Below are 56,160 nucleotides of genomic sequence, written 5' to 3'. Positions count from 1 at the left end.
CTGATCCGGATACGCCGCAACCCTCCGAGCCCACCACGCCCACCCAGCCGCCCGATAACGGCGAGCCGCTGATTCCCGACAATACGCCTTCTCCCGACGCCTGAGCCCTGTTTTGGCCTTTCGACGGGCTTCGATCGAGCGCGACTCCTGTAGGCGCGTGGCTTGCCAGCGACTTTTTTGGCGGCCTCAAGGGCCATTTCGCAGGTAAGCCATGCTCCTGCAGGACGGTGTCGACTCTCGATCATCTATACGATACAAAGCTGTGGCCAAGACCCAGAAAAAAAGGCCACCCATGACGTTTGCCATTTCCGCGTATTTTTCCCGCTGCTTGTTCGCCGGGTTGTTACTGACCGGCACTGCCATTGCCGCGCCACAGCCGCTGACCAGTAGCGCTGTTTCCCAACAGGAAGCCACCAGCAGCCGACTCGACCGTATCGTTCAGCAGGGCGTATTGCGCGTTGGCACCACCGGTGACTACAAACCGTTCAGCTACAAGAATGCGGATGGTTTTATCGGCCTGGATATCGAGCTGGCCGAAGGGCTGGCGGCATCCCTGGGGGTCAAGCTGGAACTGGTGCCGACCACCTGGCCGACGCTGATGGGCGATCTGCTGGCCGACAGGTTCGACCTGGCGATCAGCGGAATCTCGGTGAACATGGAGCGCCAGAAGCTGGCGTTTTTCTCACAGCCTTACCAGCGTGACGGCAAGACGCCGATCACCCTCTGCTCCCGGCAGCAGGACTTCCAGACCCTGGCCCAGATCGACCGGCCGAATGTCCGGGCTATCGTCAATCCCGGCGGGACCAACGAGAAGTTCGCCCGTGCCAACCTCAAGCAGGCGCAGATCCTCGTGCATCCGGACAACGTGACGATTTTCCAGCAGATCGTCGACGGCAAGGCCGACCTGATGATGACCGACGCGGTGGAAACCCGGGTGCAGCAGAAACTGCACCCGGAGCTGTGCGCGGTGCATCCGGACCAACCTTTCGATTTTTCCGAGAAGGCCGTGTTGCTGCCCCGTGACATCGTGCTCAAGCAGTATGTCGACCAGTGGCTGCACCAGGATATGGAAAGCGGCCGCTTCGCCAAGCGCCTGGAGACGTGGCTGGCCTATCCATGGCCGGCGGCGCACGGCTGAAGAGCCGTTTCGATTACTTCAGATTGCCACTGAGGAACTGCCGCAGCCGCTCGCTCTGCGGATTGCCCAACACATCGTCCGGCGCGCCCTGTTCTTCCACCAACCCCTGGTGCAGGAACAGCACCTGGCTGGAAACCTTGCGGGCGAAGCTCATCTCGTGGGTCACCATGATCATGGTCCGGCCTTCCTCGGCCAGCCCCTGGATCACCTTGAGCACTTCACCCACCAGCTCCGGGTCCAGCGCCGAGGTCGGTTCGTCGAATAGCATCACTTCCGGCTCCATCGCCAGCGCCCGGGCAATTGCCACGCGCTGCTGCTGGCCGCCAGACAGGAATGCCGGGTACTGATCGGCAACCCGCGCCGGCAGGCCGACCTTGTCCAGGTAGCGACGGGCACGGTCCTCGGCGTCTTTCTTGCTCACCCCCAGCACCCGGCGCGGGGCCATGGTGATGTTTTCCAGCACGCTCATGTGGCTCCACAGGTTGAAGTGCTGGAACACCATGGCCAGGCGGGTGCGCAGGCGCTGCAACTCGGCGTCGTCGGCGACGCGCATGCCGTGCTTGTCGCTGACCATGCGGATCGCCTGGCCGTCGAGGCTCATGGCGCCGTCATTGGGCGTTTCGAGAAAGTTGATGCAGCGCAGGAAGGTACTCTTGCCCGAGCCGCTGGCGCCGATCAGGCTGATCACGTCGCCGGTCTTGGCCTTGAGCGAGACGCCCTTGAGCACCTGGTGTTCGCCATAGCTCTTGTGCAGGCCTTCAATGGTCAGTTTGTACATGGGCACCTCAAGGAGAAAGTAGATAGCCGCTGCGATAGGCTTCGCGGCCGGCGACATGGGCAATCACCATGCCGGCCGTGGCCATGCGGCGTAGCGAGCGGGCATAGAGCAGGCCCGCCGCGCTGCAATGAACAGGGGTGACGCGGTCGCTGAGCGGGTCGATGATCTCGGCGATCAACTCTCCGGCTTCCAGGTATTGCCCCGGCACGGCGCTGAACACCAGCAGTCCGCCCAGCGGCGTGCTCACCGGCTCGACACCGGCCAGCGGCGTTGCCGGGTGCGGCAGCTCCGGCAAGGGCGCGGGCTCGCCGGCGATGGCGCCGAAGTGCGTCAGGTAGTCGAGGATCGCCTGGCAGTCGAGACGTGCCTGGGGATGATTCACATCGCCCTGGCCGCGCAGTTCCACGGTCACCGAAAAACTGCCCTGGGGAATCGCGAACCGGTCGCCGAAGCGCTGGCGCAGGTCCCACCAGAGCAGGGTGAAGCATTCGTCGAACGACTGGCCGCCGGAATCGGTCGCCAGCAGGCTGGCTTGCGAGCCGATATAACGGGCCAGCGGTTCAACCTGCGGCCAGGCTTCGGGCGTGGTGTACAGATGGGCCACGGCTTCGAAGTCGCAGTGCAGGTCCAGGACCATGTCCGCGTCGCAGGCCAGTCGTTGCAACGCCAGGCGCTGGGATTGCAACTGGGTCGCCGGCACCTCCGCCGCCAGGGCGGTCTTGAGGTGGCTGCGGATCAGTTGCAGGTTGTGCGCCGGATCGTCGCTGAGTTGCTCTTCGATCTGGTTGCCGATCTCGTCACTCAGATCGACGAACCAGCGATTGAAGTTCTGCCCGCTTTCCAGCTCATAGCGCCCCAGCGGCACGTCCATCAGCACCTGTTCCAGGCCGATCGGATTGGCCACCGGTACCAGCACGATTTCGCTGCGCAGGGCGCCGGCCTGTTCCAGCTCGGCCAGGCGTTGCTTGAGGTGCCAGGCCACCAGCATGCCGGGCAGTTCGTCGGCGTGCAGGGACGACTGGATGTAGATCTTGCCCGCGGACCGCGACGGACCGAAATGAAAGCTGTGGATCTGCCGGGTCGTGCCCGGCAGGGGAGCCAGCAGCTCGTGAGTCAGATGACGCATGCTCTGGAGTCCTAGTGTGCCGGGCCGAGAAAGGCCAGCCAGCGGCGCTCGGCCAGACGGAACAGACCGACCAGGGTAAAGGTGATCGTCAGGTAGATGATCGCGGCGATACCGAACGACTGGAAAGTCATGTAGGTCGCCGAGTTGGCGTCCCGGGCGATTTTCAGGATGTCCGGGATGGTCGCGGTGAACGCCACGGTGGTGGAGTGCAGCATCAGGATCACTTCGTTGCTGTAGTAGGGCAACGAGCGGCGCAGGGCCGAGGGCATGATCACATAGGCGTAGAGCTTCCAGCCGCTCAGGCCGTAGGCCTTGGCCGCCTCGACTTCACCGTGGTTCATGCTGCGGATCGCCCCGGCAAAGATCTCCGTGGTGTAGGCGCAGGTATTCAGGGCGAAGGCCAAGATGGTGCAGTTCATCGCATCGCGGAAGAACGAGTTCAGCAGCGGCTGTTCGCGGACCGCTTCCAGGCTGTAGATCCCGGTGTAGCAGATCAGCAGTTGGATATACAGCGGCGTGCCACGGAACAGGTAGGTGTAGAACTCCACCGGCCAGCGGATGCGACGCTTGGGCGAGACCCGGGCGATGGACAGCGGGATCGACACCAGGAAACCGAAGAAGATCGAGGCGCTGAGCAGCCACAGGGTCATGGCCAGGCCGGTGATGTGCTGGCCGTCGCTGTAGAGGAACGGCCGCCAGTATTGCTGCAGGAGTTCGATCATCGCACGGCCTCCCGGGCGCCCGCGGCGTAGCGGCGTTCCAGCCAGCGCAGGACATAGTTCGAAGCACTGGTAATAAGCAGGTAGATCAAGGCGGCGAGTACCAGGAAGTAGAACAGTTGATAAGTGCTCTTGCCCGCGTCCTGGGCAGCCTTGACCAGGTCGGCCAGGCCGATGATCGAGACCAGCGCGGTGGCCTTGAGGATCACCATCCAGTTGTTGCCGATCCCCGGCAGGGCAAAGCGCATCATTTGCGGAAAGGTCACGAAGCGGAACCGCTGGGCCCGGGTCAGGCCATAGGCGGTGGCGGCTTCAAGCTGCCCGCGTGGCACGGCGAGAATCGCGCCACGGAAGGTTTCGGTGAAATAGGCACCGTAGATAAAGCCCAGGGTGATGACCCCGGCGGCAAACGGGTCAATCTCGATGTAGTCCCAGTCCATGGCATCGGTCAGGGTCGAGAGCCAGGTTTGCAGGCTGTAGAAAATCAGCAGCATCAGCACCAGGTCGGGCACCCCGCGAATCAGCGTGGTGTAGAGCTGGGCCGGAATGCGCAACAGGCTGAAGCTGGATAATTTGGCACTGGCGCCGAGCAGGCCCAGTAGCACGCTGACCAGCAGCGAGAGGATGGAGAGCTGGACGGTCATCCAGGTGCCTTGCAGCAGGATCGGGCCAAAGCCCTTCAGGCTGAAGGCCGAAAGCCCCAGAGTTTGCAGGAGGTTGTCGAACATGAAAAATCAGACCTTTGGCAGTCGAAAAGGCGCCCCTCGGACGAGGGGCGCCAAGGGATCACTTCCCGCTGTACAGGTTCAGATCACCAAAGTTCTTCTTCTGGATTTCCGCGTACTTGCCATCTTTGTGTAACGCGTCGATACCTTTATCCAACAGGGCTTTCAGCTCTTTGTTGCCTTTTTTGATACCGACCGCGGTTTTAGCCGGCAGCAGTGGATCGTCGATCGGCTTGCTGACTTCGTAGCCGGCGCCCGCTGGCGACTTCAGGAAGCCCAGTTCGGCTTGCAGCATATCCTGCACCGAAGCGTCGAGGCGGCCGGAGGTCAGGTCAGCATAAACCTGGTCCTGGTTGGCGTAGGCCTTGGTGGTCACACCAGCCTTGTCCAGTACGGCCTTGGCGTAGGCTTCCTGGATGGTGCCTTGCTCGTAGCCCACGGTTTTGCCCTTGAGGGACTCAGGCGTGGAGAAGTTCGCACCCTTTTTGAACACCAGGGAAGTCGGGCCGGAGAACAGCTCCTTGGAGAAGTCAATGGCCTTCTCGCGGGCTTCGGTCACGGTCATCGACGAAATCACACCGTCGAACTTGTTGGCGTTCAAGCCCGGGATCATGCCGTCGAAGTCACTTTCGACCCATTTGCACTTGACCTTCAGCTCGGCACAGATGGCGTTGCCCAGATCAATGTCGAAGCCGACCAGGCTACCGTCTGCAGCCTTGGATTCGAATGGCGCGTAGGAAGGATCGACGCCGAAGCGCAGTTCCTTGTATTCCTTGGCCATAGCGGAACCGGCGGCCATGCAGAGAGCCAGTGCAGAAAGGGTCAGCAATGCTTTTTTCATTATTTATTCCCTAAAAACCAATATGAGCGCTTGTGGCGCACTGAGTACTGTTACTGGAACGCGTATGACCTGATAAAAGTAGCAATTTCCGAACCAGAGTCACGAACAAGTGTTTTAAAAGGCAGGAATATGGCTCCGAGCCAGCTAATCATGCCCGAAATTGGGCGGCTGAAATAAATTGCACAATATTGGTGCGTCCGCGAGTGAGAAAAGAGTGCAGTTACGCGGCGGGAAGGGTGACATCCGTAACTTTAGGAACCGACTTGCCAGCGATGAGGCCATCGCTGGCAGGCCGGACCCGGCCGTGGAGTGTTACTTGCCGGGCGTCAGGGTCAGGCGCGTGGTGCCGTAGGCCTTGTCGAAGTTCTGCTGCTGCATCGGGAAGCTGACGTACTGGGCCTTCAGCCAGCCATCGATACCGCTGGCGTAGCTCGGGCTGGCCGGGTTGCCGGACTGTCCGGGGCTCTGCTGGCCGCTCATCGGTTCGATCTGGCCGAAGTCGACGATCATGCGCACGCCGGGCACCTGGGTGACATCGAAGTTCCCGCCGCCCCAGGCATAGGCCGAGGTGTTCAGCGTGGTGTGGTCGCCGCCGGCCTGGATCGGTCCGCGAATCACCTGGCCGGCGCCGTTCTTCCAGCTATAACGGTGCAGCGTGCCCCATTGCCAGGCCTTGTGATTGCTGCCTAGCAGGCTGTCACCGGCGCTGATCGCCGCCGCCAGGCTGCGGGCCAGGATCGCCGGCTTGTCTTCCTTCTGTGGCGTGCGGCTGTCATCCCAGAACGGGCTGTCCTCGCGGCCCAACAGGTGATCGGCCTGGGCCGAGTAGGACAGCTTGCCGTTGGCGACAAAGGCCTGCCACACCGGACCGTTTTCCGGGCCGAGTTTGTCGAGGAAGATCTGCTTCATGCTTTCCTGCAGGAACAGTTCGTACAGCGCGGCGTCGGCCGAGGTCGCGCTGAGCCTGCCGTCGAACGCCATCAACCGGCTGAGGGCTTCGCGTGCCTTGCCGCGTTCGGCTTCCGGCAGGGCGTCGATGGCCTGCTTGAGCGGCAAGGCCATGCCTGGCGCTTCGAACATCTTCTTCAGCTTGTTGGCGAACGTGGTGCTCTGGTCGTATTGCATGGCGATGGTGCTGCGGCTGTCCTGCTTGCCGGCCGCGGCCAGTTCAGCCAGGCGTTCGCCGCGTTCCGGGTAGTACCAGGCGTTGGACAGTTGCATGCCGTAGCCGCGCGCCGCCGTGCGCTGGTTGGCGGTGCCCAGCCAGCCCTGGCCCGGGTCCTGGTCATAAGGGTGGAGCATCGCGTCGGCGTAGCCGTCCCAGTCGAAGCGGCCGTCCCAGCCCGGCGACGGCAACAGGCCTTCGCCTTCGCGGCGGTTGGGGAAGCGCCCGGTGACCTGCCAGCCGATATGACTGGCGTCGGCAAAGACCATGTTCAGCGCGATGGCGCGGATTTCCCGGCTGGCATCCGAGGCTTTCTCGGCGCTCTGGGCACGGGACAGGTCGAAGAACGCATCCAGGCTCTTGTCGTCCTTGAACGAGGCGCTCTGCAGGGCCAGGCCGTAGCCGCCGGTCAAGGCGCTGTTGTCCAGTGCACTGTTGAGCAGCGGGCCGTGGCGGGTTTCGAACACCGTCTCGCGGATCGAGCGCTGGCCCTTGATGAAGTAGGTTTCGTTGCGCACGATGGCCGGCAGCCACTTGCCGTCGGCTTCGTAATAGAGCGCATTGCCCTGGCGCTTGAGTTTTTCCAGGAACAGGTCCTGGTTGTCCCCCGGGACGGCGGCCATGCTCCAGGCCACCTTGCCGTTGAAACCGGACAGCAGCATCGGCAGGCCGGCGATCGAGGTCCCGGCGGCCCGGTACTTCGGCGCGTAAATCTGTACGTAGTTCCAGGCGGCGGGGGCGCTGGTCGGCTGTTGCAGGTCGGCGGCCAGCAGGCTCTTGCCGCTGCGGGCGCGTTGCGGGCCGATGGCCCAGTTGGTCGAGGTGCCGGAGCCGAGGATATTCAACGCGGCGACTTGCTCGGCGGCCTTGTTCAGCGCGCCGAGGCCCGAGACCTGGCTCAGGGCGATGCCCTTGAGTTTCTCGGCTTCGGCCAGGGGCAGCGGTTCGTCCGGGGCGGCCGGGGTCAGCCAGGCGAGCTTGTCGACGCCGACTTTCTGCGCCAGGACCAGGCTGGCAATCTCTTGCTGCAGGTTGGCCGACAGGTTGAAGTTGAGCAGGCAGAAGATCAGCGCCGAATCTTCCGGTTTCCAGTATTCCGGCTGGTAGCCGCTGCTGGCCAGGTCCGGCGGCAGCTTGTCGCGGTAGCGGAACAGGTAGGCGTTGACGCCGCGCGCATAGACTTCGAAGAAGCGCTTGAGCCGTGGCGACGAGGCGTTGTACAACTCGCCGGCGCTTTTCTTCAGGTTGACGGCGCGCATGAATCGGTCGCTGTCGAGGGCGTCCGGGCCGTTGATTTCGGCCAGCCGGCCCTGGGCGAGCAGGCGCAGGGTGACCATCTGGGTGATGCGGTCGCTGGCGTGGACATAACCGAGGGTGAACAGCGCATCGTGAAAGCTGTTGCTTTCGATCAGCGGCATGCCGAGGCTGTTGCGGCGTACCGAGACGTTCTGTGCCAGGCCCTTGATCGGCTGTACGCCGGAGGTCGGTGGCAGGCTGTCCTGGGAGTTCCAGGTCTGGCAACCAGTCAGGCCGAGCAGGCCCGCCATGGCGGCGGCAACGCCACATTGCTTGAGAGAGAAGGAAAAGGCTGGCGAGGCCATGGCAAAGCTCCTGCGGGGGGTAGCGTCAGTAAAGGCGCTACGTTAGTGAGCAGGAGGAAGGCGCGCAAGACAGCGGGCGGGCTTATTTCGAGTTTTGAGCGATAAATCGGAAGGGAAAAGGCATGAACAGGGATATCCAGGTAAACGCGGCGTTGATCCTGATCGACCAGCAGCAAGGCATTCTTCATCCGCGGCTGGGACCACGCAACAATCCCGAGGCCGAGGCGCGCATGCTTGAGCTGTTGCAACAGTGGCGTGAAACCGCGCGTCCGATTGTGCATGTCCAGCATCTGTCGCATTCGCCGGAGTCGGTGTTCTGGCCCGGACAGTCGGGAGTCGAGTTCCAGCAGCGCTTTGCGCCGGGGGAGGGCGAACGGCTGGTGCGCAAGCGGGTGCCGGATGCGTTTTGCGCGACCGGGTTGGAGGCTTGGCTACGCGAGAGCGGTATCGAGCAGTTGGTGATTGTCGGCGTAGCGACCCATAACTCCGTGGAGGCGACCGCGCGGACGGCCGGCAACCTCGGGTTTGAGACCTGGGTGGTGGAGGATGCGTGCTATACCTTCGACAAAACCGACTATTTTGGTACGCCCCACACTGCCCAGGAGGTTCATGCCATGTCCCTGGGCAATCTGCATGGCGAGTATGCGACGGTGGTGTCCAGCCGCGTGCTGCTCGGGCTACAGGGCGTGGTTGACCATGACCTGCACGGTGTCCCGTGAACAGCGCTCGATCCACGCCTGCACGCCATACACTTCGGCAAACAGCCTCGGGCTGAGAATCGCCTGGGGCGCGCCGTTGGCAAACAGGCGACCCTGGCGCAACACCGCCAACTGATCGGCATACCGCGCCGCCAGGTTGTTATCGTGTAATACCACCGCGGCAAGCAGGCTGTGTCGGCCTCTTCGCGGGCAAGCTCCGCTCCCACATTGGAATCGTGGTCGTACGACAAACTTGTGCCTTACTCGGTCAGTGTGGAGGCGGCGCTTGCGCAACCGCGAGGGAGCTGGGTGGGAAGTGACATCGGCGTTCGAGCGCCAGCCTGAATAGAGCACCGCTGACACTAACGAAAAAAACCGGAAAAAGGCCTTCGCCGTTTGTCTGAACTGTCAGAAATGACAGTAGTGACAACCGGACGCCTGCGGCTAAATTCAATGGGACAGAAAGATATCCCCTGAAACGGGGTCCTGAATGACTTTGCATTGAGCTTTAAAGCCCTCTAGGTCCCAATGCACGAGTGATGAAAAAAATGAAAAAACAATTAGAGGCATTCGTTTCACCTCTTTCCACCTTCTCGATTATTAACTACGAGAGAAAGGAAGTACTCTCTTTATCACCTTCGCTCTATCAGAGATTATTGCCGGCAGAGAATTACCTTGTTATTAATAGTTGGGGCGCGGGAGTTGCGGGAGGACGCTTGTCAGCAAGCACGCGTGTGAATGGGCACGGGCGGAGAGTGAGCTATAATTCGGCTCCGTTCACGTTGTCGATAAAGGGGGCGTCAACCCAGTGCGTGTTCAATATAAGTCAGCATGGGGGGCAAGTTTTTTATACGTCCACGACCCCTCACGGAACCGTTTACCCACGAGCAGTTCTTTATAATGACGTCATCGGAGGTGTGGTCTTGATGGTCAAGGAGCCGGCAGGAATTGCTCGCAATAAAAATGTAAAGAAACCAACAAAATCTCATGACAGGTCCTACTTGTCAGAGGAGGATTGTGAAACCAAGGGGATCGCCCCCGCCAATGCATCCAGTTCTATCGTAATTCCCGACACCGAGAAATTCTCATTACTGACCAACGCCAATATGTACTTCTCAGGGAGTATTTATCAAACGATGGATGGCGTGTTGGTGAGAATCCATGATTGGATCATAGACGACGCAGGTGCCTGGGGTGGGTGGGGGGGATATTTTGCACTTACCGACGACGAGAATAACCTTTACCCTGATGGTATATCCATGTTGATGATAGACGATGGGTTTTCAGAGGGTAAGGCGATCATTGAGTTCAATCACAACTCCCTCGATAAAACCGTCACTATCACGGTGCTGTCACACACCAGTAAAGTATGTGACCTCAGAGATTTGACGGAGGTGGGAGAGCCTTTCCCCTATACAATCTGTTTTGCCCTGTAAACAGGTTGGAGGCGCGGGACTCAGACCAGATGCAGATGGTTGTCCCACAGCCCAGCCGGCAGCTCCAGCGGCTGGGCTGTCAATTCCTTCTGGCGACAATCGTAGAAGCGACAGCGGCCCTGGCCGGAGGTGACCACGAAACCGTCTGCCACCGCGCCGACGCCCGCGCAGTCCGGTAATGGTGCATCCAAGCGTACGGCGCCGCTGTCCAAATCCCAGATAAAGAAGCGGTTGCCCCGAGGCGCGGTCAACGCCACCAGCCGCAATTCGCTGTGCACCGCGACGCTGGCGGTGTAATGCGCCATGGCCTGCAACTGCTGCTCGGCCACCGGGAAGGCGACAAAGGGCCGGCCGGGACGCTTGATCGCCAGCAACTCGGAGGACTCATGGGATGGTCCCATGAACTGCTGGCCGGCAACGATGGTGCCGTCGCTGGCCACGCCCAGATGGCGTACGCTGTTCATCTGCTGTGGCAGGGTTTCCTTGCTCAGCAGGGTGCCGTCGCGGCGCATCAGCACCAGGCTCGGCTCCATGGCATCGAGGTTCATCTCCACCCGGCTTTCTGCTTCGGTGCGAATCCCGCCGTTGGCGACGACCAGGGTCTCGCCATCGGGCATCCACGACACCTGGTGTGGGCCGATGCCATGGGTCGAAATCTCGCCACTATGAACCAGACGCTCACCTTCGAAACGATACACACCCAACAGGCCACGGCCCGGATCGGTGGTGTCATTCTCGGTGGCGTATAACCAGTCGCCGCTCCTGTGGATTACCGCATGCCCATAGAAATGCCGGTTCGGCTGTGAAGCGAGGGTCTGCAGCAGGCGGCCATCCCGCAGGTCGATCAGGTAACTCTCGGTGCCGGGACGTCGCGCGACGAACAGCGCCAGGGGCTGGCTCGGGTGGTTGATGATGTCGTGGCAACGCTGACCGACCCGGGTGGCGAAGACCTGCGTACCGTCCAGCCGATAGCCCACGGCATAGTGCCCGCCGTCGCTGTCGTCACGGGCAGAGAGCAGCAGCGGGCTTTGGTCTTTTTGCCGGAGCAGGCGCCAGCCGCCCAGCGTCAATGCGCTGAGCAGCAGGCTGCCGAAAGTCAGGGCCTGGCGTCGCAACATCATCAATCCCCGTCGTTGGCGTTGAAGCCCAGTTGGATACCCAGCGCCTTGGCCAGTTCGCCTTCGTGCAGGCGGTGGACGACGTTGAGGCTGTCGTAGAGGTCGTTGAGCTGCTGGCGCCCGGCATCGTCGCCGAGCAGGTCGGTGAGCGAGCGCTGGGTGCTGTCGAACAACTTCAGGGACGCGGCATAGGCGGCGTCGATCTTCTCGGCCAGCGGCTTCTGTTCCGCCGGCAGCAGGTTGCGCAGGCCCTTGTTGTCGACCCCGACCCAGACGGTCCGGGCGGCGGCCAGGCTGGCGCGCATACCTTGCAGCGACGTCTGGCTGCGCCAGGCCTCGGCCTGGAAGGGCTGCGGGATGCCCTTGGTCTGGCGGCCCATGGGCGTGCCGAGTTTTTTCTTCAGGGTATCGAGGGCGGTGACCTGGACCCGCAGCAGATCGGCGATGGCTTCGTGGGAGTCGGCGTAGCGCTGGTTGGGGAACTTGCTCATCTGCGCGAGCATGCCGTCGCTGGTTTCCCAGCGCGAGAGGATCTCTTCGGCGAGGACTTTCTGGCGTTTGCCGATGGCCGTCAGCAGTGGGCAATAGCGGGCTTTCTGCGCGCTGTCGGCCATATCGATCTTGCTGTCGTAGAGGATGTATTCGTAGGCCGAGAGGCCCTGGACCACGACGCTGGACTTGGCCAGGGCGTCGGCGTCGATCTGCGGCTGGGCGCTGACCAGTTGCTCGACCTGGCGACCTACCAGGTTTTTCTTGTCCGGCCAGAACTGCACCTGCCAGGAGCGATTGCCTTCGGCCAATGGCCCGATCAGCAGCGGCTGCAATTCCGCCCAGGCTTTCTGCGCATGGAGGAAGTCGGCGCGGGCGGTTTCCAGGCTCTCCTTGCCTTCGCAGAAGGCCAGGGCGCTGATGGCCAACTGGCGGTCGGCGTCGACCCAGCGGCTATAGGTCGGCAGGATTACCTGCTTGGCGATCGCGGCGGAGGTCAGCGCCTGCGGGTCCTGGGGCGAGCAGGCGCCGAGGACGAGGGCGGCTAGGCTGGTGAACAACAGTTTCGGGCGGAACATGTCCGTGTCCTCTTACAAAGAATTCAGGAATGCCAGCAACGCGGCGCGTTGTTCGGCATTGAACGACAGCACCTGCTGCTGCGCCGGCAAGGCCTCGCCGCCATGCCAGAGCACGGCTTCGAGCAGGTTGCGGGCGCGGCCGTCATGCAGGAACTGGGTGTGGCCGCTGACGCTCTGCGTCAGGCCGATACCCCACAGCGGCGGGGTGCGCCAGTCATTGCCGTCGGCGAGGAACTCGCTGCGCTGGTCGGCGAGGCCGGGGCCCATGTCATGCAGCAGCAGGTCGCTGTAGGGCCGGATCACCTGGTTGGCCAGCTCGGGTTCGGCGGCCGTGGCCGAGGTGGTGAACTGCGGGGTGTGACAGGCCTGGCAACCTACCTGGTAGAACAGGCTCTTGCCGGCCAGCACCTGCGCCGCGCCGACGTCACGCCGTGCCGGTACAGCGAGGTTGCGGGTGTAGAAGGTCACCAGGCGCAGGATGTTGTCGCTGACTTCCGGCTCGCCGTCCGGACCGCCGCCATGGGGCGCTTGCAGGCAGTCGGTCTGGGTCGGCGTGCAGTCGTCGAAGGGGCGCAGGCTGGTGGTCAGGCCCATGTCGCTGGAAAACGCGTGGACGTTCTGTTGATTGATATTCGGTTGCCCGGCCTTCCAGCCGAAGCGGCCGAGGACGGTCTTGCGCTGGGCATCGTCCCAGACCCGGTTCGGCCGGCCGTTGACCCCCAGCCGTTGTTGCTGCCGGGCATTGGCCAGGATCGCTTCTTCGGGAATCGCTTCGAGCAGGCCGAGGCCGATCATCGGCGGGGCGATGCGCGCGGAAAACAGTGTCTGTGGGTGCATCGGGCCGTAGCCCAGTTGGGTGATGCGCAGCGTCGGTCGGCGCAGTTCGATTTCGGTGCCGTCCTTGAAACGTATCGGCACCGCTTCGTAGTCGACCCGCACCTTGCCTTCCGGGGTGACACCGGGGATGGCCATGTCCTGCAACTGTCCGCCATAGACGGGTTCCGGTACCACGCCCTGGCGTTCGATCAGATTGGCGTACATCGGGTTGTTGGGAATCGACAGGCGCACCAGCATCGACACCGCGTTATCCGCCCCCGGCGCCGGCGGATGTCCGCGGCCGTCCTTGATATGGCAGTTCTGGCAGGCGTTGGTATTGAACAGCGGGCCGAGGCCGTCGCGGGCTGTGGTGGTTGACGGCGCGATGACCCAGGGGCTGCGGAAGAAACTGTTACCGACGCTGAAGTCCAGGCGTCGCTCCGGCGAGAGGTTGGCCGAGGGTTGCGAGAAGGCATTGCGATCGTGTTTGCCCACCGTGGTGGTGCCACCGGATCGAGCTTCGCCGGGTTCGGGCCTGGTAAAGCGCGGGGCGTCGTCGCAGGCGCTCAGGCCAAGGGCCAGGAGCAGCGTCGACAGGCGAAGGGGCAGCGAGGGCATCGGTGTCCAGGGGGTGAGAGGGATCGGGCGCGAGTTTATCAGTCTCGATACATTTGAATAAGAGGGATTAGCATTTACTTGATTTATGACACTGCGCGGCTTTGTGGGGGCTGGCTTGCCCTCATGTAGGAGCGAGCTTGCTCGCGATGGTCGTCAACGATGACACGGGGCATCTGATACCCCGCGGTGCCTGGGCTACCATCGCGAGCAAGCTCGCTCCTACATGAGGGGGGGACAAGGGCCGATCAGAAATCGTGATCGGCGTTATCCGGGTTCAGGTCGCTGATGCCCAGCTTGGCCGCCGCCTGCTCGATGGAACCGGTCTGCTTGACCAGCGCGGAGATGGCGTCACGGACGATCTTGTTGCCAGGCTCGTTGCCGGACGCGATCAACTGGTCGTAATGCTCACCCTTGTTGGCGTGGTCGACCATGATCTGGATCTTCGCTTCGGTGGCCTGCAGGTCGTTCTTCAGTGCTTCGTCGGTCGCCGGGTCGGCCTTGGCCACCAGGGAGGACAGGCTCGGGCCGGTCAGCTTGGTGCCGTCGATACGGGTGTATTCACCCAGGTAGACGTTGCGAATGCCCTTGGCATCGTAGAAGTGCGAGTTATGGGTGTTGTCGCTGAAGCAGTCCTGCTCGTCTTCCGGCGAGTTGGCCTCCAGCGACACCTTCATGCGCTCGCCCGCCAGTTCACCGAGGGACAGGCTGCCCATGCCGAACAGCATCTTGCGCAGGCCACTTTCCGCCGGCTCGGCTTCCAGGCTGGCGCGATAGTTGTCGGCCACACCCGGTTTCCAGTTGCCGACCATCTCTTCCAGGTCGTTGACCAGCAGTTGGGTCACGGCCTTGAGGTAGGCACGCCGACGATCGTTGTGCCCGCCAGTGGCGCCGGCACCTTCCAGGTAGTCCGAGGCCGGACGGTTGCCGGCGCCCGGGCCGGTGCCGTTCAGGTCCTGGCCCCAGAGCAGGAATTCGATGGCGTGGTAGCCGGTGGCGACGTTGGCTTCGGAGCCACCCAGCTCGTTCAGGCTGGCGAGTTTTTCCGGGGTGATCTCGCTGACATCGACCTTGTCTTCGCCGACCTGGATCTGTGGATTGGCGATGATGTTGGCGGTCGCGGCCGGATTGCCCAGGGCATGTTCGTAGGAGCTGTCGACGTAGTCGATCAGGCCTTCATCCAGGGGCCAGGCGTTCACCTGACCTTCCCAGTCGTCGATGATGGTGTTGCCGAAGCGGAACACTTCGCTTTGCAGGTACGGCACGCGGGCGGCGATCCAGGCGGCGCGGGCGGCCTTGAGGGTCTCTTCGTTCGGCTTGGCGAGGAAGGCGTCGACAGCGGCTTGCAGGTTCTTCGCGGTGGATTCGGCATCGCTGAACACGGCGAAGACGATCTCGGTGTAGTGGGCGACCACGGCCTTGGCGGCGGCTTCATCGACCTTGGCGGCGGCATCGTCGGCGGGCGCCTGGGCGGCCGCGGCAGGGGCCTGGGTGGCCGCTGTGGATTTTTCCTTGTCCTTGTCGCCACAACCGGCGAGGGTGATGGCGATGGCCAACAGACTGGCGGTGGCCAGAGGCATGCGAATCATGGCGAACATCCTGCTTCGAGAGGGGGGATGGGGGCGCTCGGCCCCGCAAAACCGGCACATAATGCGAAGGATTTGCATTCTGTGTAAAGGGCTTAGTGATTGAAATATTTGGTATTAAAACCCGGCTTGATCCCGGCGGATTTTGCAGGAGCGAGCTTGTTGGCCCTGGGCTTTACAAGATCGCCGCATTGCTGCGCTGTGCCTGCTTGAGATACGCCGCCAGCTCCCGGGCCGGCAGCGGCTTGCTGTAGTGGTAGCCCTGGCCCTCGTGGCAGCCTTCGGAAATGATGTAGGCCTCCTGCTCGACGGTCTCCACGCCTTCGGCGATCACCTGCATGCCGAGGCTCTTGCCCAACTGGATGATCGCCCGGACGATGGTCGCGTCGTCATCGTCATCGAGCAGGTCCTGGACGAAGCTCTTGTCGATCTTGATCTTGTCCAGCGGCAGGCTCTTGAGATAGCTCAGCGACGAGTAGCCGGTACCGAAGTCATCGATGGCGATCAGCGCGCCGGAGCGGCGCAGGCTCAGCAGGTGCTGGGCGGCGGTGCTGATGTCTTCCATCAGGCCGGTTTCGGTGACTTCCAGTTCCAGGCTGCGCGGCGGCAGGCGGTACATCTGCAGGAGGTTGTTGACCACCCGCGGCAGCTCGGCGTGGTGCAGTTGCACGGTGGACAGGTTGACCGCCATGCGCAGGTCGCTGAAGCCCTGGTCGTGCCATTCGCGCAACTGGCGGCAGGCCTGGTCCAGCACCCACTCGCCGATGGCGATGATGGTGCCGTTCTGCTCGGCCAGGGGAATGAACAGGTCCGGCGGCACCAGGCCGTGTTCCGGGTGCTGCCAGCGGATCAGTGCCTCGACGCCCACCACTCGATGGTCGCGGTAGCTGATCTGCGGCTGGTAGACCAGGTAGAACTGATTGCGGTTGAGGGCTTCGCGCAGGTCTTTTTCCAGTTCGCGACGGCGGCGCATTTCGCTGTCGACGCTGGCGATATAGAACTGGTAGCGGTTGCGCGAGCGGGTCTTGGCCAGGGTCATGGTCTGTTCGGCTTTCTGCAGCAGCTTCTCGGTGCTGTCGCCGTCTTCCGGGAACAAGGTGATGCCGATGGTGGCGCGCAGGCGGATTTCCTGGTGATCGAGGGCAAACGCCGCTTCCAGGTCGTCAAGGATACTCTGGGCCAGCTCGGCCGCTTCATAGGGTTGTTCGATATCGGCCTGGACCAGGGCGAACTGGTCGCCACCCAGCCGGGCCAGGGCGCCGAGGCGACCGCTGTGGGCGCGCAGGCGGTCGGCCAGGGCCAGCAACAGTTGGTCGCCGACCTGGTAGCTGAACTGTTCGTTGATGCCCTTGAAGTCGTCCAGACCCACGCAAAGTACCGCGACCCGACGTTGCAGGCGCCCGGCGTCCACCAGGATCTTGTCCAGTTGCTGTTGCAACTGCTGGCGATTGGGCAGGCCGGTGAGGAAGTCGTACTGGGCCATGCGCAGCAGGCTGTTTTCCGCTTCGTGACGCAGGTGGGTGTTGCGCTCGATGGATGCCAGCAACTGGTTGGCGGTGTTGACCCAGATGCCCAGTTCGTTCTTTTCATGGCCCTTGAGCTGCGGCAACAGGTGTTCGCTGGGGCGGTCCGGGTTGACGGTACTCAGGTGCCCGATGATCCGCGAGAGCGGTTTGGTCAGCAGCCAGTGATAGACCAGGTACAGCACCAGGCCGAGGAACAAGGCCCGCAGCACGCCGGAGATGAAGATGATCACCGAGTTGACCAGGAACCCCTGGCCGTAGGTGGCGGTGTCGAGGGTGATGCTCAGGTCGCCGTAATATTCGCTGTAGGGGCCGCGACCGACCAGTTGTGTGCTGAAGGTGCTTTCCTGGCCAAGGATAGGATCGGTCAGCCAGCGGCTGGAAGTCTTTTGCAGATCGCGGGATTTTTCCGCGAGCATGGCCTCGTTGGGATGGCCGATGGAGGCCATGCGCACAGCGTCATCCTGGAACAGGCCTTCGATCACTTGCATGCCCATCTCGCGGTCGAGGCTGTAGACGGCCTGGGTCGAGGGGTCGCGGAACATATCGAGAATACGCTGGGCATCGCTGGCCACGGCCTGCCGGGTCTTGTAGGCATCAAAGACGATCTGCGCACAGCTCAGTACGGCGCCGACAATCAGCGCCGACAGCAGCACGACCCGGAGCAACTTCACCGACAAGCTGTTCTTGAGTTCCAGCTTCAAAGGGCTATTCCTTGTTCCGTGCGGATGGCATCAAGTTGCCATGAGTATTGGCAATCCGGCCCGGTCAGTCAAAGGGACAATGCAAGCGGCGAGAACCCGTGCTCATGCTTGGCCGATCAGGTGGCTCCCGGACTCTTCAGGCCATGGAGACTGTGTCGGTCGCTCAAGCCGTCTACTTGAGGGGCTAGCGCGTCATTTTCCCGGATTATTCAGGTTAGTTCCTGTCGGCGCGGCAGGCATAAAAAAACCCGGCGAGGCCGGGTTTTTTTGCGCAGCGGGTTCAGTCTCAAGCGGTGAAGGCTTTGCCTTCGAACTGCTCGGCGACGAATTTCCAGTTCACCAGGTTCCAGAACGCCTCGACATACTTCGGACGGACGTTGCGGTAGTCGATGTAGTAGGCGTGTTCCCAGACGTCGCAGGTCAGCAGCGGGGTGTCGCCGCTGGTCAGCGGGTTGCCGGCGCCGATGGTGCTGGCCAGGGCCAGGGAGCCGTCAGCCTTTTTCACCAGCCAGCCCCAGCCGGAACCGAAGGTGCCGACGGAAGTCTTGGTGAACTCTTCCTTGAACTTGTCGAAGGAACCGAACGCGGCGTTGATGGCTTCAGCCAGCTTGCCGGTCGGTTGACCGCCGGCGTTTGGCGCCAGGCAGTTCCAGTAGAAAGTGTGGTTCCAGACCTGAGCGGCGTTGTTGAAGATGCCGCCGGAGGAAGACTTGACGATTTCTTCCAGGGTCTTGCCTTCGAACTCGGTGCCTGGCACCAGGTTGTTCAGGTTCACGACATAGGTGTTGTGGTGCTTGTCGTGGTGATACTCCAGGGTTTCCTTGGAGATGTGCGGCTGCAGGGCATCATGTGCATAAGGCAGCGGAGGCAATTCGAAAGCCATGGTGATTCTCCTAATCAGGTCAGTTGCGGTGAGCGCAAGGCCGATCACGGCGGCCATACAGGCGTGCGCCGGGGAGTTTGTACTCTTTGCGGCGCAAGACTCGGATCATAGCACCGGGGTGGCGGCTTAACCACGCAACAACTGTGTGGAATAGAGGTTCCAGAGCCTTTTGGAATAAGTCAGCCGGCGCCGATCAACTGGGCGGCGACGCTGAACATCATCACGGCCACCAGCAGATCGAGCAGGCGCCAGGTGGCCGGACGCGCCAGCCACGGGGCCAGCCACGCCGCGCCCAGGGCCAGGCTGAAGAACCACAGCAGCGAAGCGCTGGCGGCGCCCATCACGTAGGCGCCGGGCTCGGTCTGCTGGGCGCCGAGTGAACCGATCAGCAGCACGGTGTCGAGGTACACGTGGGGGTTGAGCAGGGTCACGGCGAGAGCGCTGAGCAGTACGGCGCGCAGTGAACGCACGGTCTGGCCTTCGCCTTGTTGCAGGCTCTGGCGGGAAAAGGCCCGGCGCAGTGCCAGGCTGCCGTACCAGAGCAGGAAGGCCGCGCCACCCCAGCGGGCGAACGCCAGCAGCGTCGGGTTGTGTGCCAGGACGGTGGCGAGGCCGAAGACCCCCGCGGCCACCAGGATCGCATCGCAGAGTACGCACAGGGCCGCCACCGGCAGGTGGTGTTCGCGACGCAGGCTCTGGGCCAGGACAAAGGCGTTCTGTGTGCCGATCGCCATGATCAGGCCGGCGGCCACCAGCATGCCATTTAGATAGCTCTGCCACATGACGCTTACTCCCCGTGTTCGGCCAATTGCCGCAAGACCTGCAGGGCGCGTTCGGCGTCGTCGCGACCGACGAACAGGTGGTCGTGGTAATAACCGGCGATCACGTTGCAACTGATACCGGCTTTGCCCAGGGCGCCGGCGAAAGCGGCGGTGAGGCCGACTGCTTCCAGGGCCGAGTGCACATTGAGGGTGATCCAGGCCGCCAGATAGTCGAACGGCAGGCCGAGGGCCTGGGCGTCTTCGCGACGCAGGATGACGGTCAGGCCCTCGCGTTCGCGAAAGCTGCCGATGGGCTCGCGGCCATTGAGCCGGCTGGCGTCGGTCAGGCTGCAGAAAACGTAGTCGCCCTCGTTGAGTTCGGGGCTCATGCTGCGCAGCAGCACGCTCAGGGAAGTTTCGCCGGCCATGTTGGTGTCCTTGGATAAACAGTGGATGTGGGCATTCTGCGGGGCGATGTTGTATAAGAAAAACAAATAGTGCTGATCGCCCATTAGGAAAACTGATGTTCGACTATAAATTGCTCTCCGCCCTGGCGGCCGTGGTCGAGCAGGCCGGCTTCGAACGGGCGGCCCAGGTGCTGGGGTTGTCGCAGTCGGCGATTTCCCAGCGGATCAAGTTGCTCGAAGCCCGGGTCGGCCAGCCGGTGCTGGTGCGGGCCACGCCACCGACCCCGACCGAGATCGGCCGGCGCCTGCTCAATCATGTGCAGCAGGTGCGTCTACTTGAACGCGACCTGCAGAGCCAGGTGCCGGCGCTGGACGAGGAGGGCCTGCCGGAACGCCTGCGTATTGCCCTGAATGCCGACAGCCTGGCGACCTGGTGGGGCGAGGCGGTGGGGGATTTCTGTGCTCGTCAGCACCTGCTGCTGGACCTGGTGGTGGAGGACCAGACCGTGGGCCTCAAGCGCATGCGTGCTGGCGAGGTAGCCGCGTGTGTCTGCGCCAGCGAGCGCCCGGTGGCCGGCGCCCGCAGCGTATTGCTGGGGGCAATGCGCTATCGCGCGCTGGCCAGCCCGGTGTTCATTGCCCGGCACTTTCCCCAAGGCATCGATGCGCAGACGCTGGCCCGCACGCCGGCGTTGGTGTTCGGTCCGGACGACTTTCTGCAACACCGTTACCTGGCGGCACTGGGCGTGGAGGGCGGTTTCGAACATCATCTGTGCCCGTCATCGGAAGGTTTTATCCGCCTGACCGAGGCCGGCCTGGGTTGGGGGCTGGTGCCGGAATTGCAGGTGCGCGGGCAGCTGGCCCGGGGCAGCCTGGTGGAATTGATCGCGGATAAAACCATCGATGTGCCGTTGTACTGGCATCATTGGCGCAACGGCGGGCAATTGCTCGGGCAGTTGACCGAGCACCTGGCACGTTCGGCGGCGCAATGGCTGGTGCCTCTGGCATGATCGGCGGCGTCCAGGTAGCAGGCAGGACGAATCAAGGTATGTGGAGCAATCGATGAAAATTCTGGTTACCGGCGCAAGCGGCTTTATCGGCGGGCGCTTTGCGCGTTGCGCCCTGGAGCAGGGCCATGAGGTGCGGGTCAATGGCCGCCGGGCCGAGAGTGTCGAGCATCTGGTGCGGCGTGGCGCCGAGTTTATCCAGGGCGACCTCAGCGACCCGCAGTTGGTGCGCGAGCTGTGCCACGATGTCGAGGCCGTGGTGCATTGCGCCGGCGCGGTGGGTTTGTGGGGGCGCTACCAGGACTTCCACCAGGGCAATGTGCTGGTCACCGAGAACGTGGTCGAGGCCTGCCTCAAGCAGCAGGTCCGGCGCCTGGTGCATCTGTCGTCGCCGTCGATCTATTTCGACGGTCGCTCGCACCTGGGCTTGACCGAGGAGCAGGTGCCCAAGCGTTTCAAGCACCCTTACGCGGCGACCAAGTACCTGGCCGAGCAGAAGGTCTTCGGTGCCCAGGAGTTCGGCCTCGAAGTCCTGGCGCTACGCCCGCGCTTCGTCACCGGTGCCGGCGATATGAGCATCTTCCCGCGCCTGCTGAAGATGCAGCACAAAGGCCGGCTGTCAATTGTCGGCAACGGCCTGAACAAGGTCGATTTCACCAGCGTGCACAACCTCAACGAAGCCTTGCTGAGCAGCCTGCAGGTCGGTGAATCAGCCCTGGGCAAGGCCTACAATATCAGCAACGGCACCCCCATTCCGTTGTGGGATGTGGTGAACTACGTGATGCGCCAGATGCAGGTGCCGCAGGTGACCCGCTACCGCTCCTTCGGCCTGGCCTACAGCGTCGCGGCCTTGAACGAAAGTGCCTGCGCCCTCTGGCCGGGACGCCCGGAACCGACCCTGTCGCGCCTGGGCATGCAGGTGATGAACAAGGATTTCACCCTCGACATCAGCCGCGCCAGGCATTATCTCGGGTACGACCCCAAGGTCAGCCTGTGGGCGGCCCTCGACGAGTTCTGTGCCTGGTGGAAAGCCCAGGACCCGGCGGCCGTTTAAATATTCGGTTACCACAACTGAACCGAGTTCCGGGTTCAGGGTCGATCAGAGCGGTGGGTTGGGCGGTTATACTCGCTGCATTTCGCTATCACTGCGGTTCAGAAAGGTTCCTTCATGCGTAACGATGCCAACGACGATTTTGATGATGTGCCCAGCCTGCGTGCCGATGCGGACGACCATGAGGAACATGTGGGCACCGCGCCCGTGCGTGAACGCACGCGTACCCAGGTCGCCGCCACGCCACGGCTCAAGGTCAAGGTGCCGAGCACCGGGCCGCTGTGGGCGCTGGTCGGGGCCTTGTTCATTGCCTTCGCTGGCCTTGCCTGGTGGAGTTTCCAGCAGATCAGCCTGATGGAGCAGCAACTGGTGGCGACCCAGGAAAGCTTTGCGCGTATCAGCGAGGAAGCGGCTGGGCGTTTGCAGGCGATTTCCGGGAAAGTGGTCGCCAGCGAGTCAAGCGTCAACAGCGACAGCGAAGCGCTGAAGTTGCAGATCCGTCAGCTTGAAGGCAAGTTGCTCGAGCAGGGCCGCCAGCAACAGGGCGTTGCCGGGCAGGCCACCGGCCTTGAGCAGCGGCTGCAACAGATGAGCGCGTTGACGGCGGACCAGCAGACCGCCAACACCCAGTTGCAGGCCCAGGTCAAAAGCCTGACGGCGGAACTGGCCAGCCTGAAGGCCGGCCAGGGCGACGCGGGCAAGCTCGACGCGCAGGTGAAGAGCAACGCCGCCGAAATTGCCGCCTTGAAAAAGCAGGGTAATAGCAGCGCGGCGGTCGAGCGTATCGAACAGGAACTGATCGTGCTCAAGAGCGAGCAGGACAACCGTCAGGCCGCGGGTGGACAGGCGGCTGGCAACACGGCGGAGTTCGATGCCTTCCGTGGGCAGGTCACGCGCAATATCACCACCCTGCAGAACCAGATCCAGAACCTGCAGGAGCAGATCAGCGCCAAGCCCGGAGCATAGCGCCTGGCTTCAGGGCCTCTTCGCGGGCAATCGAGCGTCGACCGGCCGCTCCTACAGTTTCGTGTCGTACACAAGATTTGTATTCGACGCTGAACTGTAGGAGCAGGGCTTGCCCGCGAAGCTTTTGGCGACCACGCGGTATGGCGGGGGAATTTTTGGTTTCAGGGCACTCGCCAAGGGTTTCACGGTCTGATCAGGTGTAGGCGGGCATTGGCCCGCCTACGTCGGTCAGCGTCGCTGTCCGGCGCCCCTTAGCGGTCCAGGAGGCCGCCATGTACCCTCGAATCCTTCTCGCTGCAAGCCTGTCCCTGCTGCTGTCCGCGTGCGTGCCCTACTACGATGGTGGGGCCACCTACTACCGCTCCGATGTCTACACCGCCCCGGCCCCGGCCTATTACTACGGCGACGGCTCCTACTACCGGCACGACTATTATGTACCCGCGCCACGCTATTACGCACCGACCTATCGCCCTTACCCGAACCGGGGTTGGGGTTGGGATCGGCATCAATGGAGCGGTGACGACCATGGCGGCCGCGGTGGTCACCGTGGCGACGGTGGCCGTGGACACGGCAACGGCAACGGACGCTGACCCGGGCAACTTCGATCAGTAGTCCGACAAGTCCGCCAGCGGGTGACGTCCCTCCCAGGCCTTGTGGAAGTGCGCCTCGACCACCGCTTCCGGCACGGCGGCGATATCCGGCCAATGCCAGCGCGGTTCGCCGTCCTTGTCGATCAGCCGTGCCCGCACGCCTTCGCTGAACTCCGGATGACGGCAGCAGTTGAGGCTCAGGGTGTATTCCATCTGGAACACCTGCGCCAGCGACAGGTGCCGGGCCCGGGCGATCTGTTCCCAGACCAGGTGCGCGGTCAGCGGGCAGCCTTCCTTGAGTTGCCTGGCCGCCCGGGCCAGGCGTTTGTCGGCGTCTTCGGCCAATTGCGCAATGGCCTTCCAGGCACAGTGCACATCGCTGACATCCAGCAATTCATCGATGCGATCACGTAGCGGCAACCATTGCGCCTGCGGCTGCGGTTGCTGATCGCGGGCCTGACGCTCCAGGGCCTTGAGCAGGCTGTTGAGCTGCATCGCCGTCTGTTCCTGCCAATTGAGTTGCAACAGCCCTTCGATCAGCTCTTCCTGTTGATCGTCGCTCAGCAGCCGGTCGGCCAGGCCCAGGTCGATGGCATCGCGAGCGTTCATCTGCGCGCCGGTCAGGCCGAGGAACAACCCCAGCTTGCCTGGCAGTCGCGACAGGAACCAACTGGCGCCGACATCCGGGTACAAACCGATGCCGATCTCCGGCATCGCCAGGCGGCTGCTCGGGGTGACGATACGAATGGACGCGCCTTGCAGCAGGCCCATGCCGCCGCCGAGGACATAACCATGGGCCCAGCACAGCACCGGCTTGGGATAGGTGTGCAGGCGATAGTCGAGGCGGTACTCCGAGGCAAAGAACACGCTGGCCAGCGGAGGTACGGCGCCGGGGTGCGCCTGGCAGGCCTGGGCCAGGCTGCGCACTTCGCCGCCGGCGCAGAAAGCCCGGGCGCCGTTGCCGCGCAACAGCACGCAGGCAATGTTCGGATCCCGCGCCCAGGTCTCCAGACGTTCGTCCAGAACCTGGATCATCGGCAGGGACAGCGCGTTGAGGGTGTGTTCGGCATCCAGGGTGGCGATACCCAGGCGGGCACCGTTGATACCGGTGAGCTCTTCGAAATGCAGGTTCATCGTGACCTCGCTACTCGTTGAATGCACAGTATGATCCTTGTGTGGGAAAGTGCCGGTTCTGTCGCGGATCAATTGACAAGCGTGATGGGCTTTCCTAGTGTCCGCCCCATTGTTATTTCCGGACACGATCATGACCGACGAAGACCGCATCAAACTCGAGCCCAGCTGGAAGCAGGCGCTCCGTGAAGAGTTCGACAAGCCCTACATGAGCGAGTTGCGAGAATTTCTGCGCCAGGAGCGTGCCGCCGGGAAAGAGATCTACCCGCCGGGCCCGCTGATCTTCAATGCCATGAACACCACGCCGCTGGATCAGGTGAAGGTGGTGATCATCGGCCAGGACCCCTACCACGGCCCCGGTCAGGCCCATGGCCTGTGCTTTTCGGTGCAGCCAGGTGTTCCGGCGCCACCGTCGCTGGTCAATATCTACAAGGAATTGCAGCGCGACCTGAATATCGACATTCCCAAGCATGGCTACCTGCAAAGCTGGGCCGAGCAGGGCGTGTTGTTGCTCAACACCACCATGACCGTGGAACGCGGCATCGCCGCCTCACACGCCAATCGTGGCTGGCAGTTCTTTACCGATCGGATTATCGAGGTGGTCAGCGAGCGCCAGGACAAACTGGTGTTCCTGCTGTGGGGTGCCCATGCCCAGGGCAAGCAGAAGCTGATCGACGCGACCAAGCACCTGGTGTTGAAGTCGGTGCACCCGTCGCCGTTGTCGGCCTATCGCGGTTTTATCGGCTGCGGGCATTTCAGCCGGACCAACAAGTTCCTCGAACAGAACGGCCTGGCGCCGATTCAGTGGGCCTTGCCGCCGCTCTGACGGTCTTGCCCACCCCCTGTAGGAGCGAGCTTGCTCGCGATGGACGACCAGACACCACGGGGCATCAGACTACCCGCGTTATCGTTGACCACCATCGCGAGCAAGCTCGCTCCTACAGGGAGAAGTGACAGTTCGTCAGTTCTCAAGCATTCGCCAATGCGCGGCGCTGGGCCGAACGCTTGCGCCAGATCCGCAGCAGCGGCATCAGCAGCATGATCGCCGTCAGTGCCCAGACCCCCGCCGTGATCGGGCTCGACCAGAGAATTTCCAGCGCACCGTTGGAAATCGACAGCGCCCGGCGCAGGTTCGACTCCATCAATCCGCCGAGGATAAAGCCGAGCAATACCGGCGACAGCGGGAAATCCAGTTTGCGCAGGATATAGCCGAAGATACCGATGCCGACCATCAGGAACAGGTCGAAGGTGGTGGCGTGGACGGCGTAGACCCCGATCGCGGTGATGATGGCGATCACCGGCACCAGCGCCCAGTTCGGCACGGCGAGGATGCGGGTGAAGATACGGATCATCGGGATATTGAGGATCACCAGCATGACGTTGGCGATAAACAATGACGCGATCAGACCCCAGACGATGTCCGGCTGCTGCTGGAACAACAGCGGGCCGGGGGTGATGTTGTACAGCGACAGGGCGCCGATCATCACCGCCGTGGTCCCGGAACCGGGGACGCCGAGGGTCAGCATCGGCACCAGGGCACCGCAGGCCGAGGCGCCGATGGCGGTTTCCGGTGCGGCGAGGCCACGTTTGTCACCTTGGCCGAAGGTGCCGCTGGCACCCGCCAGGCGTTTTTCCGTCATATAGGCCACGGCACTGGCCAGTGTCGCGCCGGCACCCGGCAACACGCCCATGATGAAACCCAGCAGGCCGCAACGGATATTCACCACGAACACCGAGGCGGCTTCCTTGAAGTTGAACATCATCCGCCCGGTAGCTTTCACCGCTTCCTGGCCGCGATGGGTCTTTTCCAGCAGCAGGAGGATTTCACTGATGGAAAACAGGCCCAGCACCAGCACCACGAACTGGATGCCGTCGGTGAGGTGGATATTGTCGCCGGTGAAACGGTACACACCGCTGTTGGCATCGATCCCGACACTCGACAGGAACAGGCCGATCAGCGCCGCGATAAAAGTCTTCAGCGGTCGGTCGCCGGCCATGCCGCCAAGGCAGACGATGGCAAAGACCATCAGCACGAAGTACTCCGCCGGACCGAAGGCAATCGCCCATTTCGCCAGCAACGGGGCGAACAGCACCATGCCGCAGGTGGCGATAAAGGCACCGATGAACGAGCTCCAGGCCGACAGCGACAGGGCTACGCCGGCCAGGCCCTGGCGGGCCATGGGGTAGCCGTCGAGGGTGGTCATCACGGTGGAGGCTTCGCCGGGGATATTGAGCAGGATCGAGCTGATCCGCCCGCCGTACTCGCAACCCAGGTACACCGCCGCCAGCAGGATCAGCGCCGACTCCGGCGGCAGGCCGAGGGCGAAGGCAATCGGGATCAGCAGCGCCACGCCGTTGATCGGGCCCAGGCCCGGGAGCAGGCCGACGACGGTGCCGATCAGGGTCCCGCACAGTGCGGTCACCAGGTTGTAGGGGCTCAGGGCGACGCCGAAGCCCTGGCCCAGATAGCCGAAAGTATCCATGTCAGTTCTCCAGTACGTCGAGCAATCCGAGGGGCAGCGGCACATCCATGGCTTTATCGAACAGCAGATACAGCCCGACGCTCATCAGGCTGATGATCACGGCGCTGGGCAACCAGCGGCCGCCGTACAGGCGCGCCATGGGGATGCCCACCAGGATGCTGCTGAGGATGAAACCCAGGGATTCGAAGGTGGCGGCGAACGCCAGCAACAGCACCACGCAAACACCGATCTTGCGCAAGGTGGCACGGTCCAGCGGCGGCTCTTCTTCGCTGTGCACAATGGGGGTGGGACGAAACAGCAGGTACAGCAGGCCCAGGCCCATCAGGCCGAGCATCAGCAGCGGGTAGGCGCGGGGGCCGACCGGTTCGTAGGAAAAGGCTGCCTGATAGGGCCAGGCCATCAATGCCAGGCCGGCGCAGGCCAGCAGCAACACGACGGCAAACAGTCGTTGTAGAAGCATGGGACGAACTCCTGTGGCGCGCCCCTTTGCAGGGGCGCGAACGCTAGGCGCGGATGATCACTGGATCAGGCCGAATTCCTTGGCCAGCACCTTGTAGTCGGCGACCTGTTTCTTCACATAGGTGTCGAGCTCGGGGCCGGTCATGGCGAAAGGGAAGAGTTCGCGCTGGTCGCGCAGCTTGGCGAAGTCTTCCGAGGCCAGGAGTTTGTCGAAGGCGGCTTTCCACCAGGCGTAGTCTTCGTCACTGACCTTTGGCCCCAGGTAGAAACCGCGCACCACCGGCCAGACAATGTCGTAGCCCTGTTCCTTGGCGGTGGGGATGTTCTTCATTTCCTCTTCGTCCAGGCGCTTTTCGGCGAACACCGCCAGCAGGCGCATATCGCCGCTCTGGATATGGGGCATGGAGTCGGAAATGTCGGTGCTGCCGACCTGGATATGTCCGCCCATCAGCGCGGTGACGATTTCACCGCCGCCTTCGAGGGCCACGTAGCGCAGATCACGGGGGTTGATCCCGGCGGCCTTGGCGATCAGCGCGGTCTGCATCCAGTCCTGGCTGCCGACGGTGCCGCCGGAGCCGATGACCACCTTGCTCGGGTCGGCCTTCAGCGCCTTGACCAGGTCGTCGAGGGTTTTATACGGCGAGTCGCTTTTCACCGCGATGGCCCCGTAGCTGGTGCCGACGGCCGCCAGCCAGCGCACCGCGCCTTCGTCGAAGCGGCCGAACTTGCCTTGCGCCAGGTTCAGCAGCGAACCGCTGGACCAGGCCACGAGGGTGCCGGCATCGGCCGGGCGCTGGGCGACCACGGCGTTGTAGGCCACGGCCCCGACGCCACCGGGCATGTAGGTGACACGCATGGGTTTGCTGAGGATCTTTTCGTTGACCAGGGCACTTTGCGCCAGCTTGCAGGTCAGGTCGAAACCACCGCCGGGGGAGGCCGGGGCAATGCATTCGGGGCGTTTGGGTTCGGCGGCGCAGAGGTGTCCGGCAAACAGCAGGCAGCCGGCGGCGAGGGCGAAGGTGCGCAATGGCAACATCATGGGTGACTCCATTATTGTTCTTATTCGAACGAAAACGCATCGAGGCGTTTTCGGGTTTCCAAGGACCTGCTCCGACGGTGGTCGTCACTGTCCGTGAGGGGACTCTAATGGGTCAACCTTTCACCAGGCTTTCAGCGCAAAAGGTCCGCTGAACTCGGCCGGCGATGGCTAGCGGCGCTTTGTTTATCCGGTAGACTCCCGGCCAAAAGGGCGTTTAAGTCAGCCCGGTCGAGGTAGGAAATCCATGCGCGTGCTTCTGGTCGAAGACCATCCCCAACTGGCTGAAAGTGTTGCCCAGGCGCTCAAGAGCGCGGGTTTGACCGTGGATGTGCTGCACGATGGGGTGGCCGCCGACCTGGCCTTGAGCAGCGAGGAATACGCCGTGGCGATCCTCGACGTGGGCCTGCCGCGCCTGGACGGTTTTGAAGTCCTGGCCCGTTTGCGCGCCCGCGGCAAGAACCTGCCGGTGCTGATGCTCACCGCGCGCAGTGATGTGAAGGACCGCGTCCATGGCCTGAACCTGGGGGCCGACGATTACCTGGCCAAGCCGTTCGAACTCACTGAGCTGGAAGCACGGGTCAAGGCGCTGCTGCGCCGTAGCGTGCTCGGCGGTGAGCGCCAGCAACGTTGTGGGCCGCTGGTCTACGACCTGGACACCCGGCGTTTCAGCCTCGGTGACGAACTGCTGACCCTGACTTCGCGCGAACAAGCGGTGCTCGAGGCACTGATTGCCCGACCGGGTCGGGTGATGAGCAAGGAGCAGTTGGCCGCGCAGGTCTTCGGCCTGGACGAGGAGGCCAGCGCCGATGCCATCGAGATCTACGTGCACCGCCTGCGCAAGAAGCTCGACGGCCAGGCGGTGGTCATCGTCACCTTCCGTGGCCTCGGCTATCTGCTGGAACACCGCGATGCATAAGGCCGGCAGCCTGCGTTGGCGGCTGCTGTGGAACCTGGCGTTGTTGCTGGTGGCATTGATGCTCGCCAGCGGCTGGAGCGCTTATTACAACGGTCGCGAAGCGGCGGATACGGCCTATGACCGTACCTTGCTGGCCTCGGCGCGGACCATCGCCGCCGGCCTCTCGCAACGCGACGGCAGCCTGAGCGCCAACGTGCCCTACGTGGCCCTGGACACCTTTGCCTATGACAGCGCCGGGCGGATCTACTACCAGGTCAACGACATCCACCAGCAGTTGATTTCCGGTTACGAAAACCTCCCCGCACCGCCGCCCGGCACGCCGCGCACCGATGACTATCCGGCGCTGGCGCGCTTCTACGACGGCCAATATCGCGGGCAGAACGTGCGGGTGGTGAGCCTGCTCAAGGCGGTCAGCGAACCGAACATGAACGGCATGGCGGAAATCCGAGTGGCCGAAACCGATGAGGCGCGGGTGAACATGGCCCGTAGCCTGATGGCCGACACCCTGCTGCGCCTGGGAATGCTGGCGGGGGGCGCGTTGCTGCTGGTGGGCTTTGCCGTGAGCGCGGCCTTGCGTCCGTTGGAGCGTTTGCGCGCGGCGGTGGAAGAGCGCCAGCCGGACGATCTGCGGCCCTTGCCGCTGGTGGAGGTGCAGCATGAACTCTGGCCATTGGTGCGCTCGCTCAATCACTTCACCGAACGCCTGCGTCGGCAGTTCGAGCGCCAGGGGCAGTTTATCGCCGACGCCGCCCATGAACTGCGCACGCCGCTGGCGGCGCTCAAGGCGCGTCTTGAGCTGGGCTTGCGGGCGAACGAGCCGGCGATCTGGCGCGAGACCCTGGAAACCACGGCCCAGGGTACCGATCGCCTGACCCATCTGGCCAACCAGTTGCTGTCGCTGGCGCGGATCGAAAATGGCGCGCGGGCGATTGCCGAGGGCGGCGCGCAGTTGCTCGATCTCAGTCAGCTGGCGCGGGAGTTGGGCATGGCGATGGCGCCGCTGGCCCATGCGCGGGGTGTGGCGTTGGCGTTGGAGGCCGACGAGCCGGTGTGGTTGCGGGGTGAGCCGACCTTGCTCAACGAGTTGTTGAGCAACCTGGTGGACAACGCCCTGGCCCATACACCGTCCGGTGGCAATGTGATCCTGCGGGTCGGCTTGCCGGCAGTGCTGGAGGTCGAGGACGACGGGCCGGGGATTCCGTTGGAGGAGCGGGGGCGGGTCTTCGAGCGTTTTTACCGGCGTCATCAGCAGGGCGTCGGTGCCGGGCTGGGTTTGGCGATTGTCGGCGAGATCTGTCGGGCGCATCTGGCGCAGATCAGTCTGCATGAGGCCCAGCCCCACGGTTTGAAGGTCCGTGTGAGCTTTATCGCCGGATCAGTCTAGCGGAACATCTCCCGCGCTTCGTTGAGCTGGTCACTGAGGGCGCTGCTCTGCGCATCCAGCCCCAGCTTGATAAAGGCTTTCAAGTCGCCCAGGGCGATTTGCCCGAAAGGATGCGCCGTGCCCTGATGGCAAAACACACTGGCGATCTGCACCAGGCCGATATAGTCGACGCCCTTGCTGTCACGCTCCAGGTTCAGGTATTGCCCGGGCAGCTTGGCGAGCATCTCCGGAAACTCCCAGACCTTCAGCAACTCGTCGCCGAGCAACGGGTGAATGCTGTCGATCACATGATCCAGGCTCAGCGGATCGGCGAGCAACTCATAGTGGTCCTCGGCATAGGTCAGGATCGGCAGAACGCCGATCTGGTGCACGAGCCCACCCAGCGCCGCCTGGTCCGGCTTGAGCAGGGTGAAGTTGCGGCACAGCACGTAGCAGACCCCGGCGATCTCCAGGCTCTTGCGCCAGACCTCGCGCATCTTCTGTTCCACCACCTCGGAGCGGGCATGGAAAATCTGCTCCATGACCAGGCCGATGGCCAGGTTGCTGCTGTAGTTGACGCCCAGCCGGGTGATAGCCGTGTGCAGGTCGGTAACTTCATGGCTGGCCCGCAGCAACGGGCTGTTGACCACCTTGATCAGGCGCGCCGACAAGGCAGTGTCGCCACCGATCACTTTGCTCAAGGTGCTGACACTGATCTCCGGATCTTCCGCCGCCTTGCGAATCTTCAGGGCCACTTCCGGGAGGGTCGGCAGAACCAGGTCATCGTTGTCGATGGCCTTGACCAAATCCCGTTGGACCTTTTCCGCCAGCTTGTTCATTTCAATTCTCTAGGGCGGTGCGTTTAACGCTGGATTTCGCTGTCGCGGTCCAGTTGATAGGGCAAGTCCAGTAATGTCAGGGCCGGACCTTGCAAATCGCCCAGGTGCACATGACCTTCCTGCGCAGCTTCGGCTTGCAGAACGGCCAGGAGTTCAATGCCATTTTCCGCTCGGGCGGCGATCACCACTTCACCGATGGCGCTGCCATGGGAGGGAGCGAACAGCGTACTACCCGGTTCCGGCAGCTGGTCGGCCACCAGCGCCAGACGATAAAGGCGGCGCTTGAGCTTGCCCAGGTACTGCATGCGGGCGACGATTTCCTGCCCTGTATAGCAGCCTTTCTTGAAGCTTACGCCACCGACCGCCTGCAAATTGAGCATTTGTGGAATAAACAGTTCGCGGGTCTGCGGCATGACCTGGCCGATACCGGCACGCACCTGGCCGAGCAGCCAGGTGTTCAGATCGGCTTCATGCAGCTGTGCGGCCAGATGCTCGCGCACCCGGGCGGCCTGATCCGCTGGAACCCAGAGTTCGCTGCGTCCCGGGGAAACCCGCAGGGCGATCAGATTGTCCGCGCGGACCACCGCGTCGGTCTCTGTCGGCAGCTCAAGACCCAGGCCGCGCAAGGCGGCGTCGCCGTCGCCGAGGCCGAAACGGACCCAGCCGGCGCTTTCGTCGGTGAGCTTGGATTTGGAGAACACCGCGTATTTTTTCAGGTCCGCCAGTTGCGGCTCCAGCAGCTCGCCGGCCATCGCCAGCAGCACGCCGTCACCTTCGAGCAGGATACGGAAGCTCGACTGCATGCGGCCTTTTTGCGTGCAGCGGGCACCGAGGCTGGCCCGCACGTCACTCAGGTAGTTGAGGTTGCAGGTCAGCTGGCCCTGGAGAAACTTGGTGGCGTCGGAGCCGCGGACGGCAAGAACGCCTTCGTGGGTCAGCGTGCAGAAAAAAGCGGAATCGGCCATGGGTCATCGCAGCGGAATAAAGGATGGGAGACATCATAGAGGGGCGCCTGGCAAATGGGTAGTTCACAACAGTGCCCGTGCCCCCGACCAAAGCCGACTGTCCGCACGCGCGCAGGGCTGTATACTTGCGCTCAAATTTGAGGAGCGCTCCATGGTCGAAGATGTAGAACTCAATCGCCTCTATTGGCACAGCCGGCGCGGCATGCTGGAGCTGGACGTGTTGCTGGTACCGTTCGTCAGGGAGGTGTACCCGCATCTGAGCCAGGCTGACCGCGACTGCTATCGCAACCTGCTCGAATGCGAGGACCAGGACATGTTCGGCTGGTTCATGGAGCGCTCCGAATCGGAAGATCCTGAGTTGCAGCGAATGGTTCGCATGATCCTGGATCGTGTCCAGCCCAAGTAATCTGTTCGAATGCCGCTGGCAGGCCTCACGGCTGCTGCCGGCGGCGTATCTCGGGGCCCTGGGCCTTTCGTTGGTTTCGCTTTGTCTGCTGGATATTCCGCGCTGGGCCAGTCTGTCCGGGGCTTTGCTGTGCCTGCTGCATGGCGCCTGGGTGTTGCCACGGCAGTTGCTGCTGAGCCATCCGTCGGCTTTTACCGGCTTGCGCCGTGACGAGCAGGGCTGGCAGCTGTGGAGCCAGGCCGCTGGCTGGCAGCCGGTGCAGTTGTGTCGCGACAGCCTGGCCCTGCCGTGGCTGGTGCTGCTGCGTTTTCGCCTGCCGGGCGAGCGCCGGGTCCGTGCGCTGTGTGTTCCCTGGGATGCGCAGGCGCCGGATGTGCATCGGCGCCTGCGCGTACGCTTGAAGTTCAGCCGACGTAGGTGGGCGGCACCAGGATAGTGTCCAGAGCCTCGGGCAGCAGGTCCGGGTAGTCGAGGGTGTAATGCAGGCCCCGGCTTTCCTTGCGTTCCATGGCTGAACGAATCATCAGTTCGGCGACCTGGGCCAGGTTGCGCAACTCGATCAGGTCGCGGCTGACCTTGTAGTTGCTGTAGAACTCATCGATCTCGTCCAGCAGCAGGCGCACCCGATGTTGCGCCCGTTGCAGGCGCTTGTTGGTGCGCACGATCCCGACGTAGTCCCACATAAAGCGCCGCAGTTCGTCCCAGTTGTGCGCGATGATCACGTCCTCGTCGGAGTCGGTCACCTGGCTCGCATCCCAGCTCGGCAGGGCGGCCGGCACGGCGATCTGCGGCAGTTGCTGGAGAATGTCCGCCGCCGCCGAGCGGGCGTAGACGAAACATTCGAGCAGCGAGTTGCTGGCCATGCGGTTGGCGCCGTGCAGGCCGGTGAAGCTGGTCTCGCCGATGGCGTACAGGCCGGGCACATCGGTACGGCCCTGTTGGTCCACCAGCACGCCGCCACAGGTGTAGTGCGCGGCCGGGACCACGGGAATCGGGCCTTTGGTGATGTCGATGGAGAATTCCAGGCAGCGTTCGTACACCGTCGGGAAGTGCGCCTTGATAAAAGCTTCGGGCTTGTGGCTGATGTCCAGATAGACGCAGTCGATGCCCAGGCGCTTCATCTCGTGGTCGATGGCCCGGGCCACGATGTCCCGTGGTGCCAGTTCGGCCCGTGGATCGAAGCGCGGCATGAAGCGTTCGCCGTTGGGCAGCTTCAGGTGCGCGCCTTCGCCACGCAGGGCCTCGGTGATCAGAAAACTCTTGGCCTGGGGGTGATACAGGCAGGTGGGGTGGAACTGGTTGAACTCCAGGTTCGCCACCCGGCAGCCCGAGCGCCAGGCCATGGCGATGCCGTCGCCGCAGGCACCGTCGGGGTTGCTGGTATAGAGGTAGACCTTGGCCGCGCCGCCCGAGGCGAGCACGGTGAAACGCGCGCCATAGGTGTCCACCTCGCCGGTGCCGCGGTCAAGCACGTAGGCCCCCAGGCAGCGGTCGCCGGCCAGGCCCAGGCGTTTTTCGGTGATCAGGTCGACGGCCACCCGTTGTTCCAGCAGCTCGATATTGGGCCGCCGGCGGGCTTGCTCCAGCAGGGTCTTGAAGATCGCCGCGCCGGTGGCGTCGGCGGCATGGATGATCCGTCGATGGCTATGGCCGCCCTCGCGGGTCAGGTGGAACTCGAAACCGCCGTCATCGGCACTGGCCTCTTCGTCGCGGGTAAACGGCACGCCCTGGTCGATCAGCCACTGGATGGCCTCGCGGCTGTGCTCGACGGTGAAGCGCACGGCGTCTTCGTGGCACAGGCCACCGCCGGCGTTGAGGGTGTCCTCGACGTGGGACTGCACGGTGTCGGTATCGTCGAGCACCGCGGCGACTCCGCCCTGGGCCCAGAAAGTCGAACCGTTGGCCAGGTTGCCCTTGCTCAGGACGGCAATGCGCAGATGGCTGGGCAGGGTGAGGGCCAGGCTCAGGCCGGCGGCACCGCTGCCAATCACCAGCACATCGTGTTGAAAATGTCGGCTCATCAGAAACATCCGAAAAAAGCGCCCGGGGGCAGTTGCCGGGCCCCGCCCGACAGCCCACTAGTATATGGCTGGGGGGAGCGGCACAATAGCCGGGCCTTTGTGGCATTGTGAAAGGGCTGTGGGCGCTGAGTGTGCGCCAGTCCATGCCGCCATGCATGCGCTTTTGCAGGGTAAGGCAATGATTTTTCAGCTATAACCAAGGCTCAGGCAGCCGTGGTCAGCACAGCCATTACAATGCCATTACTCGCAGGGGGTTCCGGGAACTTTTACGGGGCTCCGGGCTCCCATGCGGGGTGCCTGAAAGAAGGGGACAGCGTCGGCTTTATGCGAGGTGCCTGAGACGGCCTTCGCAAGCAGATTCGACGACCAGATTATTCACGCAGTCGGCGCTGGCCGTGCTGCGTTTTTCGTGTGTGTCCGTTCGGCGGGCCACAGGAAACTTGCTTGAAGGGGGAGAACTTTTGCCAGAAGCCCGAGTCTATGTTTGCAAGCCTGGTCAATTCGCGATGCACGCCTCCTTCAGGTCCTATGAGGAGTGTTCATGCTAACCCAGGAAGAGGATCAGCAGCTGGTCGAGCGCGTTCAACGCGGCGACAAGCGGGCATTTGATCTGCTGGTGCTGAAGTATCAGCACAAAATTCTCGGGTTGATCGTGCGATTCGTGCACGACACCCATGAAGCCCAGGACGTTGCACAGGAAGCCTTTATCAAAGCCTACCGTGCATTGGGCAATTTTCGCGGTGACAGTGCTTTTTACACCTGGCTCTACCGCATCGCCATCAACACGGCGAAGAACTACCTGGTGTCCCGCGGTCGCAGGCCACCGGACAGCGATGTGAGTTCAGAGGACGCGGAGTTCTACGACGGCGATCATGGCCTCAAGGACCTCGAGTCGCCGGAGCGTGCATTGTTGCGGGATGAGATCGAAGGCACCGTCCATCGGACCATCCAGCAATTGCCAGAAGATTTGCGTACGGCTTTAACTTTACGTGAATTCGACGGTCTGAGTTATGAGGACATTGCAGCCGTCATGCAGTGTCCGGTGGGCACCGTGCGCTCCCGGATTTTCCGCGCTCGGGAGGCCATCGATAAAGCCCTGCAGCCGTTGTTGCAGGAAACCTGAGACAGCGGCGACAGCCAAGAGAGGAACCGCCATGAGTCGTGAAGCCCTGCAGGAATCGCTGTCCGCGGTGATGGATAACGAAGCGGACGAACTGGAATTGCGTCGGGTGCTCAATGCCCTTGACGATGCCGAGACCCGTGCCACCTGGTCTCGTTACCAAATCGCCCGGGCAGTGATGCACAAGGAACTGTTGGACCCGCGCCTGGACCTGGCCTCGGCCGTTTCCGCGGCCCTGGCCGGCGGAGAAGTCCCGGCTAAAAACACTCGCGGTCCGTGGCGTACCCTCGGTCGCCTGGCCGTCGCGGCCTCGGTCACCCTGGCCGTACTGGCCGGTGTGCGTCTGTACAACCAGGATGACATTGTCGGTGCCCAACTGGCCCAGCAATCGAACCAGCCAGGCTTGGTTGCCCCTACGGCCAAAGGCCCGGCGGTGCTGGCCGGCTACACTGAAAGCAGCGACCAGTCGACCGGCCCGATGGCCAACGGCGTGCTGCAGCAAGGCCAGTCCGGCTGGCACGATCAGCGTTTGCCAGGCTATCTGCGCCAGCATGCGCAACAGGCCGCACTCAAGGGCTCTGAAAGTGCTCTGCCCTACGCCCGTGCCGCCAGCTTGGAAAACCGTTAAGGAGGATCATGCGCGCGCTACCTCTTCTAACGCTGGTGCTCAGTGGCTGGTGGGTTCTTCCAGCCCAGGCCGATGAGGCCCAGGACTGGTTGAACCGTCTTGGGCAAGCCGAGCAGCAGCAAAGCTTTCAGGGCACTTTCGTCTACGAGCGCAACGGTAGTTTTTCTACCCATGGCATCTGGCACCTGGTGCGCGATGGCAAGGTTCGTGAGCGTCTGATCCAGCTCGATGGCTCGGCACAAGAGGTTGTTCGCGTCGATGGTCATACCCAGTGCGTCAGTGGTGCGCTGGTGGCGGGGCTCGGCGATATGCCCGATTCCCATACCCGCTCCCTGGACACCCAGACCCTCAAGACCTGGTACGACATCACTGTCGTCGGCAAGTCGCGGGTGGCCGGTCGTGCCGCCGTGGTGGTCTCGCTGACGCCGCGTGACCAGCATCGTTATGGTTTTGAACTGCATCTGGATCGTGAGACCGGCTTGCCCTTGAAGTCATTGTTGCTCAATGACAAGGGGCAGTTGCTGGAGCGTTTCCAGTTCACCGAATTGAATACCACCCAGCCTCCCGAGGAAAGCCAGGTACAGCCGAGTGCCGAGTGCAAGCCGGTGGTCCTGTTGACCAACCAGGCCCAGCCCAAGGTGCAGGCACTGGGAGCAGCGGTGGCCCAGTTGTGGCATTCGGACTGGCTGCCGCCGGGTTTCGAACTGGTCAGCAGCACGGCGCGGGTCGACCCGGCCACCAAGGTCGAGGTCAGCAGCTTGATGTATGACGACGGTCTGTCGCGTTTTTCGGTGTTCCTTGAGCCCCTCAACGGTGCCACGGTAACCGACGCCCGGGCCCAGTTGGGGCCGACGGTCGCGGTGTCGCGACACCTGACCACGCCGAGCGGCGACATCATGGTCACGGTGGTGGGGGAGATTCCCATCGGTACGGCCGAACGGATTGCACTGTCCATGCGTTCCGGCAATGCGCAGGCCAAGCAGTGAGCTGCTGAATCATGGGGGCTGTGGGAGGCTAGTGCGGAAATGTTTGGTGATCAAATTCATTTGCAAATATCCCTGAATTTTCCTATAGGTCAGAGCCCCTCAACTCTGGCCTTGTTTGCTGTTTCCGGTCCGAAAGTCCCGGCGTTTCATGCCTGGGGCTTGCAAGGGCCTATCGCTTAATCATGCTCGTTGTTCACGGGAGCCATATGTCGATACCACGCTTGAAGTCTTATCTGTCCATTGTCGCCACCGTCCTGGTGCTCGGCCAGGCGATGACCGCCCAGGCCGCTGACTTGCCCGACTTCACCAAACTGGTGGAGCAGGCTTCGCCGGCGGTGGTCAATATCAGCACCACCCAGAAACTGCCGGATCGCAAGGTTTCCGACATGCAGGGGCTCGAAGGCCTGCCGCCGGAAATCCAGCAATTCTTCCGCGGTTTCCCGCAGCCGCGCAGTCCGAAAGGTGGTGGCGGTGGCGGCGGTCGCCAGCGTGAAGCCCAGTCCCTGGGATCGGGCTTCATCATCTCCAAGGACGGCTACATCCTGACCAACAACCATGTGGTCGCCGATGCCGACGAGATCGTGGTACGCCTGGCCGATCGCAGTGAACTCAAGGCCAAGCTGGTGGGCACCGACCCACGTTCCGACGTGGCGCTGTTGAAGATCGACGGCAAGGACCTGCCGACCCTCAAGCTCGGCAAGTCCAAGGACCTGAAGGCCGGTCAGTGGGTGGTGGCCATCGGTTCGCCGTTTGGCTTTGACCATACCGTGACCCAGGGCATCGTCAGCGCCGTGGGCCGCAGTCTGCCGAACGAGAACTATGTCCCGTTCATCCAGACCGACGTGCCGATCAACCCGGGTAACTCCGGTGGCCCGCTGTTCAACCTTGACGGTGAAGTGGTCGGGATCAACTCGCAGATCTATACCCGCTCCGGTGGTTTCATGGGGGTTTCCTTCGCGATCCCGATCGACGTGGCCATGGACGTCTCCGACCAACTGAAGGCCGGTGGCAAGGTCAGCCGTGGCTGGTTGGGCGTGGTGATCCAGGAGGTCAACAAGGACCTGGCCGAGTCGTTCGGCCTGGACAAGCCTGCCGGTGCCCTGGTCGCCCAGGTGCAGGACGGTGGTCCGGCGGCCAAGGGTGGCCTGCAGGTCGGTGACGTGATCCTCAGCCTGAACGGCCAGCCGATCGAGCTGTCGGCTGACCTGCCGCATCTGGTCGGCGCGTTGAAGGCCGGTGACAAGGCATCCCTGGAAGTGATTCGTGAAGGCAAGCGCAAGACCGTGGACCTGACGGTCGGTGCGATTCCGGACGAAGGCAAGGAAATGGATCTCGCCAAGGCCAACGGTGCCGAGCGCAGCAGCAACCGCCTGGGGATTTCCGTGGTCGAGCTGAGCGATGAGCAGAAGAAAGACAACGACCTCAAGGGGGGCGTGGTCATCAAGGATGTCCAGGACGGTCCCGCAGCCTTGATCGGCCTGCAACCGGGCGATGTGATCACCCACCTGAACAACCAGGCGATCACTAGCGCGGCGCAGTTCACCGACATTGCCAAGGCCCTGCCGAAGAATCGTTCGGTGTCCATGCGCGTACTGCGTCAGGGACGTGCCAGCTTCATTACCTTCAAATTGGCTGAATAAGCCCGACTGAAGTCGCTGTATGAAAAAGCCCGCCTCGAAACAGGCGGGCTTTTTTGCGCCGGTTTACTTGGAAGGTTTGGGCAGGCGGACCAACTGGCTGTTGGAGTAGATGTCGTGCCAGCTGCGCTTCTGCTTGTCGACCAGCGACCAGAGGAAACCCAGGCCGAAGATCCAGGAAGCAATCGATACGATAAAGCGCAGCAGCGCCTGCCAGAGACTGATGGCCGTACCGTCGACGTTCTGTACGCGGACTCCCCAGACCTGCATGCCCAGGGTCTGGCCCTTGTAGGTCCAGAACTTGGCGAAGAAGCCGAACAGTACGAACAGCAGAATCGTCGACAGCAGCGGATCGCCGTCCAGTGCCCCGGCATCGGAGAGCTTGCGCAGTTGCTGCTCGCCGACGATTGCCATCTGCACCAGCTTGTAGATAAAAGCAGTGACGATCAGCAGCGCGGTGCACAGCAGGAAATCATAGAACATCGCGGCCAGGCGACGGCCCAGGCCGGCGGCGGGGAAATCACCCTGGGGGCTCAGCACGTGTTTTGACATGGTGGCTCTCTCCGTGAGGACTGAAAAAAGCCAGTTTACGAAATTGCGCCCATAAAAAAGCCCCTGATATCAATATCAGGGGCTTTTCATTGCAAGAAAACGGGCTCCCTGGGGATCAGGCTTCCGCTTGCACTTCATCAGCCTGCATGCCTTTCTGGCCCTGCACGGCGACGAAGGTCACTTTCTGGCCTTCTTTCAGGCTCTTGAAGCCGTTGCCCTGAATAGCGCGGAAATGGACGAACAGATCCGGACCGCTTTCTGGAGTGATAAAACCAAAACCTTTCTCGTCGTTAAACCACTTGACGGTACCGCTCTGACGTTGGGACATTTTCTTATTTCCTTGACGCTAAAATTAATGACAGTCCCTTTCATATGAAAGAGTACTGGGCTGGGTTGCAGGAAAGTAAGAGGCGTCGAACGGGTTGTAGCAAACTTCAGGCTACTGCCCAGGTCACGATTCCAAGCGACCCATGCAAACACAGTGGAGAAACTCTACGCCAACTCCGGGAGAAAAAACAAGCCCTGCGAAACCCCCAGGTTTATGGCTGTTTATGGGGGGTTGCAGGGCCTTGCAGGCGGTCGCTGGCCATCCACGTGGGTGGGCTTATTTTAGACTGTTATAACGCAAGTTCATTGACGCATATATGCACTGTTTTGTGGCGGTTGCGTGACAAGGTAGTGCACTGTTTCAACGTCGGCTTAGTTGTTACTGTAAGTATCAACAGGGGTATCGGCCCCTGTTGAAGACGCTGTATCAGCCCCTGTAGTAACGCTGTGGCACAAACGGCATTTTGCTCACCTTGAGCGGTACGCGCTTGCCGCGCACGATGGCCCAGACTTCGCTGTCCAGGGTGGCCTGCGAGCTGTCTACATAGCCCATGGCCAGAGGCGCGCCGAGGGTCGGACCGAAGCCGCCGCTGCAGACATTGCCAATCACCTGGCCGTCCTGGTCGACGATTTCCGCGCCTTCGCGCACCGGTGTGCGTTCCTGCGGTAACAGGCCTACACGTTTGCGTGACACACCCTGTTGCTGCTGGGCAAAAACCGTCTCGGCACCGGGGAAACCACCGGCCCGTGCACCGTCGATGCGGCGGACCTTGGAGATCGCCCAGAGCAGGCTGGCCTCGACCGGGGTGGTCTCGCTGTTCATGTCGTGCCCGTACAGGCACAGGCCGGCTTCCAGGCGCAGGGAATCGCGGGCGCCGAGGCCGATGGCCTCGACTTCGGTTTCGGCCAGCAGGCTGCGGGCCAGGGCTTCGGCGCTGGCAGCCGGTACGGAAATTTCGAAACCGTCTTCGCCGGTGTAGCCGGAGCGGCTGACGTAGCAGTCCACCCCCAGCAGGCGCACGCTGGCGAACTGCATAAAGGTCATTTTTGTCACTTCAGGGGCCAGGCGCGCCAGGACGCTGACCGCGGCCGGGCCTTGCAGGGCGAGCAGGGCGCGTTCTTCGAACAGAGGCAGGACTTCGCACAGGTGGCCCAGGTGTTTTTGCAGGTGCGCCAGGTCCTGTTCCTTGCAGGCGGCGTTGACCACCAGGAACAGTTCGTCGTTGCCCAGGTTGGCGACCATCAGGTCATCGAGGATGCCACCGGCTTCGTTGGTGAACATCGCATAACGCTGCATGCCCACCGGCAGGTCGATGATATCCACCGGTACCAGGGCTTCCAGGGCCTTGGCGGCAGCGGCGCCGACCAGGCGGATCTGGCCCATGTGCGAGACATCGAACAGCCCGGCTTTTTCACGGGTGTGCTGGTGTTCTTTCATCACGCCCAACGGGTATTGCACCGGCATGTCGTAGCCGGCGAACGGCACCATGCGCGCGCCGAGTTGCAGGTGCAGGGCGTGCAGCGGGGTTTGCTTCAGGGATTCGGTGGACATTGCAGCTCCTTAAATGGGGTGTGGAGGGGATGGCCAGAACCACTCCCCTTGAATGAGGGTCAGCACTCGATGATGTTGACGGCCAGACCGCCGCGCGCGGTCTCCTTGTATTTGCTTTTCATGTCGGCGCCGGTCTGGCGCATGGTGCGAATCACCTTGTCGAGGGAGACGAAGTGCTGGCCGTCGCCGCGCAGGGCCATGCGCACGGCGTTGATGGCTTTCACCGAGCCCATGGCGTTGCGTTCGATGCACGGCACTTGCACCAGGCCGCCGATGGGGTCGCAGGTCAGGCCAAGGTTGTGTTCCATGCCGATTTCAGCGGCGTTCTCCACCTGTTGCACGGTGCCGCCGAGCACTTCGCACAAGGCCCCGGCGGCCATCGAGCAGGCCACGCCGACTTCGCCCTGGCAGCCGACTTCGGCGCCGGAGATCGAGGCGTTTTCCTTGTAGAGAATGCCGATGGCGGCGGCTGTGAGAAGGAAACGCACCACGCCGTCTTCATTGGCACCGGCAATAAAGCGCATGTAGTAATGCAACACGGCGGGGATGATCCCGGCCGCACCGTTGGTGGGCGCGGTGACCACGCGGCCGCCGTTGGCGTTTTCTTCATTGACCGCCAGGGCGTAGAGGTTGACCCAGTCCAGCACCGACAGCGCATCGCGCAACGCCGCTTCCGGGTGCTTGCACAGCTGGCGATGGAGTGCCGCGGCGCGCCGCTTGACCTTCAAGCCGCCGGGCAGGATGCCTTCATTGCGGCAACCGGCGTCGACGCAGTCCTGCATCACCTGCCAGATCTTCAGCAGGCCGGCGCGGGTTTCCGCCTCCGGGCGCCAGGCGCTTTCGTTGGTCAGCATCACCTGGCTGATGGACAGGCCGTAGGTGGTGCAATGGCCGAGCAGTTCCTTGGCGCTTTTGAACGGGAAGGTCAGCGGCGTGCTGTCCTCGACGATGCGGTCGGCGCCGGCGGCGTCTTCATCGACCACGAAACCGCCGCCCACCGAGTAATACTCGCGGCTGCGGATCTGGATGCCGGCGGCGTCGAAGGCGCGGAAGATCATGCCGTTGGGGTGATAGGCCAGGGGTTTCCTGATCATCGCCAGGTGGAGTTTTTCATTGAATTCGATGGAGTGCTCGCCGAGCAGATTCAGGCGGCCGTTACTGCGAATAGTGTGCAGGCGGGCGGCGACGGATTCTGTATCGACGGTATCCGGGTGTTCACCTTCCAGGCCCAGGAGCACGGCCTTGTCGCTGCCATGGCCTTTGCCGGTGGCGCCGAGGGAGCCGTACAGCTCGACTTTGACGCTGGTGGTCTGTGACAGCAGTTGCTCGCGCCGCAAACCCTCGACGAAACGCGCGGCTGCGCGCATCGGACCGACGGTGTGGGAGCTGGAGGGACCGATGCCGATCTTGAACAGGTCGAACACGCTCAGGGACATGTGGGTTCTCCGGTGTTTTCTAATAATTATCGGCTTGGAAGCACGTCAGGTGTCTTATAGGGGCGGGTTTGACCGCGAAGTTTTTGCTGGCCTCAGGGGCCTCTTCGCGGGCAAGCTCCGCTCCCACAATATCCGGGTTGAATCCGGACCTTTTGTACAAACGAAAAACCTGTGGGAGCGGTGCTTGCCCGCGAAGACGTCGGGGCAGGCACCGCTGAACCGGATGTTTACACCGGGTTAAGCGTAGTTCTCGATCGACGGGCAGGCGCAGACCAGGTTGCGGTCGCCGAACACGTTGTCGACACGCCCCACCGGCGGCCAGTACTTGCCTTCGATCAAGGACGCCACCGGGTACACCGCCTGTTCGCGGCTGTACGGATGGAACCACTCGCCGACGATTTCCGCCGCGGTGTGCGGGGCGTTCTTCAGCGGGTTGTCGTCCTTGTCCAGGCTGCCGTTTTCCACCGCGCGGATTTCTTCGCGGATGTGGATCATGGCGTCGCAGAAGCGGTCCAGTTCTTCCTTGGATTCGCTTTCGGTCGGCTCGATCATCAGGGTGCCGGCCACCGGGAACGACATGGTCGGGGCATGGAAACCGAAGTCGATCAGGCGCTTGGCGACGTCATCGACGCTGATGCCGCTGCTGTCCTTCAACGGACGCAGGTCGAGGATGCACTCGTGGGCCACCAGGCCGTTGCTGCCGCTGTAGAGCACCGGGTAGTGCTCTTCCAGGCGCCGGGCGATGTAGTTGGCATTGAGGATCGCCAACTGCGAGGCGCGCTTGAGGCCTTCGCCACCCATCATGCGGATATACATCCAGGTGATCGGCAGGATGCTTGCGCTGCCGAACGGCGCCGCGCAGACCGCGCCTTCCTTGCGCTCCATGGTGCCGTGACCCGGCAGGAACGGCGTCAGGTGCGACTTCACACCGATCGGGCCGACGCCCGGGCCGCCACCGCCGTGGGGAATGCAGAAGGTCTTGTGCAGGTTCAGGTGCGATACATCGCCGCCGAACTTGCCCGGGGCGCAGAGGCCGACCATGGCGTTCATGTTGGCGCCGTCGATATACACCTGGCCGCCGTTGTCATGAATGATGCCGCAGATTTCGCGGATACCTTCCTCGAACACACCGTGGGTCGACGGGTAGGTGATCATCAGCGCGGCGAGGTGCTCGCGGTGCTCGATCGCCTTGGCCCGCAGGTCTTCGATATCGACGTTACCGCGGGCATCGCAGGCGGTGACGATCACGCGCATGCCGGCCATGTTCGCCGTGGCCGGGTTGGTGCCGTGGGCCGACGACGGGATCAGGCAGATATCGCGGCGCTCGTCGCCACGGCTCTGGTGGTAGGCGCGGATCGCCAGCAGGCCGGCGTATTCGCCCTGGGAACCGGCGTTCGGTTGCAGGGAAATCGCGTCGTAGCCGGTGGCGGCGCAGAGCATCGCTTCCAGCTCGTCGGTCAGTTGCTGGTAGCCGGCGCTTTGCTCGGCCGGGGCGAACGGGTGCAGGGCACCGAATTCGGCCCAGGTCACCGGGATCATTTCGCTGGCGGCATTGAGCTTCATGGTGCAGGAGCCCAGCGGGATCATGGTGCGATCCAGGGCCAGGTCCTTGTCGGCCAGCTTGCGCAGGTAGCGCATCAGCTCGGTTTCCGAGTGATAACGGTTGAATACCGGGTGGCTGAGGATGGCCGACTGGCGCACCAGGGCTGCCGGGATACGGCTTTCGACCGACGCGGCCAGGACGTTGAAGTCCGGTACGGACTTGCCGCCGGCCAGCAGTTTCCACAGGTTTTCGATATCGGCCTGGCTGGTGGTTTCGTCCAGGGACAGGCCCAGGCGCTGGGCATCCACGACGCGCAGGTTGATGCGCTGGGCATGGGCCTGTTCGTGCAGGGCCGCGGTCTGGGCGCCGGTGTTGAGGGTCAGGGTGTCGAAGAAGTTGTCCTGCTCGACCGTCAGGCCCAGGGCGCTCAAGCCCTTGGCGAGGATCGCGGTGAAGCCGTGGATACGCTGGGCAATCTGGATCAGGCCTTTTGGACCGTGATACACCGCGTACATGCTGGCGATGTTGGCCAGCAGGACCTGGGCGGTGCAGATGTTGCTGGTGGCTTTCTCGCGACGGATATGTTGCTCGCGGGTCTGCATGGCCAGGCGCAGGGCCGGCTTGCCGAAACGGTCCACCGAGACGCCGACCAGACGGCCGGGCATGTCGCGCTTGAACGCATCGCGGGTGGAGAAGTAGGCCGCGTGCGGGCCACCGAAGCCCAGCGGGACACCAAAGCGCTGGGCGCTGCCGATGGCCACGTCGGCACCGAACTCGCCCGGCGGGGTCAGCAGGGTCAGGGCCAGCAGGTCGGCGGCGACCGCCACCAGGGCGTTGGCCGCATGGAAACGCTCGGTCAGGGCGCGGTAGTCGAACAGATCACCGTTGCTCGCCGGGTATTGCAGCAGGGCGCCGAAGAACGGGCTGACGTCGGTCAGTTGGTGTTCATCGCCCACCACCACGTTGATGCCCAGGGGCTCGGCACGGGTGCGCAGGACGTCGAGGGTCTGCGGATGGCAGTGCACGGAGGCGAAGAAGGCGTTGCTGCCCTTGTTCTTGCTCAGGCGCTTGCAGAAGGTCATGGCTTCGGCGGCGGCGGTGGCTTCGTCGAGCAGCGAGGCGTTGGCGATCGGCAGGCCGCTGAGGTCGCTGATCAGGGTCTGGAAATTCAGCAGCGCTTCCAGGCGACCCTGGGAGATTTCCGGTTGGTACGGGGTGTAGGCGGTGTACCAGGCGGGGTTTTCCAGGAGGTTGCGCAGGATCGGCGACGGCGTATGGCAGTTGTAGTAGCCCTGGCCGATGTAGGTCTTGAACAGCTGGTTTTTCGCGGCGATGGCCTTGATCGACGCCAGGGCGTCGGCTTCGCTTTGCCCGGCCCCGAGGTCAAGGACGCTGGTGCCCTTGATGCTGTCGGGGATCACGCTGGCGCTGAGGGCTTGCAGGGAGTCGAAACCGAGGGTTTCGAGCATGGCCTGTTCGTCTGTCTGGCGCGGGCCGATATGACGGGCGATAAATTCGTTGGCGGTGCTGAGATTGACAGTCATGACAGTTCCTCAGGCGTTGGCTTTGATCAGTTGGTCGTAGGCATCCTGATCCAGCAGTCTAGCGACTGCCGAGGCATCGGTTGGGCGGAAGCGGAAAAACCAGCCTTCGCCCAGCGGATCTTCGTTGACCAGCTCGGGGCTGTCTTCCAGCGCCGGGTTGAATTCGAGCACTTCACCGTCCAGGGGCATGTACACGCCGCTGGCGGCCTTGACCGATTCCACGGTGGCGGCTTCGGCGCCTTTGTCGTACTGCTGCAGTTCCGGCAGTTGCACAAACACCACGTCGCCCAGGGCGTTTTGCGCGAAAGCCGTGATGCCGACCGTGACACTGCCATCGGCTTCGGTACGCAGCCATTCGTGGTCTTCAGTAAAACGCAACTCGCTCATGGAAACTCCTAAGGGGGCCAGACTCGTCGTCAGGTGGACGCAGGGGATGCGGGATCGACGTCCCGCTGAATGGGAGTTCCCATAGCAAGTTTGTGGCCAATACTTCGCGGGGCTTGTAAATCAAGGGTTTGCGGGTTTTTTGCGCACACTGGATGGCCGCAGCTGTAGCGAAATCGCTACAGCTGGAGGGCAGAAAAAAAGCCTAACAGGATCAAAGCCTTGTGCAGTGGGGATTGGCTTGAAGTGTAGCGAAATCGTTCCACTGTAGCGCTTTCAGTACAGATGGAGGTCGCTTTTCGTGCGTGTTGCCTCAGGGCTTGCCGGGAATGCCGTATTTGCGCAGGCGATGGGCAATGGCCGTATGGGAGGTCTGCAGTCGACTGGCCAGTTGCCGGGTCGAGGGATACTGCACGTAGAGCTTTTCCAGCAGGGTCTTCTCGAAATCCTCGACCGCCTGTTCCAGGCTGTCGATCTCCGGGTCGCTCTGACGTGCCACCGAGGTTCCGGCAATGTCCAGGTCGCCGATATCCACCACGCTGCTCTCGCAGATCGCCGCCGCGCGGAAGATCACGTTCTGCAATTGCCGTACATTGCCCGGCCAGCGGTTGTCCAGCAACGCTGGATAGGTTCCGGGTGCCAGCCGGCAGACCGGACGCTGGATCTGCGTGCAGGCCTGCTGCATGAAATAGCGTGCCAGCAACAGGATGTCCTGGCCGCGCTCGCGCAGCGGCGGGACCTCGACATTGAGCACGTTCAGCCGGTAGAACAGGTCTTCGCGAAAACTGCCTTCGCTGACCATCTTCTCCAGGTTGCGGTGGGTGGCGCTGAGAATCCGCACGTTGACCTTGACCTCGCGGTCCCCGCCGACGCGACGGAAGCTGCCGTCATTGAGAAAACGCAGCAACTTGGCTTGCAGGTATGGCGACATTTCGCCGATCTCATCAAGAAACACCGTGCCCTGGTTCGCCAATTCCATCAGTCCCGGCTTGCCGCCGCGCTGGGCGCCGGTAAAGGCCCCGGGGGCGTAGCCGAACAGTTCGCTTTCGGCGAGGTTCTCCGGCAGGGCCGCGCAGTTCAGGGCCAGGAAGGGGGCACTGTGGCGCGCACTGATGGCATGGCAGGCCCGCGCCACCAGCTCCTTGCCGGTGCCGGTTTCGCCCTGGATCAGCAGCGGTGCGTCGAGGGCCGCGACCCGCTGGGCACGGGCCTTGAGGGTACGAATCGCCGGAGACTCGCCGAGCAGCGCGTCGAAACCTTCGGCATGGTCGTGGTGCAGAGCCGACAGACGCTCGCCGATGCGGTTCGGCTGGTACAGGGTCAGCAGTGCGCCGGCATCGGTGATCGGCGTGGCGTCGAGCAGCAGGGTCTGGCCGTTGACGGTGATTTCCCGCAGCGGCAGGCGGAAACCGTTTTCCAGCAGGGTGTCCAGGAGATTGGGGTCGGCAAAGAGTTCGGCGACGCTTTCACCCGCCGGCTCGCGACCGTACAGGGCAATCAGCGCCGGGTTGGCCAGCAGCACGTGGCCGGCGCTGTCCAGGGCCAGCACCGGGTCGGTCATGGCCGCGAGCAGGGCGTCGAGTTGCAGGTGGCGGCGCTGTCCCGGGAGGATATCCACCACCGTCACCGCCTCTACGCCACGGACGCTGAACAGCGCGTCGCGCAACTCCTCGAGCACTTGCGGGCTGAGGGTCGGGGCGTCGATATAGACGTTGGGCGGAACCATCTCCACCGCATCCAGGTTGAGATTGCGTCCACCGAGCAGGGCCAGGACTTCCTGGGTGATGCCGACGCGGTCGATGAAACTGACGTGGATACGCATGGGGCGATTCGGTGTTCCGGGCGCGAGGGCGGCAATTATGCCTTGGCGTGTGGGGTTTGGTGAAATCTACCGCGTGAACGCCCCTGTCCTGTTACTGGAACGAGCCTCTGGTCAGCTCAGATGTTCAAGCTTCATCGGGTCGCCTGACTTGACGTCGAGCTTGGCCCGCACATCCTCGAACATCTCGTCGTAGTATTTGTGCAGGGAAATGATGCTGGCATTTTTCGGCATGCCGTATTTCTGCGCGATATGGCTGGCGACGCGGGCAAAGTCGAAGGCCTGGTCCTTGGGCATGAAGAACGACTCGTCGAGGGACTTGCCCTCGATGGTGCCGTGCAAGGTAAAGCGCATGCCGGTGCCTTCCTTCGGGTCCTGGGCGACTTCATAGTCGAAACTCAGGTTGTAGCTGAAATCGTCCTTGTTCAGCGCATGGCGCTCGATATGCAGGTGACCGGGCGTGAACGTGGCCATGGTGTTCTCCTTCAAGGCATGGAGTAGGGCAGACCACGGGCCTGCCCGATGGTTCTCATGAATAAGTGATGCCGGGCTGTGCCGTACTGATCCGCGTACCCGCCTTACCTTGGACTATCGCCTCGATATCCGCCAGTGAACCGATCACCGCGGCCTTGCCGGTGTGCCGGGCGAACTCGCAGGCGGCCTGGACTTTCGGGCCCATGGAGCCGGCGGCGAAACCGAGTTTTTCGAGATCGTCCGGATGGGCCTGGATAATGGCCTTCTGGGACGGCTGGCCCCAGTCGACAAAAGCGGCATTGACGTCCGTGGCGATCACCAGCAGGTCGGCCTCCAGCTGTTCGGCCAGCAGCGCCGAGCACAGGTCCTTGTCGATCACCGCTTCGATGCCCTTGAGCTTGCCGTCCTCGCCGTACATTGTCGGGATGCCGCCACCGCCGGCACAGATCACGATGCTGCCCTTGTCCAGCAGCCATTTGATCGGACGGATCTCGAAGATGCGCTTGGGTTTCGGGCTGGCGACCACGCGGCGGAATTTGTCGCCGTCCGGGGCGATGCTCCAGCCTTTTTCAGTGGCCAGTCGTTCTGCTTCGGCCTTGCTGTAGACCGGGCCGATGGGCTTGCTCGGATGCTGGAAAGCCGGGTCCTCGGGGTCGACTTCGACCTGGGTGAGCAGGGTGGCGAAGGGCACTTCGAAGTCCAGCAGGTTGCCCAGTTCCTGTTCGATGATGTAGCCGATCATGCCTTCGGTTTCGGCGCCGAGCACGTCCAGCGGGTAGGGCGAGAGCTGGGTGTAGGCGGCCGCCTGCAACGACAGCAGGCCGACCTGCGGGCCGTTGCCGTGGGCGATGACCAACTGGTTGCCGGGGTAGATCTTGGCAATCTGTTCGGTGGCGATACGGATATTGGCGCGTTGATTGTCCGCGGTCATGGGTTCACCACGACGCAGGAGGGCGTTACCGCCCAATGCGACGACGATACGCATAAGTACTGTCCTTCCAGAGGTTGCATGAGTTCCCCTGTAGGAGCGAGCTTGCTCGCGATGGAGGTCGACGATAACGCGGGGTACCAGGTGTCACAGGGCGCCCGTGCGATTATCGCGAGCTTGCTCGCTCCTACAGGGGGAGCGCCGGTCCTAGATATCCGCCAGCGCCGACACCAGGATCGCCTTGATCGTGTGCATGCGGTTTTCCGCCTGCTCGAAAGCGATATTGGCCGGCGACTCGAACACCTCCTCGGTCACTTCAACTCCATTGGCCAGGTGCGGGTAACGCGACGCGATATCCTTGCCGACCTTGGTCTCGCTGTTGTGGAACGCCGGCAGGCAGTGCATGAACTTGACCCGGGGATTGCCTGAGGCCTTCATCATTTTTGCATTGACCTGATACGGCATCAGTTGCTCGATACGTTCGTCCCAGGCCTCCACCGGCTCACCCATGGACACCCAGATATCGGTGTGGATGAAGTCCACGCCCTTGACCGCTTCCTGCGGGTCTTCGGTGATGGTGATGCGCGCGCCGCTTTCCTCGGCAAAGGCCTTGCACTGGGCGATGAAATCGTCATGGGGCCAGAGGGCTTTTGGCGCACCGATGCGCACGTCCATACCCAGCTTGGCGCCGATCATCAGCAGCGAGTTGCCCATGTTGTAGCGCGCATCGCCAAGGTAGGCGTAGCTGATGTCATGCAGCGGCTTGTCGCTGTGCTCGCGCATGGTCAGGGTGTCGGCGATCATCTGTGTCGGGTGGAACTCGGCGGTCAGGCCGTTGAACACCGGCACGCCGGCGAACTTCGCCAGTTCTTCGACGATCTCCTGTTCGAAGCCCCGGTACTCGATGGCGTCGAACATCCGCCCCAGCACGCGGGCGGTGTCCTTCATGCTTTCCTTGTGGCCGATCTGCGACGACACCGGGTCGATATAGGTGACGTGGGCGCCCTGGTCATGGGCCGCGACTTCGAAGGCGCAACGGGTGCGGGTCGAGGTCTTCTCGAAGATCAGCGCGATGTTCTTGCCCTTGAGGTGCTGCTGCTCGGTGCCGGTGTACTTGGCGCGCTTGAGGTCGCGGGACAGGTCCAGCAGGTAGTGCAGCTCGCGATTGGTGTGGTGCATCAAGCTCAGCAGGCTGCGGTTACGCATATTAAAAGCCATTTCTTGGATCTCCTCGGGTATGGGTTATCCGCCTGTCTCGGTCGGGTGCCGCCGTCCTGTAGGAGCTGGGCTTGCCCGCGAAGGCGTCTTCAAGATCGCCAAAAGCTTCGCGGGCAAGCCCGGCTCCTACCAGGGGCAAGGGCAGGCTTGAATATCGGTCAGTAATCGATCGGGTCACGGATGATCGGGCAGGTCATGCAGTGACCACCGCCGCGGCCACGGCCCAGTTCGCTGGCGCTGATGGTGATGACCTCCACGCCGGCCTTGCGCAGCAGGGTGTTGGTGTAGGTGTTGCGGTCGTAGCCGATCACCACGCCGGGCTCCACGGCCACCACGTTGTTACCGTCGTCCCACTGTTCGCGTTCGGCGGCGAAGCTGTTGCCGCCGGTTTCCACCACCCGCAGGGCCTTGAGGTTGAGGGCCTGGGCGACGGTGTCGAGGAAGTTGGTTTCTTCCCGGCGGACATCGATGCCACCGGGCTTGCTCTCGTCAGGGCGCAGGGTGAAGGCGACGATCTGGTTCACTACTTCCGGGAAGATGGTCACCAGGTCGCGGTTGCAGAAGCTGAATACGGTGTCCAGGTGCATGGCCGCGCGGGACTTCGGCAGGCCGGCGACGATCACCCGCTCCACGGCGTTGTGCTTGAACAGGTTCAGCGCCAGCTGGCCGATGGCCTGGCGCGAGGAGCGTTCGCCCATGCCGATCAGCACCACGCCGTTGCCCAGGGGCATCACGTCGCCGCCTTCGAGGGTGGCGTTGCCGTGCTCCTGGTCCGGGTCGCCGTACCAGACCTGGAAGTCGGCGTTGACGAATTCCGGGTGGAATTTGTAGATGGCACTGGCCAGCAGGGTTTCCTGGCGTCGCGCCGGCCAGTACATCGGGTTGAGGGTCACGCCGCCAAAGATCCAGCAGGTGGTGTCGCGGGTGAACTGGGTATTGGGCAGCGGCGGCAGGATAAAGCTGGAGTGGCCGAGGAAGTCGCGGAACATCTCGATGGTCTTGCCGCCGAAGCTGTTCGGCAGGTCATCGGCCGAGACGCCGCCGATCAGGAACTCGGCGATCTTGCGCGGTTCCAGGCTGCGCAGCCACGAGTCGACCTCGTGGACCAGCCCCAGGCCGACCTGGTTGGCGGTGATCTTGCGTTCGAGGATCCAGTCCAGGGCTTCCTTCTGAGCGACGATATCGGTCAGCAGGTTGTGCATTTCCAGCACGTCGATATCGCGTTCGCGCATCTTGGTGACGAAGTCGAAGTGATCGCGCTTGGCCTGGGCCACCCAGATCACATCGTCGAACAGCAGCTCATCGCAGTTGTTCGGAGTCAGCCGCTGGTGCGCCAGGCCCGGTGAGCAGACCAGCACCTTGCGCAGCTTGCCGGCTTCGGAATGAACGCCGTATTTCACTTTTTCCGTGGTCATTGCAGATCCTCCAGGGAACGAAACAATCAGGGTGTCAAAGGGTCAGGAAGCCGTCGTACAGGCCATAGGCAGCCACCAGGGCGCCTATGACCACCGCGGCGAAAATCAGCTTCTCGACAGTGGTGAAAATCGCTTTGCCCAGCTCGTGCTTGGCCTTGGCGAACAGAATCACGCCGGGGGCATAGAGCAGGGCGGAGAGCAGCAGGTACTTGGTGCCGCCGGCGTACAGCAGCCAGATCGCGTAGATCAGGGCGATGGCGCCGATGACCAGGTCCTTGCGGCGTTCGCCCGGGGCCTGTTCATAACTTTCGCCGCGCACCGCCAGCAGCACGGCATAGGCCGCCGACCACAGGTAGGGCACCAGGATCATCGAGGTGGCGAGGTAGATCAGCGACAGGTAGGTACTGGCGGAAAACAGCGTGATGATCAGGAAGATCTGCACCATGGCGTTGGTCAGCCAGAGGGCGTTGGCCGGTACCTGGTTGGCGTTCTCGCGGCGCAGGAACTCCGGCATGGTGTGGTCCTTGGCGGCGGCGAACATGATCTCCGCGCACAGCAGCACCCAGGACAGCAGGGCGCCGAGCAGCGAGATGATCAGGCCGACGCTGATCAGCACCGCGCCCCAGTGGCCGACTACATGTTCGAGCACGGCGGCCATGGACGGGTTCTGCAGTTTCGCCAGTTCCGGCTGGGTCATGATCCCCAGGGACAGGACGTTGACCAGCACCAGGAACAGCAACACGGTGATAAAACCGATGACCGTGGCCTTGCCCACGTCCGAGCGTTTTTCCGCGCGGGCAGAGAAGATGCTCGCGCCCTCGATGCCGATAAACACCCAGACGGTGACCAGCATCATATTGCGCACCTGGTTCATGACACTGCCCAGGCTCGGGTTCTTCACGCCCCAAATGTCGGCGGTGAAGATATCCAGCTTGAAAGCGAACAGCGCGATCAGCAGGAACAGCAGCAGCGGCACGACCTTGGCCACGGTGGTGACCAGGTTGATGAAGGCCGCTTCCTTGATACCGCGCAGTACCAGCCAGTGCACGGCCCACAACAGCACCGAGGCCCCGACGACGGCGGCCACGGTATTGCCTTCGCCAAACACCGGGAAGAAGTAACCCAGGGTGCTGAACAGCAGGACGAAGTAGCCGACGTTGCCCAGCCAGGCACTGATCCAGTAACCCCAGGCGGACGAGAAACCCATATAGTCGCCGAAACCGGCCTTGGCGTAGGCGTAGACCCCACCGTCCAGGTTCGGTTTGCGATTGGCCAGGGTCTGGAACACGAAGGCCAGGGTCAACATGCCCACGGCGGTAATCGCCCAGCCAATCAATACCGCGCCGACATCGGCGCTGGCAGCCATGTTTTGCGGCAGGGAAAAGATACCGCCGCCAATCATTGAACCCACCACCAGAGCGACCAGCGCACCTAATCGCAGTTTTCCGGGTGATTCAGACATTGCATGACTCCAATCCATGGGAATTGAGGCGATAGGGTAGGCCAGGGGCAAAAACGAAAAATGATATAGATCAGATCATTGGCACATTCCGTTGTTTATGAACGACTTTTGGGGCCGCGCGGACACGCGGGCCTGCGTCTTAAGACACCCGTCCTAGAGCGGTCGAATGAGCGTTGAAAAGAATATTTCGTATTGCTGTGGAGGCTTAAACTAGACAAACCTGTGGATTGTGCAAATTTCGGACAGCGTTTTTTTAAACGCGTTCGATTTATTGGAAACAGCCCACAGGATCATCGAGTCGAACGGGTTTCATAGGTGCTATCGGTCTTGAGCGACTACTTTTTTCATCCCTATCGAATAAACGTAGTGGCACATTGGATAATTAATCGAGTGAGCATTTGTTGCTTTGTTAAATATTGAAACAATTAAGTAATCAAGATGACGCATATATCAAGTGACGACCTGAGAACTGCGCTTCGGCGTGGTGATGGGGTCTACGAGGGAGGAGCATTGATGCTGAATCCCCGGGGGATCCTTGAGGTGGTTGATGATCCAGAGGGCCTCTTCGCGGGCAAGCCACGCTCCTACAGTTTTGCGTGAAAACGAAATGTCATGTACGACACCAAACTGTAGGAGCGTGGCTTGCCCGCGAAAGCGGTTTCGAACTCACCACCACTGCGGCGGATGAGTCCCCAGCTTCGTAGCAGCCAAGGCCCACTGCAACGGCACCGCCCCGACCTTCAGCGGCGACAGCAAACGTTGCGCCGGGCCCCAGGACGTCTGTTCCAGCACCGGGTTCCAGTCCTGCGCCCCTGCGGGCAACAGCGCTTCGGTCCCATTGACCGCCCCCTGTTCCACCAGCAACTTCGCCGTACGGGCCAGTGACAAACGCGCCGACCCTCCCAGCCCGCTGTGCAACCGTTCGGTCAGCGCGCGGATCGCCGCGGCCGCCATCAGGTAGCCGGTGGCATGGTCCAGCGCTTGCACCGGCAGTGGGACGGGCTTGTCCGCCTGTTTCCACAACATGCCGGCCTGGGCGATACCACTGCTCATCTGCACCAGGCTGTCGAAGCCCCGGCGATTGCGCCACGGGCCGCTCCAGCCGTAGGCGTTCAGGCTCACATCGATCAGCCCGGGGGCCAGGCGCTGGCGCCGTCGGGCATCGTAGCCGAGCCCGTCCAGTGCATCGGCGCGGTAGCCGTGCAGGAGGATATCGGCCCCGCCGAGCAGGCCTTCGAAGATCTCGCGATCAGCCGCGTCATGCAGGTTCAGGCGGGCGCAGTGCTTGCCCAGGGTCACGTCCGGGGTCAGGGCCGGCTCGTCCCAGCTCGGCGGATCGATGCGCAGCACCTCGGCACCCAGCCCTGCCAGCAAGCGGCTGGCCACGGGGCCGGCGAGTACGCGGGTCAGGTCGAGAACTTTGATGCCTGCCAATGGCCGTACCTGCGAGCCGAGCCAGGTCCGTGAACCATGGCTGTCGTGGGTGTTTCGCTGAACCAGAGGCTCGGCATTGACCGCAAGCCCTTGGGGGTGTTCCTTCCAGGCGGCCCATGAGCGCATTTGCGCGGCGCAGCCACCGGCCTCGACCACCGCCAGCTCCAGCTCGTCGGCCGCCCATTGGGCAACTTTTTCAGCCATGGCGCTGCGATCCGCCGCCAGTCCCAGGACGCGCTCGGCGGCGCGGCGATGATGGGGGGCGTTGGTGTGCAGGCGGATCCAGCCATCGGCGCTGGCGTAGTCGCCGGCAATCGGGTCCCAGGGCGGCGGGATTTCCCAGCCTGCGGGTTGTACCGCCGTGCCGAACCAGAGTGAAGCCAGGCGCCGGTCGACTTCGACGGCGGGGCGCTGCCCGTTCTGTTGCAGCAGCAGTTCGGCGACGGCCTGGCCGGCAGCGGCGAGTGTGGCGCCGGCCAGTTCGGTAACGGCAAAAGTCGAGGGTAGAACGCCGCTGCCGGTGAACAGTGGCGGCGAGAGGGGCAGGTCGAGTGCGGCTTGAATGGACGTCAATAGATCGGTCATCGAAGGCTCTCCGTGAGAAGGGCCATTGCACCTGAAATACGGGCGATTGTCGATGTCGGGTGTGGCCTCCAGACCGTCAATATATTCTTGATCCTGGCCCTGCTATTCCGATCCATGCGGTCCCTGTAGGAGCCGGCTTGCTGGCGATCCGGGCGACGCGGATTAACAGGAAA

Annotated in this window: 52 protein-coding genes (1 of these 52 running past the window's edge); 17 read left to right on the top strand and 35 right to left on the bottom strand. The window is 62.7% G+C overall.

The annotated features are described in order from the left end of the window. Both HX830_RS22740 and HX830_RS22735 read left to right on the top strand, forming a co-directional pair. On the top strand, positions 1-104 hold the 3' portion of the coding sequence (locus HX830_RS22740; protein ID WP_103498263.1) for a hypothetical protein. The gene continues 130 nt to the left of window position 1, outside the view; only the last 104 of its 234 coding nucleotides appear in the window; its start codon lies off the left edge, out of view; its stop codon occupies positions 102-104. Positions 105-292: 188 nt separating this feature from the next. After that, positions 293-1,138 (top strand): transporter substrate-binding domain-containing protein, encoded by an 846-nt coding sequence (locus HX830_RS22735; RefSeq protein ID WP_177102758.1) that lies wholly within the window; start codon positions 293-295, stop codon positions 1,136-1,138. Positions 1,139-1,151: 13 nt separating this feature from the next. On the opposite strand, the gene HX830_RS22730 is transcribed toward HX830_RS22735, so the two are convergent. From HX830_RS22730 to HX830_RS22705, 6 genes are all read right to left on the bottom strand, one after another. After that, positions 1,152-1,916 (bottom strand): ABC transporter ATP-binding protein, encoded by a 765-nt coding sequence (locus tag HX830_RS22730; RefSeq protein WP_103498265.1) that lies wholly within the window; start codon positions 1,914-1,916, stop codon positions 1,152-1,154. 7 nt (positions 1,917-1,923) lie between these two features. Beyond that, complete coding sequence (locus HX830_RS22725; RefSeq protein ID WP_152741335.1) at positions 1,924-3,042, bottom strand: succinylglutamate desuccinylase/aspartoacylase family protein; 1,119 nt, start codon at positions 3,040-3,042, stop codon at positions 1,924-1,926. 11 nt (positions 3,043-3,053) lie between these two features. Then, positions 3,054-3,764 (bottom strand): ABC transporter permease, encoded by a 711-nt coding sequence (locus HX830_RS22720; protein WP_100944466.1) that lies wholly within the window; start codon positions 3,762-3,764, stop codon positions 3,054-3,056. After that, the gene (locus tag HX830_RS22715; protein WP_100944465.1) at positions 3,761-4,489 is read right to left on the bottom strand and encodes an ABC transporter permease; all 729 of its coding nucleotides are present in this window, start codon (positions 4,487-4,489) and stop codon (positions 3,761-3,763) included. The genes HX830_RS22720 and HX830_RS22715 overlap by 4 nt, the downstream gene beginning before the upstream one ends. Before the next feature lie 58 nt (positions 4,490-4,547). After that, complete coding sequence (locus HX830_RS22710) at positions 4,548-5,327, bottom strand: transporter substrate-binding domain-containing protein (protein ID WP_152741334.1); 780 nt, start codon at positions 5,325-5,327, stop codon at positions 4,548-4,550. A gap of 312 nt (positions 5,328-5,639) precedes the next feature. Further along, positions 5,640-8,093: a penicillin acylase family protein gene (locus tag HX830_RS22705; RefSeq protein WP_152741333.1), complete on the bottom strand. Its 2,454-nt coding sequence runs from the start codon at positions 8,091-8,093 to the stop codon at positions 5,640-5,642. 122 nt (positions 8,094-8,215) lie between these two features. Here HX830_RS22705 and HX830_RS22700 point away from each other — a divergent pair, with 122 nt between their 5' ends. Continuing rightward, the gene (locus tag HX830_RS22700; RefSeq protein WP_177102756.1) at positions 8,216-8,812 is read left to right on the top strand and encodes a cysteine hydrolase family protein; all 597 of its coding nucleotides are present in this window, start codon (positions 8,216-8,218) and stop codon (positions 8,810-8,812) included. On the opposite strand, the gene HX830_RS22695 is transcribed toward HX830_RS22700, so the two are convergent. Further along, positions 8,771-8,968, bottom strand: coding sequence for a hypothetical protein (locus HX830_RS22695; RefSeq protein WP_371317539.1), 198 nt, complete (start codon positions 8,966-8,968; stop codon positions 8,771-8,773). The two genes, HX830_RS22700 and HX830_RS22695, sit on opposite strands and share 42 nt — an antisense overlap. 362 nt (positions 8,969-9,330) lie before the next feature. Between HX830_RS22695 and HX830_RS22690 the strand changes: the two genes are divergently transcribed. Further along, positions 9,331-10,227 (top strand): hypothetical protein, encoded by an 897-nt coding sequence (locus HX830_RS22690; protein ID WP_177102754.1) that lies wholly within the window; start codon positions 9,331-9,333, stop codon positions 10,225-10,227. 20 nt (positions 10,228-10,247) lie between these two features. Here HX830_RS22690 and HX830_RS22685 read toward each other — a convergent pair whose 3' ends face one another. From HX830_RS22685 to HX830_RS22650, 8 genes are all read right to left on the bottom strand, one after another. Beyond that, positions 10,248-11,345: a DUF1513 domain-containing protein gene (locus HX830_RS22685; RefSeq protein WP_177102829.1), complete on the bottom strand. Its 1,098-nt coding sequence runs from the start codon at positions 11,343-11,345 to the stop codon at positions 10,248-10,250. Between the two features lie 2 nt (positions 11,346-11,347). Beyond that, positions 11,348-12,412, bottom strand: coding sequence for an imelysin family protein (locus tag HX830_RS22680; protein WP_152741330.1), 1,065 nt, complete (start codon positions 12,410-12,412; stop codon positions 11,348-11,350). 12 nt (positions 12,413-12,424) lie between these two features. After that, complete coding sequence (locus HX830_RS22675; RefSeq protein ID WP_177102752.1) at positions 12,425-13,846, bottom strand: di-heme oxidoreductase family protein; 1,422 nt, start codon at positions 13,844-13,846, stop codon at positions 12,425-12,427. Positions 13,847-14,091: 245 nt separating this feature from the next. Next, positions 14,092-15,432, bottom strand: a complete 1,341-nt coding sequence (locus tag HX830_RS22670) for an imelysin family protein (RefSeq protein ID WP_152741328.1) — start codon at positions 15,430-15,432, stop codon at positions 14,092-14,094. 172 nt (positions 15,433-15,604) lie between these two features. Then, positions 15,605-17,656, bottom strand: a complete 2,052-nt coding sequence (locus HX830_RS22665; protein WP_103498274.1) for a putative bifunctional diguanylate cyclase/phosphodiesterase — start codon at positions 17,654-17,656, stop codon at positions 15,605-15,607. Between the two features lie 286 nt (positions 17,657-17,942). Beyond that, positions 17,943-18,539, bottom strand: coding sequence for a superoxide dismutase [Fe] (gene sodB / locus HX830_RS22660; protein ID WP_103498275.1), 597 nt, complete (start codon positions 18,537-18,539; stop codon positions 17,943-17,945). A 179-nt stretch (positions 18,540-18,718) separates the two neighbouring features. After that, complete coding sequence (locus HX830_RS22655; protein ID WP_103498276.1) at positions 18,719-19,321, bottom strand: LysE/ArgO family amino acid transporter; 603 nt, start codon at positions 19,319-19,321, stop codon at positions 18,719-18,721. 5 nt (positions 19,322-19,326) lie between these two features. Then, a complete protein-coding gene (locus HX830_RS22650) occupies positions 19,327-19,728 on the bottom strand; it encodes an ACT domain-containing protein (RefSeq protein ID WP_103498295.1) in 402 nt (133 codons plus the stop codon). A gap of 95 nt (positions 19,729-19,823) precedes the next feature. Here HX830_RS22650 and HX830_RS22645 point away from each other — a divergent pair, with 95 nt between their 5' ends. The 4 genes from HX830_RS22645 to HX830_RS22630 all read left to right on the top strand — a co-directional run bounded on the left by HX830_RS22645 (position 19,824) and on the right by HX830_RS22630 (position 23,321). Then, positions 19,824-20,717 carry a LysR family transcriptional regulator ArgP gene (locus tag HX830_RS22645; RefSeq protein WP_152741326.1) on the top strand — a complete coding sequence of 298 codons (894 nt, stop codon included), beginning with the start codon at positions 19,824-19,826 and terminating at the stop codon, positions 20,715-20,717. A 52-nt stretch (positions 20,718-20,769) separates the two neighbouring features. After that, positions 20,770-21,768 carry an NAD-dependent epimerase/dehydratase family protein gene (locus HX830_RS22640; RefSeq protein WP_152741325.1) on the top strand — a complete coding sequence of 333 codons (999 nt, stop codon included), beginning with the start codon at positions 20,770-20,772 and terminating at the stop codon, positions 21,766-21,768. Between the two features lie 114 nt (positions 21,769-21,882). After that, positions 21,883-22,731 (top strand): ATPase, encoded by an 849-nt coding sequence (locus HX830_RS22635; RefSeq protein WP_152741324.1) that lies wholly within the window; start codon positions 21,883-21,885, stop codon positions 22,729-22,731. Between the two features lie 272 nt (positions 22,732-23,003). Then, positions 23,004-23,321 carry a hypothetical protein gene (locus tag HX830_RS22630; protein ID WP_177102750.1) on the top strand — a complete coding sequence of 106 codons (318 nt, stop codon included), beginning with the start codon at positions 23,004-23,006 and terminating at the stop codon, positions 23,319-23,321. A gap of 15 nt (positions 23,322-23,336) precedes the next feature. Here HX830_RS22630 and HX830_RS22625 read toward each other — a convergent pair whose 3' ends face one another. Then, complete coding sequence (locus tag HX830_RS22625) at positions 23,337-24,455, bottom strand: enoyl-CoA hydratase/isomerase family protein (RefSeq protein WP_177102748.1); 1,119 nt, start codon at positions 24,453-24,455, stop codon at positions 23,337-23,339. Positions 24,456-24,585: 130 nt separating this feature from the next. On the opposite strand from HX830_RS22625, the gene ung reads away from it, so the two are divergent. Beyond that, positions 24,586-25,278 carry a uracil-DNA glycosylase gene (gene ung / locus HX830_RS22620; RefSeq protein WP_103498282.1) on the top strand — a complete coding sequence of 231 codons (693 nt, stop codon included), beginning with the start codon at positions 24,586-24,588 and terminating at the stop codon, positions 25,276-25,278. A 142-nt stretch (positions 25,279-25,420) separates the two neighbouring features. On the opposite strand, the gene HX830_RS22615 is transcribed toward ung, so the two are convergent. From HX830_RS22615 to HX830_RS22605, 3 genes are read right to left on the bottom strand one after another with little or no spacing between them, the layout of a single operon-like run. Then, complete coding sequence (locus HX830_RS22615; RefSeq protein WP_103498283.1) at positions 25,421-26,935, bottom strand: tripartite tricarboxylate transporter permease; 1,515 nt, start codon at positions 26,933-26,935, stop codon at positions 25,421-25,423. 1 nt (position 26,936) lies between these two features. Then, the gene (locus HX830_RS22610; protein WP_177102746.1) at positions 26,937-27,395 is read right to left on the bottom strand and encodes a tripartite tricarboxylate transporter TctB family protein; all 459 of its coding nucleotides are present in this window, start codon (positions 27,393-27,395) and stop codon (positions 26,937-26,939) included. Positions 27,396-27,452: 57 nt separating this feature from the next. Beyond that, positions 27,453-28,433, bottom strand: coding sequence for a Bug family tripartite tricarboxylate transporter substrate binding protein (locus tag HX830_RS22605; protein ID WP_103498285.1), 981 nt, complete (start codon positions 28,431-28,433; stop codon positions 27,453-27,455). A 244-nt stretch (positions 28,434-28,677) separates the two neighbouring features. On the opposite strand from HX830_RS22605, the gene HX830_RS22600 reads away from it, so the two are divergent. Then, complete coding sequence (locus HX830_RS22600; RefSeq protein WP_103498286.1) at positions 28,678-29,349, top strand: response regulator; 672 nt, start codon at positions 28,678-28,680, stop codon at positions 29,347-29,349. Further along, positions 29,342-30,733 (top strand): sensor histidine kinase, encoded by a 1,392-nt coding sequence (locus HX830_RS22595; RefSeq protein ID WP_152741319.1) that lies wholly within the window; start codon positions 29,342-29,344, stop codon positions 30,731-30,733. Before HX830_RS22600 ends, HX830_RS22595 begins: the two co-directional genes overlap by 8 nt. Here HX830_RS22595 and HX830_RS22590 read toward each other — a convergent pair. Both HX830_RS22590 and ygfZ read right to left on the bottom strand, forming a co-directional pair. Beyond that, a complete protein-coding gene (locus HX830_RS22590) occupies positions 30,730-31,551 on the bottom strand; it encodes an HDOD domain-containing protein (RefSeq protein ID WP_103498288.1) in 822 nt (273 codons plus the stop codon). The genes HX830_RS22595 and HX830_RS22590 overlap by 4 nt on opposite strands. A gap of 23 nt (positions 31,552-31,574) precedes the next feature. Next, complete coding sequence (gene ygfZ / locus HX830_RS22585) at positions 31,575-32,516, bottom strand: CAF17-like 4Fe-4S cluster assembly/insertion protein YgfZ (protein WP_152741318.1); 942 nt, start codon at positions 32,514-32,516, stop codon at positions 31,575-31,577. A 151-nt stretch (positions 32,517-32,667) separates the two neighbouring features. On the opposite strand from ygfZ, the gene HX830_RS22580 reads away from it, so the two are divergent. After that, entirely contained in the window at positions 32,668-32,922 is a 255-nt protein-coding gene (locus tag HX830_RS22580) for an FAD assembly factor SdhE (protein ID WP_100944438.1), read from the top strand. Then, on the top strand, positions 32,906-33,358 hold the full coding sequence (locus HX830_RS22575; RefSeq protein ID WP_177102744.1) for a protein YgfX: 453 nt from the start codon (positions 32,906-32,908) through the stop codon (positions 33,356-33,358). The genes HX830_RS22580 and HX830_RS22575 overlap by 17 nt, the downstream gene beginning before the upstream one ends. On the opposite strand, the gene nadB is transcribed toward HX830_RS22575, so the two are convergent. Next, positions 33,327-34,943 carry an L-aspartate oxidase gene (gene nadB, locus HX830_RS22570; protein ID WP_103498291.1) on the bottom strand — a complete coding sequence of 539 codons (1,617 nt, stop codon included), beginning with the start codon at positions 34,941-34,943 and terminating at the stop codon, positions 33,327-33,329. The two genes, HX830_RS22575 and nadB, sit on opposite strands and share 32 nt — an antisense overlap. 541 nt (positions 34,944-35,484) lie before the next feature. Here nadB and rpoE point away from each other — a divergent pair. The 4 genes from rpoE to HX830_RS22550 all read left to right on the top strand — a co-directional run bounded on the left by rpoE (position 35,485) and on the right by HX830_RS22550 (position 39,317). Next, complete coding sequence (gene rpoE / locus HX830_RS22565) at positions 35,485-36,066, top strand: RNA polymerase sigma factor RpoE (RefSeq protein ID WP_017127586.1); 582 nt, start codon at positions 35,485-35,487, stop codon at positions 36,064-36,066. 31 nt (positions 36,067-36,097) lie between these two features. Next, the gene (locus tag HX830_RS22560) at positions 36,098-36,691 is read left to right on the top strand and encodes a sigma-E factor negative regulatory protein (protein WP_177102742.1); all 594 of its coding nucleotides are present in this window, start codon (positions 36,098-36,100) and stop codon (positions 36,689-36,691) included. Positions 36,692-36,699: 8 nt separating this feature from the next. Next, positions 36,700-37,677 carry a MucB/RseB C-terminal domain-containing protein gene (locus tag HX830_RS22555; protein ID WP_177102740.1) on the top strand — a complete coding sequence of 326 codons (978 nt, stop codon included), beginning with the start codon at positions 36,700-36,702 and terminating at the stop codon, positions 37,675-37,677. A 206-nt stretch (positions 37,678-37,883) separates the two neighbouring features. After that, positions 37,884-39,317, top strand: coding sequence for a DegQ family serine endoprotease (locus HX830_RS22550; protein WP_177102738.1), 1,434 nt, complete (start codon positions 37,884-37,886; stop codon positions 39,315-39,317). A 63-nt stretch (positions 39,318-39,380) separates the two neighbouring features. On the opposite strand, the gene HX830_RS22545 is transcribed toward HX830_RS22550, so the two are convergent. From HX830_RS22545 to HX830_RS22485, 13 genes are all read right to left on the bottom strand, one after another. Next, positions 39,381-39,866 carry an RDD family protein gene (locus tag HX830_RS22545; protein ID WP_177102736.1) on the bottom strand — a complete coding sequence of 162 codons (486 nt, stop codon included), beginning with the start codon at positions 39,864-39,866 and terminating at the stop codon, positions 39,381-39,383. 115 nt (positions 39,867-39,981) lie between these two features. Then, positions 39,982-40,194 carry a cold-shock protein gene (locus HX830_RS22540; RefSeq protein WP_003175786.1) on the bottom strand — a complete coding sequence of 71 codons (213 nt, stop codon included), beginning with the start codon at positions 40,192-40,194 and terminating at the stop codon, positions 39,982-39,984. Between the two features lie 426 nt (positions 40,195-40,620). Beyond that, positions 40,621-41,745: a glycine cleavage system aminomethyltransferase GcvT gene (gcvT, locus tag HX830_RS22535; protein WP_177102734.1), complete on the bottom strand. Its 1,125-nt coding sequence runs from the start codon at positions 41,743-41,745 to the stop codon at positions 40,621-40,623. Between the two features lie 59 nt (positions 41,746-41,804). Then, the gene (locus tag HX830_RS22530; RefSeq protein WP_177102732.1) at positions 41,805-43,181 is read right to left on the bottom strand and encodes an L-serine ammonia-lyase; all 1,377 of its coding nucleotides are present in this window, start codon (positions 43,179-43,181) and stop codon (positions 41,805-41,807) included. 237 nt (positions 43,182-43,418) lie between these two features. Continuing rightward, entirely contained in the window at positions 43,419-46,268 is a 2,850-nt protein-coding gene (gene gcvP / locus HX830_RS22525; protein ID WP_177102730.1) for an aminomethyl-transferring glycine dehydrogenase, read from the bottom strand. A gap of 9 nt (positions 46,269-46,277) precedes the next feature. Next, a complete protein-coding gene (gcvH, locus tag HX830_RS22520) occupies positions 46,278-46,655 on the bottom strand; it encodes a glycine cleavage system protein GcvH (RefSeq protein ID WP_152741312.1) in 378 nt (125 codons plus the stop codon). Positions 46,656-46,965: 310 nt separating this feature from the next. Beyond that, positions 46,966-48,474 carry a sigma-54-dependent transcriptional regulator gene (locus tag HX830_RS22515; RefSeq protein WP_152741311.1) on the bottom strand — a complete coding sequence of 503 codons (1,509 nt, stop codon included), beginning with the start codon at positions 48,472-48,474 and terminating at the stop codon, positions 46,966-46,968. A gap of 111 nt (positions 48,475-48,585) precedes the next feature. Next, positions 48,586-48,945 (bottom strand): DUF5064 family protein, encoded by a 360-nt coding sequence (locus tag HX830_RS22510; protein WP_103494217.1) that lies wholly within the window; start codon positions 48,943-48,945, stop codon positions 48,586-48,588. A gap of 55 nt (positions 48,946-49,000) precedes the next feature. Beyond that, positions 49,001-49,930, bottom strand: coding sequence for a carbamate kinase (gene arcC / locus HX830_RS22505; RefSeq protein ID WP_177102728.1), 930 nt, complete (start codon positions 49,928-49,930; stop codon positions 49,001-49,003). Between the two features lie 150 nt (positions 49,931-50,080). Then, a complete protein-coding gene (locus HX830_RS22500; protein WP_177102727.1) occupies positions 50,081-51,091 on the bottom strand; it encodes an ornithine carbamoyltransferase in 1,011 nt (336 codons plus the stop codon). A 158-nt stretch (positions 51,092-51,249) separates the two neighbouring features. Further along, positions 51,250-52,506, bottom strand: coding sequence for an arginine deiminase (arcA, locus tag HX830_RS22495; RefSeq protein WP_177102726.1), 1,257 nt, complete (start codon positions 52,504-52,506; stop codon positions 51,250-51,252). Between the two features lie 34 nt (positions 52,507-52,540). Beyond that, positions 52,541-53,968, bottom strand: coding sequence for an arginine-ornithine antiporter (arcD, locus tag HX830_RS22490; RefSeq protein ID WP_152741308.1), 1,428 nt, complete (start codon positions 53,966-53,968; stop codon positions 52,541-52,543). A 666-nt stretch (positions 53,969-54,634) separates the two neighbouring features. Then, positions 54,635-55,987, bottom strand: a complete 1,353-nt coding sequence (locus tag HX830_RS22485; protein WP_152741307.1) for a CoA transferase — start codon at positions 55,985-55,987, stop codon at positions 54,635-54,637. Between the last annotated feature and the right edge of the window lie 173 nt (positions 55,988-56,160).

Origin of the sequence: Pseudomonas gingeri, from assembly GCF_013385425.1 — a bacterium.
In the GTDB taxonomy this organism is placed as follows: Bacteria; Pseudomonadota; Gammaproteobacteria; order Pseudomonadales; family Pseudomonadaceae; genus Aquipseudomonas; species Aquipseudomonas gingeri_D.
The sequence above is the reverse complement of the archived record's forward strand: the minus strand, read 5'-3'. Positions and strand labels throughout refer to the sequence as shown.

Coding starts and splice junctions, on each gene's coding strand:
- HX830_RS22710 (WP_152741334.1), bottom strand. CDS start 5,327: ATGAAAAAAGCATTGCTGACCCTTTCTGCACTGGCTCTCTGCATGGCC.
- HX830_RS22635 (WP_152741324.1), top strand. CDS start 21,883: ATGCGTAACGATGCCAACGACGATTTTGATGATGTGCCCAGCCTGCGT.
- HX830_RS22515 (WP_152741311.1), bottom strand. CDS start 48,474: ATGCGTATCCACGTCAGTTTCATCGACCGCGTCGGCATCACCCAGGAA.
- HX830_RS22705 (WP_152741333.1), bottom strand. CDS start 8,093: ATGGCCTCGCCAGCCTTTTCCTTCTCTCTCAAGCAATGTGGCGTTGCC.
- HX830_RS22690 (WP_177102754.1), top strand. CDS start 9,331: ATGAAAAAAATGAAAAAACAATTAGAGGCATTCGTTTCACCTCTTTCC.
- HX830_RS22590 (WP_103498288.1), bottom strand. CDS start 31,551: ATGAACAAGCTGGCGGAAAAGGTCCAACGGGATTTGGTCAAGGCCATC.
- nadB (WP_103498291.1), bottom strand. CDS start 34,943: ATGAGCCGACATTTTCAACACGATGTGCTGGTGATTGGCAGCGGTGCC.
- HX830_RS22530 (WP_177102732.1), bottom strand. CDS start 43,181: ATGTCCCTGAGCGTGTTCGACCTGTTCAAGATCGGCATCGGTCCCTCC.
- HX830_RS22600 (WP_103498286.1), top strand. CDS start 28,678: ATGCGCGTGCTTCTGGTCGAAGACCATCCCCAACTGGCTGAAAGTGTT.
- HX830_RS22735 (WP_177102758.1), top strand. CDS start 293: ATGACGTTTGCCATTTCCGCGTATTTTTCCCGCTGCTTGTTCGCCGGG.
- HX830_RS22500 (WP_177102727.1), bottom strand. CDS start 51,091: ATGGCTTTTAATATGCGTAACCGCAGCCTGCTGAGCTTGATGCACCAC.
- HX830_RS22550 (WP_177102738.1), top strand. CDS start 37,884: ATGTCGATACCACGCTTGAAGTCTTATCTGTCCATTGTCGCCACCGTC.
- HX830_RS22560 (WP_177102742.1), top strand. CDS start 36,098: ATGAGTCGTGAAGCCCTGCAGGAATCGCTGTCCGCGGTGATGGATAAC.
- arcD (WP_152741308.1), bottom strand. CDS start 53,968: ATGTCTGAATCACCCGGAAAACTGCGATTAGGTGCGCTGGTCGCTCTG.
- sodB (WP_103498275.1), bottom strand. CDS start 18,539: ATGGCTTTCGAATTGCCTCCGCTGCCTTATGCACATGATGCCCTGCAG.
- HX830_RS22675 (WP_177102752.1), bottom strand. CDS start 13,846: ATGCCCTCGCTGCCCCTTCGCCTGTCGACGCTGCTCCTGGCCCTTGGC.
- ung (WP_103498282.1), top strand. CDS start 24,586: ATGACCGACGAAGACCGCATCAAACTCGAGCCCAGCTGGAAGCAGGCG.
- HX830_RS22595 (WP_152741319.1), top strand. CDS start 29,342: ATGCATAAGGCCGGCAGCCTGCGTTGGCGGCTGCTGTGGAACCTGGCG.
- HX830_RS22640 (WP_152741325.1), top strand. CDS start 20,770: ATGAAAATTCTGGTTACCGGCGCAAGCGGCTTTATCGGCGGGCGCTTT.
- arcC (WP_177102728.1), bottom strand. CDS start 49,930: ATGCGTATCGTCGTCGCATTGGGCGGTAACGCCCTCCTGCGTCGTGGT.
- gcvP (WP_177102730.1), bottom strand. CDS start 46,268: ATGACTGTCAATCTCAGCACCGCCAACGAATTTATCGCCCGTCATATC.
- HX830_RS22485 (WP_152741307.1), bottom strand. CDS start 55,987: ATGACCGATCTATTGACGTCCATTCAAGCCGCACTCGACCTGCCCCTC.
- HX830_RS22540 (WP_003175786.1), bottom strand. CDS start 40,194: ATGTCCCAACGTCAGAGCGGTACCGTCAAGTGGTTTAACGACGAGAAA.
- HX830_RS22655 (WP_103498276.1), bottom strand. CDS start 19,321: ATGTGGCAGAGCTATCTAAATGGCATGCTGGTGGCCGCCGGCCTGATC.
- gcvH (WP_152741312.1), bottom strand. CDS start 46,655: ATGAGCGAGTTGCGTTTTACTGAAGACCACGAATGGCTGCGTACCGAA.
- HX830_RS22545 (WP_177102736.1), bottom strand. CDS start 39,866: ATGTCAAAACACGTGCTGAGCCCCCAGGGTGATTTCCCCGCCGCCGGC.
- HX830_RS22670 (WP_152741328.1), bottom strand. CDS start 15,432: ATGATTCGCATGCCTCTGGCCACCGCCAGTCTGTTGGCCATCGCCATC.
- HX830_RS22615 (WP_103498283.1), bottom strand. CDS start 26,935: ATGGATACTTTCGGCTATCTGGGCCAGGGCTTCGGCGTCGCCCTGAGC.
- HX830_RS22645 (WP_152741326.1), top strand. CDS start 19,824: ATGTTCGACTATAAATTGCTCTCCGCCCTGGCGGCCGTGGTCGAGCAG.
- HX830_RS22730 (WP_103498265.1), bottom strand. CDS start 1,916: ATGTACAAACTGACCATTGAAGGCCTGCACAAGAGCTATGGCGAACAC.
- HX830_RS22610 (WP_177102746.1), bottom strand. CDS start 27,395: ATGCTTCTACAACGACTGTTTGCCGTCGTGTTGCTGCTGGCCTGCGCC.
- HX830_RS22680 (WP_152741330.1), bottom strand. CDS start 12,412: ATGTTCCGCCCGAAACTGTTGTTCACCAGCCTAGCCGCCCTCGTCCTC.
- HX830_RS22715 (WP_100944465.1), bottom strand. CDS start 4,489: ATGTTCGACAACCTCCTGCAAACTCTGGGGCTTTCGGCCTTCAGCCTG.
- HX830_RS22725 (WP_152741335.1), bottom strand. CDS start 3,042: ATGCGTCATCTGACTCACGAGCTGCTGGCTCCCCTGCCGGGCACGACC.
- HX830_RS22625 (WP_177102748.1), bottom strand. CDS start 24,455: ATGAACCTGCATTTCGAAGAGCTCACCGGTATCAACGGTGCCCGCCTG.
- HX830_RS22720 (WP_100944466.1), bottom strand. CDS start 3,764: ATGATCGAACTCCTGCAGCAATACTGGCGGCCGTTCCTCTACAGCGAC.
- ygfZ (WP_152741318.1), bottom strand. CDS start 32,516: ATGGCCGATTCCGCTTTTTTCTGCACGCTGACCCACGAAGGCGTTCTT.
- HX830_RS22650 (WP_103498295.1), bottom strand. CDS start 19,728: ATGGCCGGCGAAACTTCCCTGAGCGTGCTGCTGCGCAGCATGAGCCCC.
- HX830_RS22555 (WP_177102740.1), top strand. CDS start 36,700: ATGCGCGCGCTACCTCTTCTAACGCTGGTGCTCAGTGGCTGGTGGGTT.
- rpoE (WP_017127586.1), top strand. CDS start 35,485: ATGCTAACCCAGGAAGAGGATCAGCAGCTGGTCGAGCGCGTTCAACGC.
- gcvT (WP_177102734.1), bottom strand. CDS start 41,745: ATGTCCACCGAATCCCTGAAGCAAACCCCGCTGCACGCCCTGCACCTG.
- arcA (WP_177102726.1), bottom strand. CDS start 52,506: ATGACCACGGAAAAAGTGAAATACGGCGTTCATTCCGAAGCCGGCAAG.
- HX830_RS22685 (WP_177102829.1), bottom strand. CDS start 11,345: ATGTTGCGACGCCAGGCCCTGACTTTCGGCAGCCTGCTGCTCAGCGCA.
- HX830_RS22630 (WP_177102750.1), top strand. CDS start 23,004: ATGTACCCTCGAATCCTTCTCGCTGCAAGCCTGTCCCTGCTGCTGTCC.
- HX830_RS22700 (WP_177102756.1), top strand. CDS start 8,216: ATGAACAGGGATATCCAGGTAAACGCGGCGTTGATCCTGATCGACCAG.
- HX830_RS22605 (WP_103498285.1), bottom strand. CDS start 28,433: ATGATGTTGCCATTGCGCACCTTCGCCCTCGCCGCCGGCTGCCTGCTG.
- HX830_RS22580 (WP_100944438.1), top strand. CDS start 32,668: ATGGTCGAAGATGTAGAACTCAATCGCCTCTATTGGCACAGCCGGCGC.
- HX830_RS22510 (WP_103494217.1), bottom strand. CDS start 48,945: ATGGCCACGTTCACGCCCGGTCACCTGCATATCGAGCGCCATGCGCTG.